This is a genomic window from Pseudomonas sp. DNDY-54 (assembly GCF_019880365.1).
Lineage (GTDB): Bacteria > Pseudomonadota > Gammaproteobacteria > Pseudomonadales > Pseudomonadaceae > Stutzerimonas > Stutzerimonas stutzeri_P.
Map to the genome: position 1 here is coordinate 1,537,953 of NZ_CP082271.1, position 56,090 is coordinate 1,594,042.

Annotated in this window: 54 protein-coding genes, 7 tRNA genes and 1 riboswitch (1 of these 62 only partly in view); of the genes, 41 read left to right on the top strand and 20 right to left on the bottom strand. The window is 59.4% G+C overall.

Annotated elements, in window-relative coordinates; all coding sequences use genetic code 11:
- On the top strand, positions 1–548 hold the 3' end of the coding sequence (gene malT / locus K4O48_RS07215) for an HTH-type transcriptional regulator MalT (protein WP_222911362.1). 2,197 nt of this gene lie to the left of the window's left edge; only the last 548 of its 2,745 coding nucleotides appear in the window; its start codon lies beyond the left edge, outside the window; it ends in the stop codon at positions 546–548.
- A 71-nt stretch (positions 549–619) separates the two neighbouring features.
- Positions 620–1,168 carry a sugar O-acetyltransferase gene (locus K4O48_RS07220; protein WP_222911363.1) on the top strand — a complete coding sequence of 183 codons (549 nt, stop codon included), beginning with the start codon at positions 620–622 and terminating at the stop codon, positions 1,166–1,168.
- A gap of 46 nt (positions 1,169–1,214) precedes the next feature.
- Here K4O48_RS07220 and K4O48_RS07225 read toward each other — a convergent pair whose 3' ends face one another.
- Complete coding sequence (locus K4O48_RS07225; protein WP_222911364.1) at positions 1,215–2,495, bottom strand: hypothetical protein; 1,281 nt, start codon at positions 2,493–2,495, stop codon at positions 1,215–1,217.
- Positions 2,496–2,822: 327 nt separating this feature from the next.
- On the opposite strand from K4O48_RS07225, the gene K4O48_RS07230 reads away from it, so the two are divergent.
- Positions 2,823–4,442, top strand: coding sequence for an alpha-glucosidase (locus K4O48_RS07230; RefSeq protein ID WP_222911365.1), 1,620 nt, complete (start codon positions 2,823–2,825; stop codon positions 4,440–4,442).
- Positions 4,443–4,498: 56 nt separating this feature from the next.
- On the top strand, positions 4,499–5,614 hold the full coding sequence (gene malK, locus K4O48_RS07235; RefSeq protein WP_222911366.1) for a maltose/maltodextrin ABC transporter ATP-binding protein MalK: 1,116 nt from the start codon (positions 4,499–4,501) through the stop codon (positions 5,612–5,614).
- A 38-nt stretch (positions 5,615–5,652) separates the two neighbouring features.
- On the opposite strand, the gene sugE is transcribed toward malK, so the two are convergent.
- The 3 genes from sugE to rdgC form a co-directional block, all read right to left on the bottom strand.
- Positions 5,653–5,967, bottom strand: a complete 315-nt coding sequence (gene sugE, locus K4O48_RS07240; RefSeq protein ID WP_222911367.1) for a quaternary ammonium compound efflux SMR transporter SugE — start codon at positions 5,965–5,967, stop codon at positions 5,653–5,655.
- 136 nt (positions 5,968–6,103) lie between these two features.
- Positions 6,104–7,045: a bile acid:sodium symporter family protein gene (locus K4O48_RS07245; RefSeq protein ID WP_222911368.1), complete on the bottom strand. Its 942-nt coding sequence runs from the start codon at positions 7,043–7,045 to the stop codon at positions 6,104–6,106.
- Between the two features lie 63 nt (positions 7,046–7,108).
- Positions 7,109–8,029: a recombination-associated protein RdgC gene (gene rdgC / locus K4O48_RS07250; RefSeq protein ID WP_222912025.1), complete on the bottom strand. Its 921-nt coding sequence runs from the start codon at positions 8,027–8,029 to the stop codon at positions 7,109–7,111.
- 214 nt (positions 8,030–8,243) lie between these two features.
- Between rdgC and K4O48_RS07255 the strand changes: the two genes are divergently transcribed.
- The 3 genes from K4O48_RS07255 (at position 8,244) to K4O48_RS07265 (ending at position 9,423) form a co-directional block, all read left to right on the top strand.
- Positions 8,244–8,319 (top strand) — tRNA-Val (locus tag K4O48_RS07255).
- Positions 8,320–8,332: 13 nt separating this feature from the next.
- Positions 8,333–8,409 (top strand) — tRNA-Asp (locus K4O48_RS07260).
- Between the two features lie 249 nt (positions 8,410–8,658).
- On the top strand, positions 8,659–9,423 hold the full coding sequence (locus K4O48_RS07265) for an FKBP-type peptidyl-prolyl cis-trans isomerase (protein WP_222911369.1): 765 nt from the start codon (positions 8,659–8,661) through the stop codon (positions 9,421–9,423).
- A 507-nt stretch (positions 9,424–9,930) separates the two neighbouring features.
- Here K4O48_RS07265 and K4O48_RS07270 read toward each other — a convergent pair.
- Positions 9,931–10,006: transfer RNA gene (locus K4O48_RS07270), tRNA-Asn, on the bottom strand.
- A 51-nt stretch (positions 10,007–10,057) separates the two neighbouring features.
- Positions 10,058–11,254 carry an amino acid aminotransferase gene (locus K4O48_RS07275; RefSeq protein ID WP_222911370.1) on the bottom strand — a complete coding sequence of 399 codons (1,197 nt, stop codon included), beginning with the start codon at positions 11,252–11,254 and terminating at the stop codon, positions 10,058–10,060.
- Between the two features lie 331 nt (positions 11,255–11,585).
- Here K4O48_RS07275 and uvrB point away from each other — a divergent pair, with 331 nt between their 5' ends.
- The 7 genes from uvrB (at position 11,586) to K4O48_RS07310 (ending at position 16,609) form a co-directional block, all read left to right on the top strand.
- Positions 11,586–13,601: an excinuclease ABC subunit UvrB gene (gene uvrB / locus K4O48_RS07280; protein WP_222911371.1), complete on the top strand. Its 2,016-nt coding sequence runs from the start codon at positions 11,586–11,588 to the stop codon at positions 13,599–13,601.
- A 225-nt stretch (positions 13,602–13,826) separates the two neighbouring features.
- Positions 13,827–15,308 (top strand): glutamate--tRNA ligase, encoded by a 1,482-nt coding sequence (gene gltX, locus K4O48_RS07285; RefSeq protein WP_222911372.1) that lies wholly within the window; start codon positions 13,827–13,829, stop codon positions 15,306–15,308.
- 166 nt (positions 15,309–15,474) lie between these two features.
- A tRNA-Ala gene (locus tag K4O48_RS07290) sits at positions 15,475–15,550 on the top strand.
- A gap of 51 nt (positions 15,551–15,601) precedes the next feature.
- A tRNA-Glu gene (locus K4O48_RS07295) sits at positions 15,602–15,677 on the top strand.
- 50 nt (positions 15,678–15,727) lie between these two features.
- Positions 15,728–15,803, top strand: a tRNA-Ala gene (locus K4O48_RS07300).
- Between the two features lie 46 nt (positions 15,804–15,849).
- Positions 15,850–15,925, top strand: a tRNA-Glu gene (locus tag K4O48_RS07305).
- Positions 15,926–16,159: 234 nt separating this feature from the next.
- Positions 16,160–16,609, top strand: a complete 450-nt coding sequence (locus tag K4O48_RS07310; RefSeq protein ID WP_222911373.1) for an acyl-CoA thioesterase — start codon at positions 16,160–16,162, stop codon at positions 16,607–16,609.
- Positions 16,610–16,622: 13 nt separating this feature from the next.
- Here the strand turns inward: K4O48_RS07310 and K4O48_RS07315 are convergent, their stop codons facing one another.
- Positions 16,623–16,886: a hypothetical protein gene (locus K4O48_RS07315; protein WP_222911374.1), complete on the bottom strand. Its 264-nt coding sequence runs from the start codon at positions 16,884–16,886 to the stop codon at positions 16,623–16,625.
- A gap of 201 nt (positions 16,887–17,087) precedes the next feature.
- Between K4O48_RS07315 and dinB the strand changes: the two genes are divergently transcribed.
- The 17 genes from dinB to K4O48_RS07400 all read left to right on the top strand — a co-directional run bounded on the left by dinB (position 17,088) and on the right by K4O48_RS07400 (position 36,277).
- Positions 17,088–18,140, top strand: coding sequence for a DNA polymerase IV (gene dinB, locus K4O48_RS07320; protein ID WP_222912026.1), 1,053 nt, complete (start codon positions 17,088–17,090; stop codon positions 18,138–18,140).
- Between the two features lie 375 nt (positions 18,141–18,515).
- On the top strand, positions 18,516–19,436 hold the full coding sequence (locus K4O48_RS07325; protein WP_222911375.1) for an MSHA biogenesis protein MshI: 921 nt from the start codon (positions 18,516–18,518) through the stop codon (positions 19,434–19,436).
- Positions 19,436–20,038 (top strand): PilN domain-containing protein, encoded by a 603-nt coding sequence (locus tag K4O48_RS07330; RefSeq protein WP_222911376.1) that lies wholly within the window; start codon positions 19,436–19,438, stop codon positions 20,036–20,038. Before K4O48_RS07325 ends, K4O48_RS07330 begins: the two co-directional genes overlap by 1 nt.
- Complete coding sequence (gspM, locus tag K4O48_RS07335; protein ID WP_222911377.1) at positions 20,031–20,693, top strand: type II secretion system protein GspM; 663 nt, start codon at positions 20,031–20,033, stop codon at positions 20,691–20,693. The genes K4O48_RS07330 and gspM overlap by 8 nt, the downstream gene beginning before the upstream one ends.
- Positions 20,686–21,021, top strand: a complete 336-nt coding sequence (locus K4O48_RS07340) for a Type II secretory pathway component (protein ID WP_260523707.1) — start codon at positions 20,686–20,688, stop codon at positions 21,019–21,021. The genes gspM and K4O48_RS07340 overlap by 8 nt, the downstream gene beginning before the upstream one ends.
- Positions 21,018–22,619, top strand: a complete 1,602-nt coding sequence (gene mshL / locus K4O48_RS07345) for a pilus (MSHA type) biogenesis protein MshL (protein ID WP_222911378.1) — start codon at positions 21,018–21,020, stop codon at positions 22,617–22,619. The genes K4O48_RS07340 and mshL overlap by 4 nt, the downstream gene beginning before the upstream one ends.
- 8 nt (positions 22,620–22,627) lie before the next feature.
- Positions 22,628–23,560 carry an ExeA family protein gene (locus K4O48_RS07350; protein WP_222911379.1) on the top strand — a complete coding sequence of 311 codons (933 nt, stop codon included), beginning with the start codon at positions 22,628–22,630 and terminating at the stop codon, positions 23,558–23,560.
- Entirely contained in the window at positions 23,557–24,951 is a 1,395-nt protein-coding gene (locus tag K4O48_RS07355; protein WP_222911380.1) for a tetratricopeptide repeat protein, read from the top strand. The genes K4O48_RS07350 and K4O48_RS07355 overlap by 4 nt, the downstream gene beginning before the upstream one ends.
- Complete coding sequence (locus K4O48_RS07360; RefSeq protein WP_222911381.1) at positions 24,948–26,672, top strand: GspE/PulE family protein; 1,725 nt, start codon at positions 24,948–24,950, stop codon at positions 26,670–26,672. Before K4O48_RS07355 ends, K4O48_RS07360 begins: the two co-directional genes overlap by 4 nt.
- 379 nt (positions 26,673–27,051) lie before the next feature.
- Entirely contained in the window at positions 27,052–28,290 is a 1,239-nt protein-coding gene (locus K4O48_RS07365; protein WP_222911382.1) for a type II secretion system F family protein, read from the top strand.
- Positions 28,291–28,482: 192 nt separating this feature from the next.
- Entirely contained in the window at positions 28,483–28,986 is a 504-nt protein-coding gene (locus K4O48_RS20580) for a type II secretion system protein (protein ID WP_222911383.1), read from the top strand.
- Positions 28,987–29,011: 25 nt separating this feature from the next.
- On the top strand, positions 29,012–29,458 hold the full coding sequence (locus K4O48_RS20585; RefSeq protein WP_064482018.1) for a type II secretion system protein: 447 nt from the start codon (positions 29,012–29,014) through the stop codon (positions 29,456–29,458).
- Positions 29,459–29,680: 222 nt separating this feature from the next.
- Positions 29,681–30,196, top strand: coding sequence for a Tfp pilus assembly protein FimT/FimU (locus K4O48_RS07380; protein WP_222911384.1), 516 nt, complete (start codon positions 29,681–29,683; stop codon positions 30,194–30,196).
- Positions 30,193–30,690, top strand: a complete 498-nt coding sequence (locus tag K4O48_RS07385) for a prepilin-type N-terminal cleavage/methylation domain-containing protein (protein WP_222911385.1) — start codon at positions 30,193–30,195, stop codon at positions 30,688–30,690. Before K4O48_RS07380 ends, K4O48_RS07385 begins: the two co-directional genes overlap by 4 nt.
- Positions 30,687–31,553 carry a PilW family protein gene (locus K4O48_RS07390; protein ID WP_222911386.1) on the top strand — a complete coding sequence of 289 codons (867 nt, stop codon included), beginning with the start codon at positions 30,687–30,689 and terminating at the stop codon, positions 31,551–31,553. Before K4O48_RS07385 ends, K4O48_RS07390 begins: the two co-directional genes overlap by 4 nt.
- Positions 31,543–31,950, top strand: coding sequence for a hypothetical protein (locus tag K4O48_RS07395; protein ID WP_222911387.1), 408 nt, complete (start codon positions 31,543–31,545; stop codon positions 31,948–31,950). Before K4O48_RS07390 ends, K4O48_RS07395 begins: the two co-directional genes overlap by 11 nt.
- A gap of 91 nt (positions 31,951–32,041) precedes the next feature.
- Positions 32,042–36,277 (top strand): DUF6701 domain-containing protein, encoded by a 4,236-nt coding sequence (locus K4O48_RS07400; RefSeq protein WP_260523708.1) that lies wholly within the window; start codon positions 32,042–32,044, stop codon positions 36,275–36,277.
- 393 nt (positions 36,278–36,670) lie between these two features.
- Here the strand turns inward: K4O48_RS07400 and K4O48_RS07405 are convergent, their stop codons facing one another.
- The 8 genes from K4O48_RS07405 to K4O48_RS07440 all read right to left on the bottom strand — a co-directional run bounded on the left by K4O48_RS07405 (position 36,671) and on the right by K4O48_RS07440 (position 43,071).
- Entirely contained in the window at positions 36,671–37,072 is a 402-nt protein-coding gene (locus K4O48_RS07405) for an META domain-containing protein (protein ID WP_222911388.1), read from the bottom strand.
- Positions 37,069–37,506: a hypothetical protein gene (locus K4O48_RS07410; protein ID WP_222911389.1), complete on the bottom strand. Its 438-nt coding sequence runs from the start codon at positions 37,504–37,506 to the stop codon at positions 37,069–37,071. The genes K4O48_RS07405 and K4O48_RS07410 overlap by 4 nt, the downstream gene beginning before the upstream one ends.
- A 448-nt stretch (positions 37,507–37,954) precedes the next feature.
- On the bottom strand, positions 37,955–38,749 hold the full coding sequence (locus K4O48_RS07415) for a dienelactone hydrolase family protein (RefSeq protein WP_222911390.1): 795 nt from the start codon (positions 38,747–38,749) through the stop codon (positions 37,955–37,957).
- Positions 38,750–38,970: 221 nt separating this feature from the next.
- A complete protein-coding gene (locus tag K4O48_RS07420; RefSeq protein ID WP_222911391.1) occupies positions 38,971–39,567 on the bottom strand; it encodes a cytochrome c3 family protein in 597 nt (198 codons plus the stop codon).
- A gap of 10 nt (positions 39,568–39,577) precedes the next feature.
- Entirely contained in the window at positions 39,578–40,060 is a 483-nt protein-coding gene (locus K4O48_RS07425; RefSeq protein WP_222911392.1) for a nitrate reductase cytochrome c-type subunit, read from the bottom strand.
- Between the two features lie 11 nt (positions 40,061–40,071).
- On the bottom strand, positions 40,072–42,576 hold the full coding sequence (gene napA, locus K4O48_RS07430) for a nitrate reductase catalytic subunit NapA (RefSeq protein WP_222911393.1): 2,505 nt from the start codon (positions 42,574–42,576) through the stop codon (positions 40,072–40,074).
- Complete coding sequence (locus tag K4O48_RS07435) at positions 42,573–42,833, bottom strand: chaperone NapD (RefSeq protein WP_222911394.1); 261 nt, start codon at positions 42,831–42,833, stop codon at positions 42,573–42,575. Before K4O48_RS07435 ends, napA begins: the two co-directional genes overlap by 4 nt.
- Before the next feature lie 67 nt (positions 42,834–42,900).
- Positions 42,901–43,071: a periplasmic nitrate reductase, NapE protein gene (locus K4O48_RS07440; protein WP_248497323.1), complete on the bottom strand. Its 171-nt coding sequence runs from the start codon at positions 43,069–43,071 to the stop codon at positions 42,901–42,903.
- A gap of 286 nt (positions 43,072–43,357) precedes the next feature.
- Here K4O48_RS07440 and K4O48_RS07445 point away from each other — a divergent pair, with 286 nt between their 5' ends.
- Positions 43,358–44,542 carry an MFS transporter gene (locus tag K4O48_RS07445; RefSeq protein WP_222911396.1) on the top strand — a complete coding sequence of 395 codons (1,185 nt, stop codon included), beginning with the start codon at positions 43,358–43,360 and terminating at the stop codon, positions 44,540–44,542.
- A 23-nt stretch (positions 44,543–44,565) separates the two neighbouring features.
- On the opposite strand, the gene K4O48_RS07450 is transcribed toward K4O48_RS07445, so the two are convergent.
- The 4 genes from K4O48_RS07450 to K4O48_RS07465 form a co-directional block, all read right to left on the bottom strand.
- Positions 44,566–45,060, bottom strand: a complete 495-nt coding sequence (locus K4O48_RS07450; RefSeq protein ID WP_222911397.1) for a SprT family zinc-dependent metalloprotease — start codon at positions 45,058–45,060, stop codon at positions 44,566–44,568.
- Between the two features lie 54 nt (positions 45,061–45,114).
- A complete protein-coding gene (locus K4O48_RS07455; protein WP_222911398.1) occupies positions 45,115–45,780 on the bottom strand; it encodes a Yip1 family protein in 666 nt (221 codons plus the stop codon).
- A 170-nt stretch (positions 45,781–45,950) separates the two neighbouring features.
- On the bottom strand, positions 45,951–46,550 hold the full coding sequence (locus tag K4O48_RS07460; RefSeq protein ID WP_222911399.1) for a Yip1 family protein: 600 nt from the start codon (positions 46,548–46,550) through the stop codon (positions 45,951–45,953).
- A gap of 138 nt (positions 46,551–46,688) precedes the next feature.
- On the bottom strand, positions 46,689–47,318 hold the full coding sequence (locus tag K4O48_RS07465; protein WP_222911400.1) for a DNA-J related domain-containing protein: 630 nt from the start codon (positions 47,316–47,318) through the stop codon (positions 46,689–46,691).
- 113 nt (positions 47,319–47,431) lie between these two features.
- Between K4O48_RS07465 and ttcA the strand changes: the two genes are divergently transcribed.
- The 9 genes from ttcA (at position 47,432) to nhaD (ending at position 54,861) form a co-directional block, all read left to right on the top strand.
- Positions 47,432–48,256: a tRNA 2-thiocytidine(32) synthetase TtcA gene (gene ttcA / locus K4O48_RS07470; RefSeq protein WP_222911401.1), complete on the top strand. Its 825-nt coding sequence runs from the start codon at positions 47,432–47,434 to the stop codon at positions 48,254–48,256.
- Positions 48,257–48,559: 303 nt separating this feature from the next.
- Complete coding sequence (locus tag K4O48_RS20475; protein ID WP_260523709.1) at positions 48,560–48,685, top strand: hypothetical protein; 126 nt, start codon at positions 48,560–48,562, stop codon at positions 48,683–48,685.
- 272 nt (positions 48,686–48,957) lie between these two features.
- The gene (locus tag K4O48_RS07475) at positions 48,958–50,028 is read left to right on the top strand and encodes a 3-deoxy-7-phosphoheptulonate synthase (RefSeq protein WP_222911402.1); all 1,071 of its coding nucleotides are present in this window, start codon (positions 48,958–48,960) and stop codon (positions 50,026–50,028) included.
- A gap of 96 nt (positions 50,029–50,124) precedes the next feature.
- The gene (locus K4O48_RS07480; RefSeq protein WP_222911403.1) at positions 50,125–50,796 is read left to right on the top strand and encodes a DNA-3-methyladenine glycosylase I; all 672 of its coding nucleotides are present in this window, start codon (positions 50,125–50,127) and stop codon (positions 50,794–50,796) included.
- 115 nt (positions 50,797–50,911) lie between these two features.
- A complete protein-coding gene (locus K4O48_RS07485) occupies positions 50,912–51,664 on the top strand; it encodes an NAD-dependent deacylase (RefSeq protein WP_222911404.1) in 753 nt (250 codons plus the stop codon).
- Between the two features lie 66 nt (positions 51,665–51,730).
- A complete protein-coding gene (locus tag K4O48_RS07490) occupies positions 51,731–52,378 on the top strand; it encodes a C40 family peptidase (RefSeq protein WP_222911405.1) in 648 nt (215 codons plus the stop codon).
- 82 nt (positions 52,379–52,460) lie between these two features.
- Complete coding sequence (locus K4O48_RS07495) at positions 52,461–52,988, top strand: C40 family peptidase (protein ID WP_222911406.1); 528 nt, start codon at positions 52,461–52,463, stop codon at positions 52,986–52,988.
- Between the two features lie 120 nt (positions 52,989–53,108).
- Positions 53,109–53,426: a hypothetical protein gene (locus K4O48_RS07500; RefSeq protein WP_222911407.1), complete on the top strand. Its 318-nt coding sequence runs from the start codon at positions 53,109–53,111 to the stop codon at positions 53,424–53,426.
- Between the two features lie 169 nt (positions 53,427–53,595).
- Complete coding sequence (gene nhaD / locus K4O48_RS07505) at positions 53,596–54,861, top strand: sodium:proton antiporter NhaD (RefSeq protein WP_222911408.1); 1,266 nt, start codon at positions 53,596–53,598, stop codon at positions 54,859–54,861.
- Between the two features lie 40 nt (positions 54,862–54,901).
- Here nhaD and K4O48_RS07510 read toward each other — a convergent pair whose 3' ends face one another.
- The gene (locus K4O48_RS07510) at positions 54,902–55,705 is read right to left on the bottom strand and encodes a metallophosphoesterase (RefSeq protein WP_222912029.1); all 804 of its coding nucleotides are present in this window, start codon (positions 55,703–55,705) and stop codon (positions 54,902–54,904) included.
- 152 nt (positions 55,706–55,857) lie between these two features.
- Positions 55,858–56,077, top strand: a riboswitch (cobalamin riboswitch).
- Positions 56,078–56,090: the final 13 nt, after the last annotated feature.

A 56,090-nucleotide genomic window follows, 5' to 3' on the forward strand; every position in this document is an offset into this window, starting at 1 on the left:
GCCTGGTCATGGACTTGAACCGCAACCATATTCTGCTTGCGCAATTGCACTGGCAGCGCGAGGAGCGTCAACAGGCCCTCGATCATTTGCAGTTAGCACTGACCCTGGCCAGCAGCACGGGTGCCATCGGCAGCTTCCTGAGGATTGGCAAGCTGCTTATCTCGATGCTCAAGGCCTTGCAACACGAGCGTCGGCTCGATGAGCTGGAAGCGCAGCGCGCTGACCGGCTGATCCAGCTGGCGCAACAGCAGCGTGATTTCAGCCGGGCGATCCGCATCACCCTGGACGAAGCGGTGATTCAGGACATCATCAACCGCCCGGACGTGCCCGAACTGATCCGCCATTCGCCGTTGACGCGACGTGAATGGCAGGTGCTCAGCCTGATCCACGCCGGCCAATCCAACGAGCAGATCGCCGAGCACCTGAACGTTGCGCCTACGACGATCAAAACGCACATCCGCAGCCTCTATCAGAAGCTCAACATCACCCATCGCAACGAAGCCGTGCAGCTGGCGCGCAGCCTGCTGAGCAAGATCCAGGGTGAATAGCGTCGGATGACAGAATACGCATCCGGCCTGGTCCAAGGCTGGGTGCGTTCTTGTTCCACAGGGAGCCCGACATGTCGATGACCGAAAAACAGAAGATGCTCGCAGGCGAACTCTACCGGCCCGGCGACGCCGAGCTGCAAACCGACCAGGCTGCAGCGAAGGCGTGGATGGTGCGCTACAACGCTGCGCTCGGCGAAACACCAGCGGTGCGCCGTGCTTTGCTCATGGAGCTGTTGGGAAGCGTCGGCGAGGGCGCCGTGATCCGGCCACCGTTTCATTGCGACTATGGCTACAACGTTCACCTGGGTAACGACGTCTTCTTCAACTTCAACTGCGTGATTCTCGACGTGGTCGACGTGCGTATCGGCAATGGCACGCAGATCGGTCCGGCCGTGCAGATCTATGCAGCGGACCACCCACGCGGCGCGGAAGAACGCCGTAGCGGCCTCGAGTTCGGTCGCCCGGTGGTGATTGGCGAAAACGTATGGATCGGCGGTGGCGCGATCATTCTGCCGGGCGTGACCATCGGCGATAACGCGGTGATCGGTGCGGGCAGTGTGGTGACGCGCGATGTAGCGGCGGGAACGACGGTGGTGGGCAATCCGGCGCGTAGTCGCTGATCGACGTAAGAATGGCAGCCGGCGCAGGGCCGGCTGCCAATAACGCTTACTGCTGCGTCACGATGGCCATGTTGCCCGAGCCCATCTGCGACACCGTGGCGGCGTTGCCCATGCCGCTCTGGTCGAGGATCGCCTGGTTGGCGGTACCGCCCTGGAGCACCTGGGCCAGATGGCCTTCGCCGGTCTGCGTCAGGCTGACTTCGTTGTCGGAACCATAGATTTGCTGGATGTCAGCTACGTTGAGGTTGCCGTCCTGCACCACATCCACACTGTTGTTATCACCGTAGCTCGAACCGGTCAGCTCGTTGCCGGTGCCGGTCTGGCTGGCGGTGAGCAGGTTGTCGGTACCGTCCTGAGCGAAGTCGATCAGATGATCGGTGCCCTGCTGGGTGACGTAGGCTTCGTTGTACTCGCCCGTCTGCTGCAGTGAAGCCGTTTGGACGTTACCGTCCAGTTGGTCAATGGTGATGTAGTTGTTGTTGCCGGTCTGCTCCGTGGCGGCGTTGTTGCTTTCTCCAGCCTGGAAAATATCGGCGCTGTTGGAGGTTCCGTCCTGATAGATCGACGCCGTTTGCAGCGAGCCGCTCTGGTCTACATAGGCTTCGTTCATCAGCCCCATGGATTGGATGCTGGCGGTGTGGTCCGAGCCTTCCTGGGTCACGGATGCCACCTGAGCATCGCCTTGTTGGTCGATCTCAGCGCGCGAATCGTTGGCGTCGAACTGGAACACCGATGCGTCGTTGCCATTGCCGTTCTGGCTGACGATGCCTTCATTCCCCGCGCCGCCTTCCTGCCATACCAGCGAGACGTTGTCATTGCCGACCTGACGTTGCTCCGAGTAGCTCGACTCGGTATTGCTCTGAATGGCCTCTGCAAAGTTGTCGCTGCCTTCCTGCTCGGTCACCGCGGTGCTCAGGTCTGCGGCTGTTTGCTCGGTGAGCGCGGTGTTGTAGCTGCCTTCCTGGTACTGACGAGTACTGGCACCGAAGGAGTCGCTCTGGACGATGCTCGCGTCGTGGTTGTCGCCGTCCTGCAGTTGGATGGCTTCGCTCTGCTCAGTTGAGTTCTGCACGATGTCGGCGCGGTTCAGATCGCCGGTTTGGGTCTGAACGGCATCGGACATGATGGCCTGGTCCTGGGTGACCATGCCGTCGTTGTTTGCGCCTGTCTGCGCCTGATAAGACAGGTTGTCCTGACCACCGGTTTGAGTGACTTCCGCGACATTGTCGGTGCCGGTCTGGTTCTGTTCTGCGCTGTTGTCGTCGGCATAGGCCTGGGTGGCCAGAATCGCAATGATGGCGGCTGCGAGGGGCTTGCACTTGAACATGTTGTCTCTCCATGGTTTTGGCTGCGTGTCGCTCCTGGCCGTCGCGGCATCGCCAAGGGGAGGCGCTGCGGCAGCTACGGGGGGTCAGGCCGGGAACTGGACCGATCCTATAAGCGGGTCGTGACAAATAAGTGTCGGCCCGCCTGTTTATAGACGGTTCTCTGACTTTCTGCCGCCCGAGGCCGTGTCATTCGATCTACGCCCCCTCCGAGCGACGCCTCTACGCCGGAGCCATACGCCTCGGTATTGCCTGGCCAGGAGGATGTTGCGGCGGGTTGACGCACCTAGAGTGGCGGCGTGTTCCCCCAAACATCGAAGGTTGGTTGTATGAATCGCAATGACTGGTGGCGCGGCGGCGTCATATATCAGGTGTACCCGCGCAGCTTTTTCGACAGCAATGGCGATGGGGTCGGCGATCTGCTCGGTGTGGTCGAGAAGATCGACTACATCGCCAGCCTCAATGTCGATGCCATCTGGCTATCGCCGTTCTTCACCTCGCCGATGAAGGATTTCGGCTACGACGTGTCCGACTATCGCGGCGTCGATCCGCTGTTCGGCACGCTGGATGATTTCAAGCAGGTCATCGATGTCGCCCACGCACGCGGCATCCGAATCCTCATCGATCAGGTGCTCAATCACTCGAGCGATCAACACGCCTGGTTCAAGGAAAGCCGCTCCAGTCGCGACAATGAGAAAGCCGACTGGTACGTGTGGGCCGACCCGAAGGATGACGGCACCGTGCCCAACAACTGGCTTTCCGTTTTCGGCGGCCCGGCCTGGACCTGGGACAGCCGGCGCAAGCAGTACTACCTGCACAACTTCCTCTCCAGCCAGCCGGATCTCAATTTTCATTGCGAGGCGGTGCAGCAGCAATTGCTCGACGATATGGAGTTCTGGCTGAAGCTCGGCGTCGACGGCTTCCGGCTTGATGCCGCGAACTTCTACTTCCATGACCGCGAGCTGCGTGACAACCCGCCGAACCACGATATCCGCGAGGGCAGCATCGGCGTGCGCGCCGACAACCCCTATGCCTTCCAGAAGCATGTGTACGACAAGACGCAGCCGGAGAACCTCGACTTCCTGCGGCGCATTCGCCAGTTGCTCGAGCGCTATCCAGGCAGTGCCACCGTTGCGGAAATTGGCTGCGATCATTCGTTGCGCACCATGGCCGCGTACACGGGCGGTAGCGATACGCTGCACATGGCGTACTCCTTCGATCTGCTGACCGAGCAGTGCAGCCCAGGATTTCTGCGCCACACCATCGATTGCGTGGAGCGCGAGCTGGTGGATGGCTGGCCGTGCTGGTCCATCGGCAACCATGATGTGGTGCGGGTCATGAGTCGCTGGGCGCTGGCCAACCAGCCGGATCTGGCCCGCGGCCGCATGTTCATGGCGATGCTGCTGACCATGCGTGGCAGCGTGTGCCTCTATCAAGGCGAAGAGCTGGGGCTGGATGAAGCCGAGCTGCAGTTTGAACAGCTGGTCGACCCCTACGGCATTCGCTTCTGGCCCGAATTCAAGGGTCGCGACGGTTGCCGGACGCCGATGCCCTGGCATGACCAGGACCAGCACGGTGGTTTCAGCCGCGAGCAGCCCTGGTTGCCGCTGGCCGATCGGCATCTGCCGATGTCGGTGGCCGCCCAGGAGCCGGTTCCAGATTCGATGCTCAACATCTACCGCCGGTTTCTCGCTTGGCGTCAGGACCAGCGCCTGTTGATCGAAGGCAGTATGCGTACCGTCTACCATGACGACGCGCTATTAGTGTACGAGCGCCGCCTGGATGACGAGGTCTGGGTGTGCCTGTTCAATATGGGCGACAATGCGCGGCACTTTGATCTGTCTGCACCGGTCGAAGGGCTCGATGTGCCCTCGGCGACTGCGGTCTTCGAGGGCCACAGCGTACAGCTGCCCGCTCATGGTTTCGGATTCGCTCGTCGGCTCGGGTAACCCTGCGGACCCCGCGGCGCTTCGGCGCGGCGGTTGCTTGAAGGAGAACAATAAGAATGGCCAGCGTAACCCTGCGCAATATCTGCAAGAGCTATGACGATGTGCCCATCACGCGCGGCATCGACCTGGATATCGCCGACGGCGAGTTCGTGGTGTTTGTCGGTCCGTCCGGCTGTGGCAAGTCAACGTTGCTGCGTTTGATTGCCGGCCTTGAGGACATCACCGACGGCGAATTGCAGATCGACGGTGAGCGTGTCAATGAACTGCCGCCGATGGATCGTTCGGTGGGCATGGTATTCCAGTCCTACGCGCTCTATCCGCACATGAACGTCGCGGAAAACATGGCGTTTGGTCTCAAGTTGGCGAAGGTCGACAAGGCCGATATCCACCGCCGGGTGGAGTCCGTGGCAAAAATCCTGCAGCTTGACCAGCTACTGGAGCGTAAACCCAAGGATCTTTCCGGCGGGCAGCGTCAGCGTGTTGCCATCGGCCGGACCATGGTGCGTGAGCCCAAAGTCTTCCTCTTCGACGAACCGCTTTCTAACCTCGATGCGTCTCTGCGGGTACAGATGCGCATCGAGATCTCGCGCCTGCATCAGCGTCTTCAGGCAACGATGATCTACGTGACGCACGATCAGGTCGAAGCCATGACACTGGCTGACAAGATCGTTGTGCTCAATGCCGGGCGTATTGCGCAGGCCGGGCCGCCGCTGGAGCTGTATCACTACCCGAACAATCAGTTCGTAGCCGGCTTTATTGGCTCACCACAGATGAATTTTCTGCCGGTTCGCGCGCTGCGTGCCGATGAGGATTCCGTTGAGGTCGAGATGCCGGGCGGGAGTGCCATGCGGGTCGCGGTGGATGGCAGTCAGATCAAAGCGGGTGAGGCGCTGACGCTCGGTGTTCGCCCTGAACATTTCGTCGATCCTGAACAGGCGGATTTCGTTTTCAATGGCGAGATAGCGGTGGCCGAACGGCTGGGCGATCACAATCTGCTGCACCTGAATCTTGAGGGCGTCGAAGCGATGGTAGCGGTCGCGAGTGATGGTAACCGCCGTGTTGCCGTGGGCCAAGCCTTTGCGACCGGGCTGCTGGCCAACAAGTGTCATCTGTTTCGCGCTGATGGCGACGCCTGCTCACGGCTCTATCGTGAACCCGCTTTGCATGGCTGACAGCACGGCAGCCGGTGTTCGGCCGGCTGCCGTCAGCCTCAGTGGCTGAGTTTCAAACCGAGCAAGCCGACGCAGATCAGCATTACGCTTCCCAGGCGAAACAGGCTCATCGATTCGCCGAACAGGATGATCCCCGCAATCACGGTGCCGACCGCACCGACGCCGGTCCAGATGGCGTAGGCGGTGCCCAACGGCAATTCCTTCATAGCGAGCCCCAGCAAGCCCAGACTGGCCGCCATTGCTGCGACGGTAAGCAGGGTGGGAAGAGGGCGGGTGAAGCCTTCGGTGAATTTCAGGCCAACCGCCCAGCCGATCTCGAACAGACCGGCAAGAAACAGAATGATCCAGGACATACGCACCCCGACAGGACGGTGATTGGGCGGGGCCGTCCCCAATGAGTCTGTGCAGCCTGAGGTCGTCCTCAGCAGGCGTCATTGTCCACAACGCGTACGTCCGGGCAAGTCGCCCGGACCTGTGGTGACTCCGTGGCTATTGTTGGGGTTGGTCGTCTTTCATTCGGCGATAGATGGTTGCCAGTAGCGCGCCGGAGAGATTGTGCCAGACACTAAACAATGCGCTCGGCACCGCTGCTAACGGCGAAAAATGAGCGCTGGCCAGGGCTGCACCGAGGCCCGAGTTCTGCATGCCGACCTCGATCGACAAGGTCTTGCGTTGTGCCAGCGGCAGGCCGAAGGCCCGTCCGACCAGATATCCAATGCCGAGGCCAAGGCTGTTGTGCAGGATCACCACCGCCATGATCAGCAGACCGGATTCAGCGATCTTGGCCTGACTGGCCGCCACCACCGCCGCGACGATGATCACGATGCTCACCACTGACACTAGCGGCAGCACCTCGACGACGTGATGCACGCGGTTACCCAGCAGCCGACGAACGATCAGTCCAAGGGCAATCGGTAGCAGCACGATCTGCACAATCGACATGAACAATGCGGCGAAATTGACTGGAAGCCACGCCGAGGCGAGCAACCAGATCAGGGCGGGTGTGACCAGCGGGGCGAGCAGGGTAGTGACCGCGGTGATCGCTACCGACAGTGCTACATCACCGCGTGAGAACCATGCGATAACGTTGGAAGCGGTGCCGCCCGGGCAACAGCCGACCAGGATGACTCCAACGGCGATTTCAGGCGGTAGGCCCAGCACCTGACACAGCAACCACGCCAGCGCCGGCATGATCAGAAATTGCGAGCCGACGCCCAGCGCTACCCAAAGCGGACGGCGAGCCACCTCTGCGAAGTCTGCCGCTTTCAGCGTCAAGCCCATGCCGAACATGATCAGCCCGAGTAGCGGGACGATCCAGGCGGTGGCGGGTAGGAACCAGCTCGGTTGAAAGAAGGCGAGAACGGCAAATATCAGGACCCAGAGGGCGAAGGTGTTGCCAACAAAGCGGCTGAGGGCGGCGAGGGCGCGCATCGGGTTTACCTTGTGGTGATGGGAGGAGCGCCATCAGCCTAGGCCAATGGCGCACAAGGCAGTTTAGATGCCCTGCGGGATATCCTCACCACCGAGTGCTACGAACAGCGCAGGGAGAAATTCCTTGAAAGTCAACATCATCAGCAGGAAGCTGGCGTCCTGCTGGCCGAGGTCGTCATCGCCGCCATCTTGCTCGGCCTGATCCTGTAGCAGTTCCTCGAAGCGCAGCCGCTTGATCACCATTTTGTCGTCGAGTACGAAGGACAACTTGTCCTGCCAGCCCAGCGACAGCTGCGTGACTTGCTTGCCTACTTCAAGGTGCTGCTGGATTTCGTCGCTGGTCAGGTCCTGACGTTTGCAGCGCACGACACCGCCATCTTCATGGGTGTCGCGCAGTTCGCATTCGTCGAGTACAAAGAAGTCATCAGCGGCTTTCTGCGTCTTGACCCAGTCGGTCATGGTTGCCGAGGGTGCGACCTTAACGGTCAGCGGACGCACCGGCAGCGAACCGATGGCTTCGCGAAGCGTAGAGAGCAGGTCTTCGGCACGCTTCGGGCTGGACGCGTCAACCAGGATCACCCCCTGCTCCGGCGCAATGGCGGCGAAGGTGCCGGACTTGCGAATAAAGGCGCGCGGCAGGAAGGCTTGGATAATGTCGTCCTTTAGCTGCTCGCGCTCTTTTTTGTAAACCTTGCGCATTTGCTCGTTTTCGATCTCGTCGACCTTTTCCTTGAGCGCGTCCTTGACGACGCTGCCGGGTAGGATGCGTTCTTCCTTGCGGGTCGAGATCAGCAGGAAGCCTTGGCTGGCGTGTACCAGCGGGGCGTCTTCACCTTTGCCGAAGGGGGCGACGAAACCGTAGGTGCTCAATTCCTGACTGGCGCAGGGGCGAGCGGGCTTGGCGGCCAATGCAGCTTCAAGTGTCTCGACATCGAAGGGGACGTTCTGGGTGAGACGGTAGACGAGCAGGTTGCGAAACCACATGGCGATTTGAAACTCCGGTGAAAGCAAAGCGCGCATTATTCCCCTCTAGCGAACGCAGGCCAACCCTGCCGAGCGGCAATGCTGATGGAAACCGCAAAATCGCCCATAAACAGAGGGTTTCCTAAGTCTTTGTAAGTTCTTAAATTTTTTTTTCAAAAGGGGGTTGCCAAGGTCAGGAACCCTCTCTAGAATGCGCCCCACTTCGAGAGCAAACGGGTGATTAGCTCAGCTGGGAGAGCATCTGCCTTACAAGCAGAGGGTCGGCGGTTCGATCCCGTCATCACCCACCACTCGAGGTTTAGCGCAGCGGTAGTTCAGTCGGTTAGAATACCGGCCTGTCACGCCGGGGGTCGCGGGTTCGAGTCCCGTCCGCTGCGCCATATTTGCAATCAAGGCCCGCTGAACACCTTGATAGCTCAAAAGAAAGCGACCTGATGGTCGCTTTTTTTTTGCCTGCGATTTGTGTGTTGGGCCCGTTTGTAATCTTTATGGGTTTCGTGCGGCACTTCCTGACTTTGCATTGTCTTTACCTATTACGTCGGTACGCTCGGTAGCCACTGCCGGTTAGCGACTGTTAAGCTCCGGCAATCGTTTAGCTTCACCCCTTCAAGCGTATTTAAGGAAACAGAATGAGACATCAACGTTTGGCGTCTGCGATAGCCCTGGTTGGCTTGGTCCTGGCGGGCTGTGATTCGGAAACCAGCGCCAAGCTGGAAACGCCCGCGCAGAAAGCCTCGTACGGTATCGGCCTCAATATGGGCAAGAGCTTGGCCCAGGAAGGTATGGCTGATCTGGATTCGAATGCGGTAGCGCAGGGCATCGATGATGCGCTCGGCAAGAAGGATCAGAAGCTGACCGACGAAGAGCTGATGGAAGCCTTCGCCTATCTGCAGACGCGTGCTGAAGAGCGCATGGTCGAGATGAACAAGGAAGCGGTCGAGGCGGGTAAGAAATTCCTTGAGGAAAACGCTAAGCGCGAAGGCGTCAAGACCACTGAGTCCGGTCTGCAGTATGAAGTGATCAAGGAAGCCGAAGGTCCACAGCCAGGTCCGGACGATGTCGTCACCGTTCACTATGAAGGCACTCTGACCGACGGCACCGTTTTCGATAGCTCGATCAAGCGTGGTACTCCGATCGATCTGCCTGTCGGCGGTGTGATCCCGGGTTGGGTGGAAGGTCTGCAGCTGATGCATGTAGGCGAGAAGTACAAGCTGTACATCCCGAGCGAGCTGGCCTACGGCGAACAAAGCCCCAGCCCGCTGATCCCTGCTAACTCGGTGTTGGTCTTCGATCTCGAACTGCTAGGCATCAAGGGCGACGAGAACGAAGCCGCTCCGGCCGCTGAGCCCGAGGCGGAAGCTGGCGAATCGGCTGAAAGCACCGAAGCGCAATAAGCTCTGCCGTATAACGAAACGCCCCGCCGATGCGGGGCGTTTTCGTTCTCGGGGATAAAAGCTTTATGCAGACCTTTGCACGTCAGTATTTTCGTAGGAGCGAGCTTGCTCGCGATCAACGGGGTATGCGGGCTCGGAACGGCGGCTTAGCGCGGTTCGCAAGCAAGCTAACTCCTACAAGGTTGCGCGAACACATGCCCGGCCACTGAACGCCAGCACGCCATGTTCTTCGTAGGAGCAAGCTTGCTCGCGATCAACAGGGGATGTGGGCTCGGAACGGCGGCCGAGCGCGGGCAAGCCGGCTCCTGCAGGTCGCGGATACAATAAAGCCCCGGTCTAAACCGAGGCTTTGAATTTGGCTCCGCGACCTGGACTCGACTGCGCAGCAGAACGCGCTTCAGCGCGGCCCCGAAGGGGTGAGGCTTGCCGAATAACCTGGGACGAAGTCCCTGGTGAGAGTCCAGCGGATACAAAAAAGCCCCAGGTTTCCACCTGAGGCTTTGGAATTGGCTCCGCGACCTGGACTCGAACCAGGGACCCAATGATTAACAGTCATTTGCTCTACCGACTGAGCTATCGCGGAACAGCGGTGCGTATCCTAATGATAACTAAGGGGAAGTCAACCCTCGTCGAATTAGAGAACCTGCACAATCGCGTCGGTGACATGGTCCAGATTGTTGTGGTTCAGCGCTGCTGCACAGATGCGCCCGGTGCCGATGGCGTACACGCCGAACTCGACCCGCAGGCGCTCGACTTGAGCGGCGGTGAGGCCTGAGTAGGAGAACATTCCTCGCTGTTTGGCGACGAAGCTGAAATCCTGCTTGGCACCTTTCTCGGCCAGTTGCCGAACCATGGTCAGGCGCATGTCCTGGATGCGGGTGCGCATCTCACCAAGCTCGGTTTCCCACATCGTGCGCAGTTCCGGGCTATTGAGTACCGCTGATACGACCGTGGCGCCATGGGTTGGCGGGTTCGAGTAGTTAGTGCGAATGACGCGTTTGATTTGCGACAGTACGCGGGCTGACTCGTCACGGCTTTGGGTGACCATCGACAAGGCTCCTACGCGTTCGCCATACAGCGAGAACGATTTGGAGAATGAGCTGGAAACGAAGAAGCTCATGCCTGACTCGGCGAACAGGCGCACGGCGGCCGCGTCTTCTTCGATGTTGTCGCCGAAGCCTTGGTAGGCAATATCGATGAACGGAATGTGGTCATTCGCGCGCAGCACCTCGAGGATCTGCTTCCAATCTTCCGGCTGCAGGTCGACGCCGGTTGGATTGTGGCAACAGGCGTGCAGCACGACGATGGAGCGGGCCGGCAGGTTTTTCAGGTCTTCGAGCATGCCGGCGCGATCAATTCCATGGCTGCCAGCGTCGTAGTAGCTATAGTTTTGAACAGGAAATCCGGCGGACTCGAATAATGCGCGATGGTTTTCCCAGCTCGGATTGGTGATCGCCACGACAGCATCGGGCAGCATCCGCTTGAGGAAATCGGCACCGATTTTCAGTGCGCCGGTGCCACCGAGCGCTTGGGTCGTCACCACGCGACCATCGGCTACCAGTGCGGAGTCGGCGCCGAATAGAAGGCCCTGGACCGCCATGTCGTAGCTGGCGATGCCTTCGATCGGCAGGTAGCCGCGGGGTGCGTTCAGCTCCAGTCGAGCCATCTCCGCAGCGGCTACAGCGCGTAGCAGCGGGATTCGACCTTCTTCGTTGTAGTACACGCCCACCCCCAGGTTGACCTTGTTCTGCCGCGTGTCGGCATTAAAGGCTTCATTGAGGCCGAGGATCGGGTCGCGCGGCGCCATTTCGACAGCGGAGAACAAACTCATGGTGGGGAGGCTCGAAGAGAAGGAGTGAATGAAACAGCACCCTCGCTTCGCGCGGAGGGCAGGGCGCAAACGGGGCAAGAGTATAACGGGCATGGCCCATCGTCGCGATATGCTAGGGCGGTTTTTCTGACGAGGCGGAGCTGTTTTGTTGCTCGCTCCCTCGCTTGAACCGTGCGGTGAGGGAACAGCCTTGATATCCCTGATACCGGCCGCATTGAATGAGCGGTACTCGCGTCCTGCAGCTCGCGGTTGCTTGCCGATTAAACCCGTTAAAGCCTGCAGCAATGCTTAACGCTCGACCCCGGGCGGCTTGCAATCACAAGAGGTTGATATGTCGCAGTTCGAATTGGTCACTCGTTTCAAGCCCGCCGGTGACCAGCCTGAAGCCATTCGGCAGATGATCGAAGGCATCGAGGCCGGGTTGTCACATCAGACGCTGCTGGGTGTCACGGGCTCCGGCAAGACCTTCAGTATCGCCAACGTCATCGCTCATGTGCAGCGGCCGACGCTGGTGCTCGCGCCGAACAAAACATTGGCTGCGCAGCTGTACGGGGAGTTCAAGGCGTTCTTCCCGAACAACGCGGTCGAGTATTTCGTTTCCTATTACGACTACTACCAGCCCGAAGCCTACGTGCCGTCCTCTGACACCTTCATCGAAAAGGACGCCTCGATCAATGACCATATCGAGCAGATGCGCCTGTCGGCGACCAAGGCGCTACTGGAGCGCCCGGACGCAATCATCGTTACCACCGTCTCCTGTATCTATGGCCTGGGTGATCCGCAGTCGTATCTGAAGATGGTGCTGCACGTCGACCGGGGTGATCGCCTGGATCAACGGGAACTGTTGCGCCGCCTGACCGGCTTGCAATACACGCGAAATGACATGGACTTCGCCCGTGCAACCTTTCGGGTGCGAGGCGATGTCATCGATATCTTTCCCGCCGAATCCGATCTGGAGGCGGTCCGTATCGAGCTGTTCGATGACGAGGTGGAAAGCCTGTCCGCGTTCGATCCGCTGACCGGAGAGGTCATTCGCAAGCTTCCGCGCTTCACGTTTTATCCGAAGAGCCACTACGTGACGCCCCGCGAAACGCTGCTCGATGCCATCGAGAACATCAAGGCAGAACTCAAAGATCGCCTCGATTATCTACGCGCCAACAACAAACTGGTGGAGGCGCAGCGGCTCGAGCAGCGAACCCGTTTCGATCTGGAAATGATCATGGAGCTGGGCTACTGCAATGGCATCGAAAACTACTCACGTTATTTGTCCGGGCGCGCTTCGGGCGAGGCGCCGCCAACGCTCTATGACTATCTGCCAGCCGATGCGCTACTGGTAATCGATGAGTCGCATGTCAGCGTGCCGCAGGTCGGCGCGATGTATAAAGGCGACCGATCGCGCAAGGAAACCCTGGTCGAATATGGCTTCCGCCTCCCGTCGGCGCTGGATAACCGACCTATGCGTTTCGACGAATGGGAGGCGATCAGCCCCCAAACGATTTTCGTCTCGGCAACCCCTGGGCCCTATGAGGCGGAGCATTCCGGTCGAGTGATCGAGCAGGTGGTACGGCCGACAGGGCTGGTCGATCCACAGATCGAAGTGCGACCGGCGTTGACCCAGGTCGATGACCTGCTCTCGGAAATCACCAAGTGTGTCGCCAAGGAAGAGCGGGTGTTGGTGACGACGCTGACCAAGCGGATGGCTGAAGACCTGACGGATTACCTGGGCGACCACGGGGTTCGGGTGCGTTACCTGCACTCGGACATCGATACTGTCGAACGCGTGGAGATCATTCGGGATCTGCGTCTGGGCGTATTTGACGTCCTGGTGGGTATCAACCTGCTACGCGAGGGCCTCGATATGCCTGAGGTTTCGCTGGTGGCGATCCTCGATGCCGACAAGGAAGGCTTCCTGCGCTCGGAGCGTTCGCTGATTCAGACCATTGGCCGCGCCGCGCGTAACCTCAATGGCCGGGCGATTCTCTATGCCGACCGCATCACTGGCTCCATGGAGCGAGCCATTGGCGAAACTGAGCGTCGCCGCAACAAGCAGATCGCTTTCAACGAGGCGCATGGCATCGTGCCCCAGGGCGTATTCAAGGATGTGAAGGATATTCTGGAAGGCGCCACGGTGCCTGGTTCGCGCAGCAAGAAACGTCGCGGTGAGGCAAAGGCGGCGGAAGAAGCGGCGCGGTACGAGAACGAATTGCGGTCGCCAAGCGAGATCACCAAGCGGATTCGGCAGTTGGAAGAGAAGATGCTTGCCTATGCGCGTGACCTGGAGTTCGAGGCTGCCGCGCAGACCCGCGATGAGATCCACAAGCTGCGCGAGCGCCTGCTGCAGGTCTGATCCTTTAGCAGCAACCCGGTCGTCATGACAGAAGGCGGTTCTATGTAAAGAGGCTGCGCGCAGCTTCTCGACACAGCGGCGCGTCAGCGCTGATCAAGGAAAGGGTCAGGTAGAGTCGGTAGAGGTGCGCCTGTTAACATCGCGCCTTTACCAGCGCTGACCGGCGACGGGCATAGACGTCAATGGCCGCTGCGTTTTCCTCTGTGCCTCCGATTCGAGAACATCATGACCACCGTTCGTACCCGTATCGCGCCATCGCCCACAGGCGACCCCCATGTTGGCACCGCCTATATCGCGTTGTTCAACCTTTGCTTTGCTCGCCAGCACGGCGGCCAGTTCATTTTGCGCATCGAGGATACGGATCAGCTACGTTCGACGCGCGAGTCCGAGCAACAGATTTACGATGCGCTGCGCTGGCTGGGCATAGAGTGGGACGAGGGCCCTGATGTCGGTGGCCCGCATGGTCCTTACCGACAGAGCGAACGCGGCGAGATCTACAAGAAGTATTCCGACGAGCTGGTCGCCAAGGGTCATGCGTTCCCTTGTTTCTGCAGCGCCGAGCGACTTGATCAGGTGCGCGCCGAGCAGATGGCGAACAAGGAAACGCCGCGCTACGACGGCCATTGCATGCATATCGCCGCCGAAACGGCGCAACAGCGCATTGCGGCCGGTGAGTCCCACGTGATCCGCATGAAGGTGCCGAGTGACGGCGTCTGTCAGGTGCAGGACATGCTCCGCGGCACCGTGGAAATCGGTTGGGACCGCATGGACATGCAGGTGCTGATGAAGGCAGACGGTTTGCCGACCTATTTTCTAGCCAATGTGGTTGATGATCATCTGATGGGGATCACCCACGTGCTGCGCGGCGAGGAGTGGCTGCCGTCCGCACCGAAGCTGATCAAACTCTACGAATATTTCGGCTGGGAACAGCCGCAGCTCTGCTACATGCCCCTGTTGCGTAATCCTGACAAGAGCAAGTTGTCCAAGCGCAAGAACCCGACGTCCGTGACCTTTTACGAGCGCATGGGCTTCATGCCTGAGGCGATGCTTAACTATCTGGGCCGCATGGGCTGGTCGATGCCGGACGAGCGTGAAAAATTCACCTTGGCCGAGATGATCGAACACTTCGATATCAATCGTGTTTCGCTGGGCGGCCCGATATTCGATGTCGAGAAGCTGTCCTGGCTCAACGGCCAGTGGCTGCGTGAGTTGTCGGTGGAGCAGTTTGCCGAGCAGGTGCAGAGGTGGGCGTTCAACCCTGAGTACATGATGAAGATCGCACCGCACGTGCAGCAGCGGGTCGAGACCTTCAGTCAGATTGCTCCGTTGGCCGGTTTCTTCTTTTCCGGCGCGCTGGATCTGGATCCCGCGCTCTTCGAGCACAAGAAGCTCGACGCGACCCAGGTGCGACAGGTCCTGCAATTGACCCTCTGGAAGTTGGAGGCCCTGCGTCAGTGGGATAAGGAGCGCATCACCGAATGTATCCAGGCGGTTGGCGCTCACCTCGAGTTGAAATTGCGCGATGTCATGCCGTTGATGTTCGCCTCCATTACCGGCCAGGCCAGTTCGGTATCGGTGCTCGATGCGATGGAAATTATCGGTCCGGATCTGACCCGTTTCCGTCTGCGGCAAGCACTTGAGCTGCTGGGTGGAGCGTCGAAAAAGGAAGTCAAAGAATGGGAAAAGCTGTTCGCGGCGATGGCTTGAGTGCCGCGGAGTTGGAGGAATGCAATTCCATCCTGCTTACGGAACGTACCGCCGCCGCTCGTCGGCGGTAAGTAATTGTTCTGATGCTGAAAAATCTGCGGTCAGCAGGAAAAATATCGTTGACACTGTCCAGGGGCGCACCTAATATGCGCCCCGTCCTCGAGATGGGGCTATAGCTCAGCTGGGAGAGCGCTTGCATGGCATGCAAGAGGTCGACGGTTCGATCCCGTCTAGCTCCACCAATCTCGATTGCCACACCGGTCTTTTGATCGGTCGCCTTTGAAGGGCCTTGCGTCCCCTTCGTCTAGTGGCCTAGGACACCGCCCTTTCACGGCGGTAACAGGGGTTCGAGTCCCCTAGGGGACGCCATTATTCAGAACGCGTAGCGTAAGCGGCGCGAGTCGGGAGACGTTAAATCCGGGGCTATAGCTCAGCTGGGAGAGCGCTTGCATGGCATGCAAGAGGTCGACGGTTCGATCCCGTCTAGCTCCACCAACCCACGACAGGTCGTAGCGGTTACGCTCTGTTCATCGAAGGTTTCGTCCCCTTCGTCTAGTGGCCTAGGACACCGCCCTTTCACGGCGGTAACAGGGGTTCGAGTCCCCTAGGGGACGCCATTTTTTTTGCCCGTTTTGGGCATCCAAGGGTCATTTCTCACGAAGTGGCCCTTTTTGTTTTGCGCGCGATTTTTGTTGTTTGAAAACTGGGATCGGTCGCGTTCATCAGGTTGCAATGGCCGGCCGGCTGAATAGCACACCATCAGGCGACAGCCATACGCGTGACATCCGGCAGCGTCTGGCTTCCAATAGCGGGCGGTCGTACTAGGCGGTGCACACCACAGCGAGGGCAGGATGATTTGGGATCAGACCGACGCGTTCATCATCGACTTCACCGTCGAGGCCGAGCATATCGACGAACTGGGTCATGCCAACAACGCGGTGTATGTGTCATGGCTTGAGCGATGTGCCTGGCAGCACTCGCAGAGCCTCGGCTTGGGATTGGATGACTATCGTCGCCTAGACCGTGCCATGGCGGTGCTCAGGCATGAAATCGATTACGTGGCGGCGGCTTATCAGGGCGATCGCCTTCAGCTGGCGACCTGGATCGTCGATTCGGATCAGCGTCTCAAGATGAAGCGTAACTTTCAGCTGATCAGACCCGCCGACAACGTCACGCTACTGCGTGCGCAGACCACTTTTGTGTGCATTCAGCTTTCAAATGGGAAACCCAAGCGAATGCCGGTCGAATTTGTCGAGGGGTACGGCAAGGCGCTGATTCAGCCTTACCCCCTCGAGCTTTGAGGCGCGCTGGGCGTTAGCGTTGCTCTGGTTTGCTGACGTCTGCCTCGCGGCGCTCTTCTGCGTCTTCGCGCCAATCATCTTGTACTTCGTTCTTCATCTTCTGATCCATTGTTTTGCCATCGCTGTCTACGTTGCCCGTATTGGCGCGCTGATGGTTCTCACTCATGGCGCTGCCGTGGGTGTCGGCGGCAGCGCCTTGGGTGCCTTCCTGATTGGCCATAGCGCCAGTCGCGAAAAGGCCGGCCAGAATTGCAGCAGTCAGGGGTGCGGTTTGCATGTGAACCTCCAGTCAAAGGGGGGTGTTGGGTCCTGCCTCTTTAGTTCCGACTCGGCGCTGGCGCGAATGTTCGGCATAAGGCGGCCGACCCAGCGGTGTCCTCGCCAGGCGACAGATCAGCGATAATGCGTGCCGGCGCGCGCTCATCTGCTGGGCAAGGGCGTTCATTGGTGAAGCTACGAGTTTTCCACCGTTAATCCGATCCGAAAAATCATCCACGTCGATTGCGACTGCTTTTATGCGGCCATCGAGATGCGTGACGATCCAACCCTTGCAAACCGGCCCATTGCGGTCGGTGGGTTGGCCGACCGCCGTGGCGTCATTGCGACCTGCAATTATGAAGCGCGAGCCTATGGCGTGCGTTCCGCCATGGCGTCCGGGCACGCGCTGAAGTTATGCCCGGATCTTTTGATTCTTCGGCCGAGGATGGACGCCTATAAAGAAGCTTCACGCGAGATTCACGGGATTTTTCGAACCTACACCGATCTCATCGAACCCCTTTCGCTCGATGAAGCGTTCCTGGATGTGAGCGGCTGCGAGCACTTTGCCGGCAGCGCGACGCGCATCGCCCAGGACATACGCCGCCGAGTCTGGCAGCAGCTGCGTATTACCGTATCGGCCGGCGTCGCGCCGAACAAATTCCTCGCCAAGATCGCCAGTGATTGGAACAAGCCGGATGGCCTGTTCGTGATCACGCCGGATCAGGTCGACGATTTCGTGCTTGCCTTACCCGTCACCAAGCTCCACGGCGTCGGACGCGTGACGGCCGAAAAGCTCAAACGCATGGGTATCGAGACCTGCGCCGACCTGCGGACCTGGAAGCGCCTCGACCTCGTACGTGAGTTCGGCTCGTTTGGCGAACGGCTCTGGGGGCTGGCGCATGGGATCGATGATCGCGTGGTGCAGGTCGAAAGTCGTCGCCAGTCGGTCAGCGTCGAGAATACCTACGACCGTGACTTGCCGGATTTGGCGGCCTGTCTCGAGCGGCTGCCGGAGTTGCTTGGGCAGCTCACCGTGAGAATGGCGCGGCTTGATAGCGGGTATAGGCCGGGCAAGCCCTTCGTAAAGCTCAAGTTTCATGACTTCACCCAGACCACCCTGGAGCAATCGGGTGCGGGGCTAGAGCTGGAAGACTATGCCGACTTGCTAGCCAGCGCTTTTGCACGCGGCAAGCGCCCCGTTCGGCTGATCGGGGTAGGCGTCCGTTTGATAGACCTGCGCAGCGGGTTCGAGCAGCTACGTTTATTCCAATAGACGACCGCCGGTCGGCCGCCCGATCCATCGCTATTTCCTGGCATTTCTTGGTACGCCCATTGCTCAAGGTCCAATCGACATCAACGCCGCCAGATAACAGGCGTCTCGCGTTTCTTCATACGTTCACATCCTGACAGACGGCCGACGAGCGGTTTAACGCGCGTTGACGAACCGGCCGATAACCCACCGTGCACGGGTTTTTGACAGTTACCCGATATGAGCTAAGCGAGCGACAGTATTTGGACTCGCGGCCGCACTTTGCTACAGTCGCGGCAGGAGTTGGTGGCTAATTGATATCGGTGCCAGCATGATGGTACTGGCATCGGTTTTTTACATGTCTGTAGGTCACCAGGTCGTTCAGGAGTGCTGTTCCCGATGGGTTTGTTTTTCAAACGCCGCAACACTGCCGCCGGCGGTCTGCTAGGCCTCGAGCCGGGGCCGCACGGCATCGCGCTCGCGCACGTCCAGCGCGCCCCTGGTCAGGCGCCGCAGTTGCGCCGTTGCGTCTATCTGGAAGGCACACCTGAAACCCAAGCCGACCTGCTCAAGCAGATCGTCGCCGAGCATGGCCTGAATGGCACATCGGTCAACGTCGTGCTGCATCCCTCCGCCTATCAGTTTTTTCTGCTGGAGGCGCCGGACGTCCCCGGCGACGAACTGCGCGACGCGATGCGTTGGCGCGTTAAAGATCTGATCAGCGAGCCTTTGGAAGACGTGGTCGTCGATTGTTTTGCGCTCCCCGAGGATGCCTACCGCGGCCGCACGCGCATGGTGTATTGCGCCGTGCTGAACAAATCCCGAATGAACGGCGTTCACGCATTGGTAGGGCACGCCGGGCTGAGCCTGGCGAGTATCGACATTACCGAAATGGCGTTGCGCAACCTCGGTCTGCTGGCGGGGGCGGATGCAATGAACCTCGCGCTGCTGCGCCTGCGTACCAGTGAAGGTCTCATCACCGTCCAGAACAGTGCCGATCTCTATATGGCGCGGCGTATGGAACACGGGTTGGCGCGGGCCGACCAGGATCTGTCCAGCATGATGCTGGAAATCCAGCGTTCGCTGGATTACTACGAAAGCCAGTTGGGCAAAGGCTATATCAGTCGCTTACTGCTGCTACCCATGAAGCAGGATGGTGAGCGAACCCATCAGGCACTTGCCGCCGGGCTTGCCGTCAATCTGCAGCGACTGGACCTGCGTGACCTGTTTCCGGGCCAGTCGGCGAGCGATCTTCCCGAGTCGAGTCAGGCCTTCTGCATTGGCGCGGTCGGCGCTGCCCTGCGTCAGGATGCGAGCTGATGCAGAACATCAATCTATATCAACGTGAACGCCGCCATGGCGGCGGGCCTCGGCCACGTCAGATGCGGCTGGGCGCGGTGCTTGTTATCGCTGCGCTGAGCGTCCATGGCGCGTGGCAGGGCTGGCAGCTGCACGCAGCCAGTGGCGTAACGCTGCAAGCTGAACAACAGGCTGCACAGGTCGAGACCAAGCTCGAGGTGGTCAAGGCGGGCTTTCGTGAACCGACGCTTGATCCGCGGCTCCCTCTGCAGCTGGCCGAGCGCGAGGCCGAGAACCGTGAATTGCAACAATTGGCCGATCACCTGAAAGCCCTGGATGCTCAGCGCAGCAGTGGTTTTGCCGCGCTGTTACAAGGATTGGCTGATCGTCATCCGCCTCAAGGGCTCTGGCTGACGCAGATTCGCCTGCACGCCGGTGGCGACGATCTGGCGCTTCAGGGCCTGACCCAGGACCAGGAACTCCTGCCGCTTTATCTACAAAGCCTCGGTCAGAGCACAGCGTTCAGTGGCCGAGACTTCGCCCATTTTGACCTTCAGCGAGATGAGCAGGATCTGTTGCGTTTCCGGTTGTCCTCACAGGCAGTGGAGCCGGGCGATGAATAAGTTCGCGCAGTATTGGCAGAACCTCGCGCCACGCGAGCAATGGCTGACGTTCGGTGTGGGTCTGGCGCTGCTGATCATGCTCTACGTGCTCCTGGTTGCCGAGCCATTGAGCGTGCGGATTGCAGCAGAACAAAACCGACAGAAAGAGGCCAATGCCCGTCAGGTCACGGCAGAAAACGGCTTGCTGGAAATCCAGGCCAAGCTCGCCGCTGATCCAAATCTGAGCTACCGACAGGCATTGGCGACAGCCCAGGCCAGTCATCAAATGCTGTTGCAACGCATCGACGTGGAAACCAGCACGCTGGTATCTCCAGCGAGGATGAAGGCCTTATTGCAGGATCTGTTGCGCAATCAGGCGAAGCTCAAGCTGGTGGCACTGGAAAGCTCGTCAGCTCCGCTCGCCCTGCCTGCCGCCGCCGTGGCCGAGCCGAAAGAGAAGGCGCCACCCGTGGTGTTCTATCGCCACGGCCTGCGCCTGACGCTGGAAGGCGGATACTTCGATCTGCTCACCTACCTCTACGCGATTCAGGCCAGCGGCTGGCGTTTGCATTGGGACAGCTTGAATTATGAAGTGGACGAGGGAGGTACCAGCCGAGCGCGGGTCGTCCTCGATCTGCATACCTTGAGTCGCGACGCGGGGTGGGTCGGTGTTTAAGTCAGCCATCACGCTTTTGGGCCTGGCGTCGCTGGCGGCCGTCGCGCCTGCGTTCGCGCTCGACCCCACCCAGCCACCCGCAGGGCGACTGACGGCTGCCGCGGCGCCAGCCGAAGCGGCGTCAATATTGCGTTTGCAAGCCATTATGCGTGTCGGAACTCGCGTCAGCGCCGTGATCGATGGGCGAACGCTAACCGTCGGTGATCGCGTTGGCGATGCCCGCATCCTGGCGATCCACCCGCACGCCGTCGTCATCGATCGCCAAGGCCAGCAGCATGAACTGCGCCTGAGCGCCCCCATCATTCAATCGAGCCGTACCCAGCCATGATGCCGACCCTGATGTCTCGCTTCGGCGTGTTGAGCCTGTTCTGCCTGCTTTCCGCCTGCCAAACCTTTGAAGACGGCGACAAACGCCTGTACGAGCAGAGCAATCGCCTTTTCGAGGAAAGCCTTGAGCAGAGCCAGCGAAAGGTGGCGCCACCCGCGTCGGTTCAAGCGGGTCTGATTCCACCGTTGACGATGAGAGACAACCGCCTCGCCACGGGGCCACGTTTTGATGTGGCCGTCAGTGACATGCCCGCCCGCGAGTTCTTCCTGAGTTTGATGGACAGTGCCGGCGAGAACCTGCTGGTGCATCCCGGCGTGACCGGTAACGTGACCTTCAGCCTGCGCAACGTCACCCTGGACGAAACCCTGGCGGCCGTTCGCGATAGCTATGGCTACGATTACCGCCGCACCGCTTATGGCTATCAGATCGAGCCGAACCAGGCGATCACCCGCACCTATGATTTGGACTACCTCAACGTCCAGCGCCAGGGCATGACCGACACACGCGTGAGCTCGGGGCAGGTAACCAGCAGCGATAGCACCGGCGTCGGCGCAGCCGGTACCACTACCAGCAGCACCTCATCGACAGTCAATGCCAGCCAGTTGTTGACCACCAGCAATGTGGATTTCTGGAGCGAAGTGCGTGCCGTTATCGAAATGATGATCGGCGGCGAGGAGGGCAATCAGGTCGTCGTCAATCCGCAAAGCGGGTTGCTTGTGGTGCGTGCATCCAGCGCGGACCAGCAGGCGGTGGAACGCTTCCTCGTACAGGCGCAGCGCAACCTGCAACGTCAGGTCATCCTCGAAACCAAGATCCTCGAAGTGAACCTGTCTGACGGCTTCCAGTCCGGCATCAACTGGGCGCAGCTCGGTAGCATGGGCAACGCCGATTTCAGCCTTGGCGTGCAAGGGGATGCCTTGAGCGGGCCGAATAACGTCGGCGGGGTGTTCAGCGCTGCCGTGCAGGTTGGCGATTTCACCGGAGTGCTGCAGCTGCTTGAAACCCAGGGCGAAGTCCGCGTGCTGTCCAGTCCGCGAATCTCGACCCTTAACAACCAGAAGGCGGTCATCAAGGTCGGAACCGATGAATTCTTCGTGACGGACGTGTCGACCACTACCACTTCGCTCGTGGGCGGCACCACCGCACCGGATCTGGACATCACCCTGACGCCATTTTTCTCCGGTATCTCGCTCGATGTGACGCCGCAGATCGACGAGAACGGCCAGGTCACGCTGCACGTGCGGCCCACCGTGAGCCGCGTACAGGACCAGAACAAAAGCATCCAGCTAGGAGGCTCGGATAACGTCTTCAACCTGCCTCTCGCACTCTCGACAACACGTCAGTCCGACTCCATCGTGCGGGCTCGCAGCGGTCAGGTGGTTGTGATCGGCGGCCTGCTGGAAAACCGCAACACCAACACCGATGCCAACATTCCCTGGGCATCGAAGTTGCCGGTGGTTGGCACGCTGTTCCAACAGCAGCGCAAAGCCTTTCAGCAGACCGAACTGGTCATTCTCATGCGCCCACAGGTCGTGGACGACCAGGTCTGGCTGGATGATTTGCGCAAGTCCGCCGAATCCTTCCGGTCGACAAGGTAACGACCGGCATGTACGAAGCTTTTTTCGGCCTGCGTGAAAAGCCGTTCGCGCTTACCCCGAACACTGGCTTTTTGGTCCAGCTGGCGCCTTATCAGGCCTGCCTCAATCTTCTGCGCGTGGCGCTGAGCGAGGGAGAGGGCTTTATCAAGGTGACTGGCGAGGTGGGCACGGGTAAGACATTGCTCTGCCGCGCGCTGCTGAACGAGCTGGACGCCGAACAGTATCAGGTTGCCTGGCTGCCCAATCCGACGCTCACGCCAATGGCTCTGCGCCAGGCGCTGGCCCAGGAGCTGCACGTCGCTAACGTGGGCGATCTCGACAATCACGGCTTGCTCACGGCGCTTCATGCGCGGTTAATCGAGCTGGCGGGACAGGGCAAGAGTACGGTCCTGCTGATCGACGAGGCGCAGGCGCTGCCGACCGCTACGCTGGAAGCTCTGCGGTTGTTGACCAACCTGGAAACCGAACACAACAAGCTGCTGCAGGTGGTGCTGTTTGGGCAGCCTGAGCTGGACGCAACGCTGGCGCGTGAGGACTTCCGTCAGCTGCGTCAGCGCATCACCTTTTCCTATCGTTTGCGGCCGCTGGATGTCAGTGATGCCACCCGTTACTTGCAAGAACGGCTGGCTGTGGCGGGCTATCGCGGCGAACCGTTATTCCAGACGGCGGCGGTACGTTTACTGGTACGCGGCAGCGGCGGCATTCCAAGGTTGCTCAATATCCTGGCGAACAAGTGCCTGATGGTTGCCTTCGGTGAAGGTGCGCGCCAGGTCCTGGCTCGTCATGTCCGCCGCGCGCTGGATGACACCGAAGGCGCCCGAGCTTTCTGGCGAAACCCTTCCCAGCGCTTCGGCTGGACCCTGACCGGCGTCGGCCTGTCGCTGGCACTGGTCGTGGGTGCCTGGCCATGGTTGGTGCAACTCGCGGAGGTGCTGCCGTGAGTCTGGTCAACGGCATGCTCAGAGACCTGGAAGCGCGCCGCGCTGCACCAGCCGAGCGGCAACAACTGGGTAGCATCCATGCGGTTGACGAAGCCGGTGCGGTTCGGCGTGAGCGCTCCGAGCGTCTGCGCCGTGGACTGCTGATTATCGCGGCAACCGTGCTGGTCGCCATTGCGCTGGTGTTGCTTTTCGATCGCCTGCGGGCCGGAGTTGAACCGGCAGTGGTTCCGCCAGAGCCGGTTGAGCAGGCATTGCCCACCGCCGAGGTGTTCGACCAAACGCGGCTGCTCGACGTACTGCCGCAAAACGATGGTCGGCGTTTCGTGCTGCAGTTATTGCTCGATCGGTCTGTGAGCTATCAGCGAATCGATACCGCCGGCTCGGTCAGCCTGCAGCTGAAAGATGTCGCGTTTTCAGGTGAGGCACGCACGGGACGTATCGAGAAAGAAGGGCAGACCCTATCCTGGCGGGTGGAGCCGCAGGGCCGCGACACCAACGTTCTGCTGGTTGGTTTCGGTGATCGGTTGAACGTTGCCGATCGGCTGGAATCGATGGGCGACCGTGCGCAGCTGTGGCTGGAGGTCTCCCTGAGCGGCGCGGAGGAGACTGAGGAAGAATCCGTGGCCATGCCGGTAGCCGAATCCGCTCAAATGGAGGCGGCACAGCTGCCGGAGTGGGTGACACGCGAGGCTCCGCCTGCTGAACAAGTTTCAGCGCCTGCCCGTGCAGAAGCGACCCCAGCGGCGCCAGTGCAGACGAACCCGGTCAGTGTCGCTGAACGTCCTGTGCCGACGGGGCCAAAAAGGCTCAGCATCGGCGCCCATCAACCCGGTGCCCTTGCCAGCGCTCGGCAGTCTCTCGTCCGTGGCGATCATCTGCAGGCCATACAGCAGTTGCAGACGCTGCATCAGGCTCAGCCAACCAATCCGGAGGTCAGCCGCTGGCTGGCCCGTGCTTATCTCGCTGCGGGGGATGCCCCTGCGCTCTTGAGCTGGCTGCCGGCCCAGCTACACGCGCGTCCGTTCGATACGGAGCTGCGTGAGTTGCTCGCACGTGGCCAGCTACAGGCAGGTGACCAAGCCGCAGCGGTCGCAACGCTCCAGCAGCACGCACCCGAGCTGCAGCGCAACGCGGGCTATCACGCCGTGCTTGCGGCGCTCTATCAGCAGGTCGGTGACTGGTCCGCCAGCGCCGCGACCTACCGACAGCTCGTCGCGCTACAACCCAATCAGGGTGCCTGGCAGCTGGGGCTTGCTATCGCGCTGGAACAACTCGATCAGCCGGTACAGGCCGGTCGGCATTATCGGCTGGCCTTGCAAGGCCAGGGATTGGATGAAAGCGCACGCCAGTTCGCTATCGAACGCGCCGGTTCCCTGGGAGGAACGCCATGACTCAGGACATTCGCCAGCGCAAGATTCGTCTCGGCGACCTGCTCGTCCAGGCGGGGCTGATCAACGAATCCCAGTTGCAGCTCGCGCTTCAGGACCAGAAGCGTACCGGCTCGAAGCTCGGGCGCACCGTCCTTGACCTTGGGTTTATCGATGAAGGTCGCCTGCTTCGTGCGTTGTCTGAACAGCTGAAGATTCCCTTCGTAGAGCTCAAGCATTACAAGTTTGACAATCAATTGACGCAGAGCCTCCCCGAGGCGGTGGCGCGGCGGTTCCGCGTCATCGTGCTGTCGCGCCAGGCGGACGGTTTGCTGGTCGGCATGACGGATCCACTCGACCTGTTCGCGCAGGACGAAATGGAGCGCTTGCTTGGCAAGCGGGTGTTCCCCGCGGTGGTTCGCGAGAGCGAACTCCTGGGTGCGCTCGATCAGCTTTATCGGCGCACCAGCGAAATCGCGTCGCTGGCCGGTGAGCTGGAAGGTGAGCTGCAAGACAGTGATTTCGACCTGTCCCGCCTCGGCGCGGACAGCAACAGCGATGCGCCAGTGGTGCGTCTGCTGCAAACGCTATTCGAAGATGCCGTGCAGATGAAAGCGTCCGACATTCACATCGAGCCTGATGAAGGTGTGGTGCGGATTCGTCAACGTATCGATGGTGTGCTCAACGAGCAGGTGATGAAGGAGCATCGCGTCGCGTCGGCGCTCGTCATGCGGCTGAAGATCATGTCCGGTCTGGATATCTCTGAAAAACGCCTGCCACAGGACGGTCGCTTCAATATCCGGGTTAAGAACCGCAACCTCGACGTGCGCGTCTCGACCATGCCCGTGCAGTTCGGCGAATCCGTGGTGATGCGTCTGCTCGACCAGAGCGGGGCGATGTTCAAGCTCGAAGGGACCGGTATGCCACCGGCCATGCTCGACCGCTTCCGCCGCTTGTTGCAAAGGCCACATGGCATGGTGCTTGTCACCGGCCCGACCGGTTCGGGTAAGACCACCACCCTGTATGCCGGCCTGTCGGAGCTGAACAGCCCGGAAAAGAAGATCATCACGGTAGAAGACCCGGTCGAATATCGTTTGCCGCGGGTCAACCAGGTCCAAGTCAACGCCAAGATCGAATTGACCTTTGCGCGCGTGCTGCGCGCCGCACTCCGCCAGGACCCGGACATCGTCTTGGTGGGTGAAATCCGGGACCAGGAAACCGCGGAGATCGGCCTGCGCGCCGCGCTCACGGGGCACTTGGTCCTGTCCACGTTGCACACCAACGACGCGCTGACCTCAGCCATGCGTCTGATCGACATGGGTGTGGAACCTTTTCTCGTCGCCACAGCACTCAACGCCGTCCTCGCACAGCGCCTGATACGGCGCGTCTGTGAAAACTGCCGGGAAGACCATCAGCCCGATCCGCGCCAGCTGGCCTGGTTGGAGACGCTGCATGGCGGCTCGCTGGCGGACAAGCGCTTCCGCCGTGGTAGCGGTTGCCACCAGTGCCACAACAGTGGATACAGCGGACGGGTCGGCGTCTACGAACTGCTCGAGCTCGACGAGCCGATGATTGCGGCGCTGCGCCGTGGTGATCCGCAAGGTTTTGCCGAAGCTGCCCGTCAACAGCCGCACTATCGGCCACTGGCCGAATGCGCCCTGGACTACGCCATCGCCGGCATTACCAGCGTCGATGAAGTGCTCAAAGTGTGCGCCACCCTGGCGGATGACGAGGTGACCGCGTGATCGCCGTGCCCAGCCCACGCCGCACTGCTCTTGTAGGAGCCAGCTTGCTGGCGAACCCGGGATGCTCGGCGGAGCACCGCTTTCGCGAGCAAGCTCGCTCCTACAACCGCGTGGATAGCGCTATATCTCACCAGCGCACGGCCACTCCCCAGAATGTGGAGGGGCTTCGGATTAACCAATTCCAACGTTCGGCTTTGATTCATGTTGATATCCAGGCGGATTCCGCGGTTTTTGTAGGAGCCAGCTTGCTGGCGAATCCGGGATGTTCAGCGGCGCACAACCTTCGCGCGCGCGCTCGCGCCTACGGACACTCGGTCGGCTCGCCGGCTTTGGTTGGCATCACGCTTTCGGCACGGCACGTTGACGGACGGCGCGCCTGATGCCTGCCTTTCGTTACACCGGCCGCAACGCCCAAGGCGCCAAGATCAGCGGGGCGCTCGAGGGCGCCAGCGCTGATTCCGTCGCCGGTGAATTGCTTTCACGCCAGATCACTCCGCTGACCATTGAAGCCAGCGAGAGCCAGGCGGGCAGTGGCGATGCGTTGGCGATGCTGCGCGAAAAGCTGCGCCGCAAGCGCGTCGATCTGGATGAGCTGATCATCTTCAGCCGCCAGATGTACAGCCTGAGCAAGGCCGGTGTGCCGATCATTCGCGCTATCGGCGGTCTGGCTGAGTCGAACCGAAATCTGTTCTTTAGACAGATCCTGCAGGACGTGCGCGCCAGTCTGGAAAGCGGCCAATCGATGGCCGTGGCGCTGAACGCCCACCCCAAGGTATTCAACAACCTGTTCGTCAGCATGGTCAGCGTCGGCGAAAACACTGGCCAGCTCGATCAGGCCTTTAAACAGCTGTCGGCCTACCTCGAGCTGGAACGCGAAACCCGCAAGCGCATCAAGCAGGCGACTCGTTATCCCATCTTCGTCATGGTCGCCATGGGCGTCGCGCTGGCAGTGATCAATCTGCTGGTGATCCCAGCGTTCGCCAAGGTCTTCGCCCAGTTCCACGCCCAGCTGCCGTGGGCCACCCGCGTGCTGATCGGCACCTCCAATTTCATGCGCGACTACTGGTGGCTGTTGCTGCTGGGCATCGTGGGCGGGCTTTATGCCTTCTTCAAATGGACCGAGACCGATGCCGGACGACTCCAATGGGACCGCATCAAACTGCGCCTGCCCATTGTCGGCGGCATCTTCGAACGCATCGCTCTGGCGCGTTTCACCCGCACCTTCGCGATGATGTACCGCGCCGGTGTGCCGTTGCTGCAGACGCTCTCGATCAACAGCGCCAGCGTCGGCAATCAGCATATCGGGCAGGCGATCCTCGGCATCCGCGAGAGCGTCGAACGCGGCGAAGCCCTGACCCGCTCGGCTCACAACTCCGGCCTGTTCACCCCTTTGGTGCTGCAGATGATGGCCGTGGGCGAAGAAACCGGAGCGCTGGACGACCTCTTTATCGAAGTCGCCGATTTCTACGAACAGGAAGTCGACTACGACCTCAAGCAATTGGCGGACGCCATCGAACCGATTCTCATCGTTTGCATGGGCGTGATGGTGTTGGTACTGGCGCTCGGTGTGTTTTTGCCGATGTGGGAGCTGGGCAGTGCGGCACAGGGGAGGGGGTGATCGCGGGTGTGGCGGGAAGTTTGCTATGGCTTCCCGCCAGTGCGCCAAACGCCACTTTGTCGAATATGAACAAGCGATAACGCCAACGGAACAGAGTCCGGAGATCACTGACGTGTCACGGAAGGCACGTCGGTATAAACAAAATGGGTCGGCCACGGAAAGGCACCACTGACCGCCAACTGAGGAAAGGAAATGAACAGGCAAAATGGTTTCACGATGATCGAGTTGGTGGTGGTAATAGCCATCCTCGGAATCCTCGCAGCAGTTGCGTTGCCGCGTTTTATTGATGTTGCAGATGATGCTCATGAGGCTTCGGTGCGAGGCGTCGGCGGTGCGCTTGCGTCCGCAGTAATGCTCGCGCGTGCACAGTGGGAAGTTAACCGGGGCAAGGGCATAACGTCGAACGATAACGTTGTGGGCTTTGGCTCCGGAAACATCGACGTCAACACCAGTGGCTGGCCGGTTGGCATCGATGGCGGCAATACGCTTGGCTCGATTGCCGATTGCCAGGCGCTCTGGACCAACCTGCTGCAAGGTTCCGCGCCGACCATTACGGGAACTGCGCCGAATTACGTTGCCACACTGGCCGGCGGCACCGGTCAGGCCTGCACCTACACCTACCAGAGCCAAGACAAGAACGACACGATCGTCTACGACTCGGCACTCGGTACTGTAGTCACCACTTTCAAACCGTAATACCAACTGCCTCGGGGGCATAGAAATGAAGAAACAACAAAGCGGTTTCACCATGATTGAGCTGATTATGGTGATTGTGATTCTTGGGATACTGGCGGCGTTTGCATTGCCGAAGTTTGTCGACCTTGGGGGTGATGCTCGTGCGGCTACATTGCAGGCGGCCTACGGCTCGATGAAGTCAGCGTCAGCTATGGCCCATTCGTCTTGGTTGGCAAAGAATGGTAGTACCGATGTTGTCTCCGTGGAGGGCACGGATTACACAATGGCTAACGGGTACCCTGCCGCGGCAGATATCGCAGTGCTTGCTGGCATGTCAGTCGGAACGACATCCGATTTTGAACAAGTTGGAACCACGGGTGCTGTTTACAAGCCACGAGGAGCTACTTCCGATACTACTTGTATCGTGACCTATGTCGCGGCGACAGATACCGCCGCACCACAGATTTCCATCGTCGCTTCGGACTGCAACTAAGTTCAGCGGCATATCAGGCTCAGTCGAGCAGCGAAACCGTAAAACCGACATTCGTTGGAAGTTCCGGTAGCCATGTAGGGCGGGTGCAACCCGCCGAATCCTGGCGGCTTGCACAACGGTTGTAAGCACTCCGGAGGCGCAACTCACGGGCTTATCACCCGGCGGGTTTCATCCGCCCTACGTTATGGCTGGCCTTTGCTTGTGTTTGAACAAGAGCTTCATATGAAATACCAACGCGGTTTCACCATCGTCGAGCTAGTCATGTCCATCGTGATTATGGGCATTCTAACCGCTGCGGTGGGACCGCGTTTTTTCGACAGAAAGGTTTACGACGAGCGCCTGTTCTTTGAAGAAACAATTGCGGCGGTGCGTTATGCGCAGAAGTTTGCAATTGCCAGCGGGTGTGCCGTTCAAGTATCTCTCCATGACCGCGGTTATAACTTGATAAAAGAACGCAACTGCGACTCGCTAGCCGAGCCGCCTGATTTCTGCTCAGCCGATGAACCCCCTATTGTTTGCGAAATAAAGACATTAGCCGGGGATGTTTATGAAGGCATGAACATAAACGAAGTCAGCGTAGGGGAGCGTGGCTTCCCGCTTTATTTTGACTCTTTAGGCAGACCCAAACGGGCAGCTGATTTGCAATGTGATCAGGTGGCTGGATCAATTCCTGCCGGTTGCGCCACCATCGGTGCGTTCATCTTTAGCGTGACCGCCGAAACCGGGCTGGTGCAATGAAGCATCAGCGCGGCGTAACGCTTATCGAGCTGGTGATCAGCATAGTGATCATCGGCATCGCCGCGGCGGCACTTTACTCAGCAATGGCCTCAATCGTCGGCCGCTCTGCCGATCCAATGTTGCGCCAACAGAGCCTGACGATTGCCGAAGGTTATCTGGAGGAAATCCTGATTCAGCCTTATCTAGATCCAGGCACGTTCAGCATTGGCAGTTGCGAGAAAACGGCCGGTTTGCCCCGGGCACGGTTCGATGACGTCTGTGACTACGCGGAATTGGAGGATATAGGCGTTCGCGATGCGGTGGGAAATCTCATCACAGGGTTGGCTGGGTACAAAGTGCGCGTCGCGGTTGCCAGCTTGGCCTCGTGGAATGGAGTGCCGGCTCGGCGTATCGAGGTGACTGTCACAGACCCGTCCGGGCATGACTTGCGCCTGTCGGGCTTCAGGACCTGCTACGGTGAAACGGACAATGACGGGACGGACCGATGCCCATGAGATCGGTGCGTGGTTTTACCTTGGTGGAGTTGGTCATGGTGATCGCGCTGTCCGGCATTGTGCTGGTGATGATCACTACGGTGCTCCAACGCCCGCTTGAGTCGTTCTTTGCCCAGAGTCGTCGCAGCGAACTGGTTGAGCAGGCAGCTGTCGCGCTGAACCGGATGGCGAGAGACATCCGCTTGGCGGTGCCAAATTCGGTTCGTCAGTCTGATGCGCACACGCTGGAAACGCTGAATATTCTACAAGCGGGTCGCTATGTCTCGAATCGGACCGGTGGCGGGGGCCTGCGTTTTTCCACCGAGCCCTCTGGTTGCGAAACGACTAATGGGCGTTGCGACGGCTTTCAGGTGCTCGATTCGGATTTACAGGTCGAGGGTGCGCGCTGGCTCGTCGTCAATAATATCGGCGCGGTGAGCGGTCATGCTCCCACACCTGGGGGCAACGTCTGGGCATATGCCAATCCGGGCGTAATCACCCCAACTGATACGACCTTCAGTGCCACGAGCTCTGACAATGAAACCCATATTTCCCTGAGTTTACCCGGTGGCGACTTCACCTTTGCCTATGCGTCGCCACAGCGACGCTTCTACCTGGCCGATCAGGTTGTCGGCTATCGCTGCACTCCCGCCAGCGAAGGCGGGCAGTTGCTGCGCTATACGACAAAAACACTCTCGGCATCCGTGCCTAGCGTCGCCCCGGTAGGTTCTGTTCCGGTCGCTTCCCATGTAACCGCCTGCAGCTTTGCCTACCAGCCGGGTAATCCGCAACGTCCGGGGCTGGTTACGTTGAGCTTGACGCTGGCCCGAGACGGCGAATCCATCACCCTTCAGCAACAGGTGCAAGTCGACAATGCGCCATGAAAAAGGCTTTTCGCTGATCGCCGCTATGTTCGTGATGATCGTCGTCGCGCTGGCGGTCGTTGCCATGGCACGGCTTTCGGTCAGCACCAGCGGAACGCTGAGCCTGGCTATCCAGCAAGCCCGTGCCTACCAGGCGGCTCGGGCCGGACTTGAATGGGGCATTCGCAAGGCTGTGAAGGACGGGGTCTGTCAGGGTAGCGCTAGTCTCGTACTTGAGGGCGTGCTTTCAGAGTTTACTGGCGTCGTGGTGTCTTGTCGGCCGGTGATGTATCCGGCACGCGAGAACGGCAATGACTTGCATGTATACACCATCAACTCCGTTGCACAGAACGCGGGTTCGCCTTCTATGCGGCCAGATTATTCGTTTCGAAAGTTGGAGGCGAAGGTTGAGCGTTAGCGTTAGGCATATTAATCATGTTGCTTTGACACGTTACTGGGTTTTGGCTCTCGCTTTGCTATTGCCTGGTTGGGCGCACGCAGCGAGCTATATGTTTTATTGGGACGGATTTCTGATCTTCGGGGAATACACGACTAACACGCCCTGCACCCGAAACGGCTCAAACATCGATTGGACGTATAACTCTGGCACGTTTCGGTGTGCTGGGGCTGTAGTTCTAAAGGCTGGAGATACGCTGCAAGTTAATGCGCGCTATCTCAACAATATCACCGTTATCGCGGATGAAGGCTTCGTGCTGTCAGGCAATACTATCGGCACTAGCGGTAAGAATATTACGCTGAACAGCGGATATAGCCCGTTGACCGCGACCGGCACCAACGTCATTAACGGCTCTGTTATCGCCACCAGCGGTTCGATCTCGCTCACGGATGCCACCGTCAACGGTTCGGTCGAATCGCAAAGCGGTGCGATTACCCTGATCAACAGCTCGATCAGAGGTACGCTGACCAGTAGCGGCAACACCGAGCTCACCAACAGTTCCGTCGCGGGCGCGACACGGATCACTAACGACCTTACCGCTACCAGCGGCAGCTTTACCGGTAATGTGACTGTGAGCGGGGCATCCAGTTTTACCGGTGGTAACCTCGCGGCCAGCCTGATCGGCGGCGGCAGCGTAACGACAGCCAACGGCACGACGATCAACGGAAACCTGAGCAACAATTATGGTGCGGTCAGCCTCGACGGCGGGCGCGTCGGTGGCAGTGTCGATGCTGCGGCAGGAGTCGTGACCGGAGCCGGAACAGTTATCGCCGGTGCTCTGAGTGCCGGCGGTTCGGTTTCTTTGGATGCCGGCACTGTGGGCACTATTAATGCCGCGCAGGACGTCTCTACTAGCAATGGAACCGCTGTCACTGGCGCACTGACTGCCAGTGGAGATGTAACGCTAGGCTCGCGTAGTAGCATAGGCGGCAAGGTGAGTGCTCGGAAGGTGATCGCCAACGAAACAACCTTTAGCGGCGATATCACTGTGACTGCGGGCCTCGTTAAGCTAACCGGTGGTTCTGTCACGGGGAACATCGGCAGCAATTGCTGCACCATCACTTTGAATCAAGTGCAGGTCACCGGGAACGTAACTACCAGCCAGAACAATGTCGTGCTCGATGGCAGCACCGTTACAGGTAACTTGGTTACTACTCACAGAGTACAGTTGCTCAACGATTCCTTCGTCTATGGCGACGTTACCGCTGCCACTTGGGACAATTCCACCATCTATGGAACGGGGAGCAGCCACGTCTATGGCGTTTGCACCCCTTCAGCGACTAACCCCGACGATCTATGCGATGGTGTGATCGCGCCAACCTGCCTGATAAAGGATAAGCCCGATAATTTCGATCGCAGCGTGCTCGGCAGCGATTGGGCCGTCACCTCCCGCAATGGCGACTTTGGAGAGCCCCGCATCGTTGAGGGCCGGTTGCGCTTAACCGATGACAGTCCAGAGGTGTCCACCGGAGCAACCATTCAGCGCACCTTCCCGGCAGCGAATAACCTGATCACCGTTACGTTCAAATATTATGGCTACTCCAGCAAGGGTACACGGGGTGCTGATGGCATAGCGCTGATTCTATCCGACGCCCGCGTCACGCCACAGCCTGGGGCGTTTGGAGGCTCCCTCGGCTATGCGCAGAAGACTGGAATCTCCGGCTTTGCCGGCGGCTGGCTGGGCATCGGGTTTGACGAGTTCGGGAACTATTCCAACGAATCCGAGGGGCGCATTGGTGGAGTTGGCTCGCGTAGCGACACGATTGCCATTCGAGGTTCAGAGAACAGCAGCTTCCCATATCGCTACCTGACAGGGGTCGGCGCGGGTGAGATTGACAACGGCAGCTCGACCACCAGAGCGAGTCCTGGACACCTGTATCGGGTCACTATCGATTCGCGTGAGAGAGGCAAGACGCTTGTTACCGTCGAGCGCGACACTCGAGGTGACGGGAGAAACTACAGAACGCTCATCTCAGCGTATGACGTCCAGGCACATAGTTCGCAGGCCTCGGTGCCGGAAAATTTCTGGCTCAGCTTTACCGGTTCGACAGGAAGTTATGTCAACAACCACGAACTGGATGAACTTCAGGTGTGTGCCAACCGGATGGATCCGGTTGGCACACAAATAGACCATTTCGAGATCATTGCGCCTTCATCGGGGCTGACCTGCTCGCCTGTCCCGGTGTCCGTAAAGGCATGCCTGGATTCGGCCTGTACCTTGTATACCGAGGCGGTTACTGCTAAAGCGGTATTGTCGTCGGGCGGCGCAATAAGCAGTAGCGATACGCAAACCTTTTCTGGTGGCACAGGTAGCTTTTCACTCCACAGGACGACCAAGGGGAGCGGCACACTAGGTATCGCAAGCTCCAATCCATCGACCAAGCCGCTTAGCGAAACGCTCTGTAAGATTGGAACGGCGCCATTCAGCACCAGCTGTTCGCTCCAGTTCGTAGACTCGGGCTTCGTCTTCGATGTGCCGACCCAACTGTCGAACAAGCCTTCAACTGATGTCTTGGTTAGTGCGGTGCGTAAGGACGATATTACGCAGCAGTGCGTACCGGCGTTTCAGAACGTTGAGCGCGACGTGAAGCTCTGGACTGGCTATGTTACGCCCTCCACAAACGCTGGCCGATCGCTCGAAGTCAACGAGAGCGTGATCTCATCCGCGGAGTCTGCGCCGACGGCATTGAAGCTGACATTTGATAGCAATGCACAGGCGCCAATTTCGGTCCGCTATAACGACGCCGGCAAACTAGAGCTCAATATCCAATACAGCGGAAGCTCTGCCACTGGCGACAGCGGGTTGGATATGCGGGGCTCGGATCAGTTCGTGGTGAAACCGGTCGGCTTTTGCGTTGAGCCGACTGCCTGGGAGTCATCGCTAAACCAACGCTGTGACTTGGGTGACGCCAACTGTGATGTTTTTGTCGCGGCTGGCGATGGCTTTCCCGTTCGCTTCCGGCCGGTGGGTTGGGAGAGTGATGACGACCCCGACCTATGCCGTGGTAATGACACCACGCCTAACTTTCGTCATGGCAACATCGGCTTGGCTGCGGTACTGGTGGCGCCTGCTGATGGGGTCGAAGGCACGGTTGCTCTAGCAAAAAGCGGTGCCAGAACCTATGACCATCAGACGGAAACAGAAGGGTACAGAAGCTCAGAGGCAGAAGTAGTGCAGGAGGTGAAGCTTTCCGAGGTGGGCGTTTTTCGTATAAGTGCGACGCCCCAGAAGGCTGGGTATCTGGACGCAGAAACAGTGACGGGTGGAACGTCGGCAAATATAGGCCGAGTTACACCCGCCTATCTGGAGGCGAAGGGAACCGGCGAGCTCCAGCCTAGTTGCAGCCCGGGTTATACCTTTCAGGAACAGCCAATGAGGTTTTCCGAGCTTCCGAGCTTGACCATCACCGGTAAGAATCGCGACGGGATAACGACCAGCAACTACGATCGAGGTGCCTTCTGGAAATTCCCCAAAACCTGGTCCCCAGTCTTCTTTTCCACAACCGGGTTCGACTCGCTCGACCGGCGCATTCCCGCCAACGACTCGCCTGCAGAACTTGACTGCAGTCTGGAAAGCAGCAAGGCCGGCTGCGTTGCAGTCAGGCTGAAGGTTACCGGGGCAGAGGGGGGCAGCGAGACTGATACGACCGAAGGTGATGGTGCCAAGGCCTTGAAAATGCCTGTTTCATTGTTGCTTCAGTATCTGCGCGGTGCAACGCCAGACGGCAATGACAAGCTCTTCGATGCTCAAATCGAGGTTTTTACTGAGAAAGCGCAGCTTATGGATAGCGACCGCGTGTTCGTCGCCGATGCCGCTACGAGCTACCTGGCAAAGGATCATATGTTCATCATGGACGGAACGCAGATTCTCTTGGGTCGCTACAGGCTGGAGGGAGCAATGGGTTCGGAGCTCAGTCCCTTGCGCCTTCGTCTGGCGCTGGAGAGGTGGAGCGGCAGCGGATTCGTGACGAACACAGATCCCGTGGATGATCTCTGTGCTGCCGTTGACGATAACATCACGCTCGACAGCCCGAGCGGTAAGCTGACCGAAAGCGACCTTGCTGACATGACCGCGACACTGAGTGATGCGCTACAAGGGATGCGTCAGATCATTCTGAGTGAGCCTGGCGCCATGAAGGCTGGTAGCGTCCGGGTCGAGCCCCAGGTGCCCAATTGGTTGTATTTTGATTGGCTTGGCACAGGCCCGAGCAACCCAAGCGCTATAGCTACGTTCGGCGGCTATTCCGGTTCTCGGCCGCTAATCTTCCGCCGCGAAGTCTATCGTTGAGCCGACCAGGCTTCTCGTCGCATCATGCAAAAGAAAGGGCCGCTCATCGAGCGGCCCTTTGTCTGGCTGTAAAAGAGGGAATCCCTGGCCTGCCTGTACCAGGGTCCCCAAAACTGGTTACCTGGGTTGTTGCAGAGGGCGTGCCAATACTGGCAACTATCGCTGCGGTTGCTGCAGAAGACTCCCAAGGTGCAGCGTAAAGGTTTCGCTGTACCCCCTGAGCTGCAGAGATTATGCGGGTTTCAGTGGGCTTATCTGTGGCTTGGTAAGGATGCCTTAAGCGGTACGTCTGATTCCTGAGGCAAGTAGCGGGGATGATGTACTGGCTACGGCTCCGACTTTGCGCTTGCTCTAGAGGCACGCCCGAACCGGCGTGCACACCTATGGCGCAATTCAGTTCTGTTCCGGCCAAACTCGCAGCGGCGCGCCTTCGGTGGGCCAGAAGCGCAGTTGATCGATCTTGGAGACGTCCCAACGTTCGATCTGTGAGAGAAGTTCGAGGAAATGCTGCTCCTGCTTCATGATGTGTTCAGCGCACATTTTGCGAGTGCTGCCGATCTCGCTGAAGCGCAGCGTCTGCCCATCGAGCTGGTAGCTGGCGAACCAGTGATTGCAACCGGCGTTGCCGTAAGCGCGGTCTTCGCTGAATGTCAGCGAGACCGGGTTGCGGCCCACTACAGGGTCATCGCCGATCCATTCGGCGATATAGGTGACGTCGTTCTGCAGCGTCAGTGGTTCCACCGAGCAACCCGCAACGGACAAAACAGCTAAACCAGCCAGGACGAGGGTTCTCATGGCTGTGCCCTCTGGCAGGCAGGGCAGAGGTGTCGGCCGGCGTCGTTCTTCCAGCCCAGTTCGGCGATCCGTGCTTCGGCCGCCGGGGCGCGGGCGGCTTCGCCCTTGGCGGCGTCTACCGCGAACTCGAAATCCAGTTGTTTTCCGCAGCCATCGCAATCGACTTGCCAATTGATGATCGCCAGTTCTTTGAACACCGGTCCGTTTGCGACGGCCATCCACTGGCCTGGCGGGTTGATTAGGTGGCGAACCTTATCGACGGTCAGACGTTGGGAAAGCTCGCGGCTGCCTTTGAGCGTGACGATCAGCACATCGCCTGAGCGAACATTGCCGCCATTGCCAGTGACCTGATAGCGGCCCGGCGCTAGGGCACGGCATTCGGTCAGGGTGTGTCCGGGATTGAGCAGGGTGTAACGGAAATCGTGTTCGGCCATGACTCGCGATCAATCGAAGTGAGGGGGAGGTGCGGTGGGCCGTAATGCTAGCACGGCAGCGGGCAAAGGCTGCGTGGGGAGCAAGGCAAAGCGTTTAAGCAATCGAGCATCTCGATGCATCACCGACCAATCGGGTTTATGACGGTAGCGCTTTTTCAATCCCAGGCAGAAAAGCTAGTGGTAGGCCCCGGGGGTAACCTTATGGTGTCCGCCAGCACCTTGTTCTGGTAGGAGAGGGCGGGCCGAGTAGTGGAAAGGGTTGATGCCGGAATACAGCCCCAACCATAACGTCAGGTCTGAGATACCTGACGACTCACTAATACAGGGCCAATGTAGGAGCGGACCGCGCCCGCGATTCGCGCGAATGGCGGGCTCCTACAGTGTCCTCTGTCCTTATCTGTACAGCATTGCCAACCCGGCACGGCCAAGCTTCTAACTCTTAGCCTGCTTACGGGCGGGTATTCGCAAAGGTTTCGTCGAGAAAGACTTTCATATCATTCCAAGAGCGCTCATCGGCGGCTTTGTTGTAGGCCACGTCAACGCCTTTCGCCTGAAACGTGTCTGCGCCTGGGTTGGTAAAGCCGTGCTTGGCGCCGGGCAAGTTCACGAACTGATAGTCAGCGCCGGCTTTGACCATCTCTGCGCTCAGTGCAGCCACATCGTCTGCACTGACCATAGAGTCCGCACTGCCATGCTCGACCAGAACGCGTGCTTTGACGCTCCCTGGCGCCGCGCGCGTCTCCGTGGCAAGGGCACCGTGGAAGCTGACCACACCCTCTAGCGGTACGCCCTGGCGCGCCATGTCCAGCACAACCTTGCCGCCGAAGCAGTAGCCGACCGCTGCAAGTTTGGCGGTATCGGTCTGCTGTTGCTGCTTGAGCAGGTCGAGCCCGGCATTGAAGCGGGCCTTGGCGGCGTCGGCATCGGCCAGGGCGGCCTGCATGAAACTCATGGCGTCCTTTGGATGCTCGGTGTTTTTCCCTTCGCCATACATATCGATGGCCAGCGCGCTGTAGCCAAGCTCCGCGAGGTCACGGGCGCGACGTTTGGCGTAATCGTTGAGGCCCCACCATTCATGGACCACGACGACGCCTGGGCGCTTGCCTTCGACGGCATCATCGTAGGCGTAGTAGCCGACCATCTTGGTTCCGTCGGCCGCGGTGTAGGGGATTTCCTGAGTCTGAACTTCAGCTTGGGCGAGGGCACTGACGGTCATCAGTGCGCCGAGCAGGCGATAGCGCATGGTGGACTCCTTGTTGTAATAGACGTCGAACTGATCCGATAGATAACCGGAGTTCGACTCACACGCAACAAGGTCGTTCAACGACGTGGGGGAGGGGGAGACGGCGTGACTGCTGGGGCGCATCGATTAGCTAGATGAAGGGCAAGGTCCTTGCCTGTCTTCGGACTCGGTCCGTCTAAGAAAAAACGCCGCCTATCCTGGCGGCGTTTTGCTTGCATTGCTTACCAGCCTGGTACGCCATGCATGTCTGGCAAGCGGTGAGCGATGCCCTTGTGGCAATCGATGCAGGTCGCTTCGCCTTTGCCTAACGCTGTGGAGTGGAATTCGGCGGCACGTTTGCTCTGGCGTGTGAAGTCCATGAACTCGTAGTTGTGGCAGTTGCGGCATTCCAGCGAGTCGTTGGCTTTCAGGCGGCGCCATTCACGCTCGGCCATCTCGCGGCGCATGCCGAGAAACTTCTCGCGCGTGTTAATGGTGCCGAATATCTTGCCCCACACTTCTTTGGAAGCCTGCATCTTGCGTGCGATCTTGTCGGTCCATTCATGCGGGACGTGGCAATCCGGGCAGGTAGCGCGCACGCCGGAGCGGTTGGTGTAGTGAATGGTGTCCTTGATCTCCATGTACACGTTGTCTTCCATTTCGTGGCAGGAGATGCAGAAGGCTTCGGTGTTGGTCACTTCGAGTGCGGTGTTGAAACCTCCCCAAAAAATGATCCCTGCGATGAACCCTCCAAGGGTCAGTACGCCAAGGCTGTAATGCACGCTCGGTCGGCGCAGGACCGTCCAGTATTTCTTGAGAAACGACAGTATCGACTTCATCCAGGCGTCCTCACTGTTCGTTCTGTTCGTTTTCGCGATAGAGCAACTCGTCGATGTTCTCGAAGTCGTTCTCCACCAACGGTTTTACGTCGTGCTGCACGACATGACACTGGGTACAGAAGTAGCGACGAGGTGCGACGGTGCCGAGCGTCTGGCTGTCGCGATCGGTGAAGTGCGTGATGCTGATCATTGGCGCCTGTGTGCGTGCACTGTTGGCGCGGCTGTGGCACGACAGGCACTTGTTGCTGTTGGTGTCGACCTGGTAGCCGCGAATGGTGTGCGGAATGGTCGGCGGCTGCTCGGGATAGTTGCGCTCGCGCTTCAGATCCTTGTTTTCCTCGTCCTTGAGCGGAGGAGGGGTGAATTCCTGCGTGATGGTGCCACCCGGACGGCGGCCGTCCGGGGCGGGTGCATCGAGCGGGTAATCGGGCCCGGCGGCCACGGCCAGGCCGAACACCGCGAGGAGCGTCAAAGGCAGTAAACGAAATTTCATGGCGACTCTCCTCAGGCGATGCTGACCACTTCGATCTTCACGGCGCATTTCTTGTAGTCGGTTTGCTTGGAGATCGGGTCGGTAGCGTCGAGGGTGACCTTGTTGATCAGTTTATTGGCGTCGAAGAAGGGCACGAAGATCAAGCCTTTCGGCGGTTTGTTGCGGCCGCGGGTTTCGACTCGCGCCTGCATCTCGCCACGGCGGCTGATGACTTTGACCACGCTGCCGCGACGCGCCTTGAGGTCACGTGCGTCGTCCGGATGCATATACACCAGCGCATCTGGGACCGCTTGATGCAGCTCGTCGACGCGCTGAGTCATGCTGCCGGTATGCCAGTGCTCAAGTACGCGACCGGTGCTGAGCCAGAACGGATAATCCTGGTCCGGTACTTCGGCCGGCACTTCATAGGGCAAAGCAAAGATGATCGCCTTCTTGTCCGGGTATCCATAGAACTGGACGCCAGTGCCTTTTTCAACGTAAGGGTCGTAGCCTTCCCGATAACGCCAGAGGGTTTCCTTTCCGTCCACCACAGGCCAGCGTAGGCCGCGTTCCTGATGGTAGCGATCGAAGTCCGCCAGGTCGTGGGCATGGCCGCGGCCGAACTCGGCGTATTCTTCGAACAGGCCTTTCTGCACGTAGAAGCCGTAGTCTTCGGACTCCTGATTGCGGTAACCCTCCTCGATGTCCGAGGTCGGGAAGCGGTCGACCTGGCCATTCTTGAAGAGCACCTCGAACAAGGTCTTGCCTTTCAGATCCGGTGCCTTGGCGAGCAAATCGGCTGGCCAGACCTCATCGGTGGTGAAGCGTTTGGAAAACTCCATCAACTGCCACAAATCCGAACGCGCTTCGCCCGGCGCGCTGACAAGCTGGTGCCAGAAATGGGTGCGTCGCTCGGCGTTGCCGTAGGCGCCTTCCTTTTCGACCCACATCGCTGCCGGCAGAATCAGATCCGCTGCCTGGGCCGACACGGTAGGGTACACATCGGACACGACGATAAAGGTTTCAGGGTTGCGCCAGCCAGGCAGCACTTCCTGCATGATGTTCGGGCCGGCCTGCATGTTATTGGTGGCTTGTGTCCAGTAAACCTTGAGGCCGCCATCTTTCAGTTCACGGCTCTGTTGCACGGCGTGGAAGCCGGGCTTTTCCTGAATGGTGCCTTCCGGCAGTTTCCAGATTTTCTCGGTCACCGCGCGATGCTTCGGATTGGTGACGACCATGTCTGCCGGCAGACGATGAGAGAACGTGCCGACTTCCCGGGCGGTGCCGCATGCTGACGGCTGACCGGTGAGCGAGAACGGGCTGTTGCCTGGCTCGCTGATCTTGCCGGTAAGCAAATGGATGTTGTAGATCATGTTGTTTGCCCAGACACCACGAGTGTGCTGGTTGAAACCCATGGTCCAGAACGACATGACCTTGGTTTTCGGGTCGGCATAGAGCTCGGCCAACGCCTTTAGACGTTCGGCGGGCACACCGGATTCATGCGCGGCGTGTTCCAGGGTGTAAGGCTTGAGGAACTCGGCATAGTCTTCAAAGCTAATGTCCGTCCAACTACCGGCGACGGCGGCGTTTTCCGCCTTCAGCTCCCGAGGGTCGGTCGGACGCAGGCCGTAGCCAATGTTAGTCGCACCCTTGGCGAACTTGGTGTGGTTCTTGATGAAGTCCTGGTTCACCGCGCCACTCTGGATGATGTGGTTGGCGATGTAGTTGAGGATGACCAGGTCAGTCTGCGGGTTGAACACCATTGGGATGTCGGCAAGGTCAAAGCTGCGATGCTCGAATGTCGACATAACCGCGACTTTGACGTGCGGCGCGCTCAGGCGACGATCAGTCACGCGGGTCCAGAGCACCGGGTGCATCTCGGCCATGTTCGAGCCCCAGAGCACGAAGGCGTCGGCGACTTCGATGTCGTCGTAGCAGCCCATCGGTTCGTCCATGCCGAATGTCCGCATGAAGCCGACGGCGGCGGAGGCCATGCAATGGCGGGCGTTCGGGTCGAGGTTGTTGGAGCGGAAACCGGCTTTCATCAGCTTGTTCGCTGCATAGCCTTCCCACACGGTCCACTGGCCGGAGCCGAACATACCAACGGAACCCGGACCGCTTTCTTTTAGCGCTTTCTTGTACTTCTCCTCCATGACGTCGAAAGCCTGTTCCCAGCTGACTGGCTGGAACTCGCCTTGCTTGTCGTACTTGCCGTCTTTCATCCGCAGCAGTGGCTGAGTCAGACGGTCGGTCCCGTACATGATCTTCGACAGAAAATAGCCTTTGACACAGTTGATGCCGCGATTCACCTCGGCCTTGACGTCACCGTGGGTCGCGACAACACGGTCACCGCTGGTCGCGACCATGACCCCGCAGCCGGTGCCACAGAAGCGGCATGGTGCCTTGTGCCACTTGAGGGCGGTGGCGTCCGGGTCGGTAACCAGGTTGCTGGCGCTCGTAGCGATCGGTATTCCCGCCACGCTAGCTGCTATAGCCGCGGCGTTGGCCTTGGCAAATTGACGTCGAGTGAGGCTCATTCAGGCTCTCCTTCGGAGGTGAGGAGTTCGTGATAAATCAGGGCGGCGTTCAGAACGCCGGGCATCTGTTGGATATGGCTTATCGTGTCGAGGATACGGCTTTCATGCTCGGCCTCGAGGACCACGACGACCTTGCCAGCGGCGCTCTCTTGGTGCAGCTCCGTTCCAGGTAGCAGCACCAGATTGCGTTTGACCGCTTCGAGCAGCTCGGGGCGACAATGCACGAGCAAGCTCGCAATATGCAGGGCGTTATTCATTTTTATTGTGAAGCTCCGCCTGCGCCGAGAAAGGCAGGCAAAAGGGCAGTTACGGATGGGGCGGCTATCAGCTCGGCGGACCGGGAGGGCCGAAGATCATCTGGCTAATCCAGACGATAAAACCGTAACCAGAGACCATTGCGACGCTCAAAAGCGGGAAGAGAAAGACCAGGAGAAAGACGAATAGCCGTGTTTCCTCCGGCTTGCCCACGGATGCGGGATCGGTATGGTGCGGCACTGCGTTCACCTTCAAATCCAAGTGTTGTGCTGGGAGTCTAGAAAGTGTCAGCGGCTTAATCAAAGTCATTCGTCTACTAAACATAAGGTTATAAGCGCTAATTGCGGTTTCGTTGATCTACCTCAACAACTCAGGAAGACATGTTGTCCAAAGGGCTGGCGAGGTTGTCATGGCCGAACGCTTCTGTTAGCGCCGCTTGGTTTTCTGCGCTTGAGTTCGCTATGTAGGACTGTGTTAGGCTCCGCGGCTTTTTTGCTTGCGCCACTCGCGGCGAATGGGTGATTGAATGCTTGGTGAATCGCACGGGTCTCACCTTCAGCGCGGAACCTCTGCTTACCGCCGCGCCACGCTAGCTCTGTTCTGCGCCGGCTTTGCCACGTTCGCCATGCTTTATTGCGTGCAACCGCTATTGCCGTTGTTGGCTGACTATTTTTCCGTTTCAGCGGCCAGTAGCAGCTTGGCCTTGTCGTTAACCACGTTGTCGCTGGCGCTCTGCCTGTTGGTGTCGGGGGCGCTGGCGGAAAGTTGGGGACGCAAGCGCGTCATGGGGCTGGCCTTAGGACTCGCGTGCCTGCTCGGTCTGGCCTGCGTCACTGCGGAATCCTGGACGCTGCTGCTTTTGTTCCGCGCTCTTCTGGGCCTTGCGCTCAGTGGGCTCCCTGCTCTGGCTATGGCCTATGTTGGCGAAGAGTTCGCCCCCGAATCCCTGCCGGCGGCAATGGGCTTGTATATCGGCGGCACCGCGCTTGGCGGGTTGCTGGGTCGGTTACTGTCGGGCCTGTTGAGCGACATCGGCGGCTGGCAACTGGCGCTTGGAGGAATCGCTGGTTTGGGATTGCTAGCGCTGGGCTTGTTCGTCTGGTTACTGCCTGCCTCGCGGAATTTCACCGCGCAACCCCTGTCGCTGCGCGTATTGCTCGCCAACTTCGCCGAGCATCTGAGCAACCCTGTCTTGCGCAATCTCTTTCTGCAGGCGTTTCTGCTGATGGGTGGCTTTGTCGCGCTGTTCAACTACATCGGCTTCCGCCTGGCTGAGGCGCCGTTCGGCCTGTCTTCGACCGTGATTGGCCTGCTGTTCGTCGTCTATCTGGCGGGGATATTCAGTGCGGGTTGGGCGGGGCGGCTGGTTCCGCGTCTGGGGGCGCGAGCAGTGCTTCAAGGCGGGGTAGGGCTGATGCTGGTGGGTGTGGCTTTGTGTGCAACGCCCTGGCTGGGTGCCATCATTGTCGGGCTTGCGCTGTTCACGTTGGGCTTTTTTGCTGCACATGCCGTGGCGAGCGGGCAGGTGGGGGCGCATGCAAAGGGGGCCAAGGCTCAAGCCTCGGCGCTGTACCTGTGTGCTTACTACCTGGGATCAAGTGTGGTGGGGTATGCAGCAGGCTACGTGTGGGAGCATTCGGGCTGGCTGCCGCTGATGGCGGTGCTGGCTGCACTCTTTGTGCTTGCCGCGTGGCGGGCCAGGACGCTATAGAGGGAGCGGCGGGGCAGCAGAACTCACTCGATTCGCTGTTCTCCGCTGAAAACCAGGGTGGCCCGGCAGCTGCGGCAGAAATAACGTCGGCCTTTTCGCACCAGTGCGTGGCGCTGCGGGCTGAACGGGAAGTCCTGACCGTCACAGGCGCAGCGATAGATATAGCGGCTGGTCTGCCGGCCGCGAATCTCGTAGCTGTGGCAGCGGTCGGGTGTCAGTTCGTAGACACCTCGCATGATCGATCGCCACTCTTCGCCATGCGGGCGGATCCGGCCCCCAAACATCTGGTGCGCAATCAAGTGCGCAACCTCGTGAGCTACGGTTTGCTTGAGAAAATGCTCCCGATTCTCTTGGTACAGCTGCGGATTGAAGCGCAACTGATTGGTGTTGAGGTGCGCAACGCCCGCTTTCTGGCCGCGCAATTTGAAGCTGACCTGCGGGCGCATGAAGCGCCTGCTGAAAAAAGCCTCGGCCTGCAAGTAGCAGGCCTCGACACGTGCATGTAGGGTTTCGGGCATAGGGCCTCCGAAGAAGCCCGGAATTATGCCGTAATACGTCTAGCTGACAACCGCTCAGAGACCGCCGGGCTCTTCTTGAGGACGCTCTTCCTGAGTGCCGTAGCTCTGATTCTCCTGCACGGTGCGCTCGTAGTTCGGCTGGAGAAACTGCGACCAGAACAGAATCATCGAGATCAGCACGGTCACCATCACTAGCAGCGCTACACCCCAGATTGAGCTCGCATAGAGAAAACTTTGCGAGCTGCGCTGACGCATGAAAGCTGGCAGGCCGGTGAACAGCAGGTAAGTGGAGTAGATGCCGGCAATCAGCAGGACGATGGCTGCGAACCAACGATTTGGGTACAGCCCGGTTACACCGGCGAGGAGGAACGGAGTAATGACGTAAGCGATAAAACCGATGCATTGGTTGAGATTCGGTCGTACCTCAAACGCTCGAGCCATCCACCGTACGAAAAAACCCATGATCACAGTGCCGATAATGATCGTGATGTACAGCAACAGGCACAGCTGAAAAGCGCTGGCAAAATCGAGCCGTACCCGCTCCGCATCGACGAGACTCCAGCCGACAAAGGTGACACCAATAAAAAGGCACGCTGCAGGGATCAGCGCCAGCAACAACAGGTGCATCAGGTAATGCAGGCTGTGGGCGTCTTCCTTTTGGCGGATGGTTTCCCAGGCACGATCGGGCCGGGTGAATAAGCTGATGAATTCTGGGGTCATGAAGCCTCCTAATGCCGATGCTTGAGCGCAGCTGTTGCTGATATAGACGCTCAAGCGCGACAGGGATTCAAACCATGACCGTTAACGGAGTGGCGAAGGACAAACGTGCGGGGGCGTGTAGCGCGGACGCCGACGCGAAAGGCATCGCGCCGGCGGACTAGGCGACTGTCTTAGCGGATGTAGATCGGGCCGACGCCCATGCCCCACATGATCACCGACAGGGCGATGATTGCGACCAGTACCACCAGCCCGACGGCCAGCACTGAGCTAGAGAACAGGAATCCCTCATCAGAGGGGATGTTCATGAAGGTCGGTAACCCTACGTAGAGCAGGTAGGTGGTGTAGCAGATCGCCGCCGTGCCAACGATCATCCCTAGCCATATGTGTGGGTACAAGGCTGCCAAGCCACCGATGAACAAGGGCGTAGCGGTGTACGCGGCGAACACGACGCACTGCACCAGCGTGGGGTTGGCGTCATAGGTGCGTGACATCCAGTGGATGAACCCACCCATTACTGCGACACCCGCCAGCATGGCCAAATAAGACAGAAACGTGAGCTGAATTGCGCTGCTTTCCGTGAGCTTGACCGCTTCACCGCCGCCGATGCTCCAACCGACTTGCGTAGTGCCAATGAACGCCGATATGGCGGGTATCGCTGCCAGGACCATGACCTCCCCAAGGTGCAGGTTCCCGACGTTGCGTTCTTCTCCAGTGATCTCCTGCCATTCCTGGCCTGGGTGAGCAAACAGTCCCCATACGTGATTAATCATGCCAGCGTCTCCTCGGTTTTGGAGGGTCGCTTCGCCTGGCGTGCCGTCAGTTGGACGGGCGTGCGACCTTAAGTCGCAGTATAGGAAGTTGACGATACGGCGTACCCCGCCTGGTTAGAGCGATTGGAAGCTATTCGCTCAGCGGTAATAGCGTTCCAGTATTTCCATCGCCAGATTGATCGACTGGATCCGTGTTGTGCTGCCACCTCGGTCAGGATGGTGGATGCTGACAAGCTGGCGGTAGCGTCGCTTGATGATAGGCAGGCTCAGCGACCCAGCTTCTTGATCCAGCTCGAACAACTCAAGGGCCGCACGCTTCTGATCCGGGTCCCAGACTTCATTCCGATCGCCGATGAAGTCCCCGCGCATTCGCGACCAGAAGCTCGACAGCAGGCGCTCCACTTCCTGTTCATCGGTGTCGCGCAGATTGGCCATGTTCAGGTAGTAGTCGCGCAGTGGGTCATTCTCCACAACACCGCTGGCTCCAGGTACGTAGGGCTGAAGCTGAACACACAGCGGCGAGATCACAACGTTGTTACGTTGCTCGGCCCGTAATTGGTCGCGCAGACGATACAGTGCGTTGAAGACGAGAAAATGGGTGCGGAACAGCACCAGCTTGTCGAGGAGCGGGAGGTGCGGGATATGCGTGCTGTGCCGGGCTTTGAGTTGTTGAATCAGCTGGTATTCGCTGCAGCCCTCCGGCTGTTCGCTTAGCAGCTTGAATATATGCTCGGCCAGGTCCATCTCGGGTTCGAGGTCATCGTTCATGCTGGCAAGCCTAGCACAGGGCCAGCAAGGCAAAGAGCTGTAAGGAATGGGGTAGGGCGCGGCGCGCTTTACGCGTAAAATGCGCGCCTTTCGCATCACACCGGACTCCTGACATGGGCAACCTTTCGGTCAACCAAAACAAACTGCAGAAGCGCCTGCGCCGCCTGGCCGGCGAGGCTGTCACCGATTTCAACATGATCGAGGACGGCGACAAGGTCATGGTCTGCTTGTCAGGCGGCAAGGACAGCTACACCATGCTGGACGTGTTGCTCTACTTGCAGAAAGTAGCCCCGATCCGCTTCGAGATCGTCGCGGTGAACATGGACCAGAAGCAACCAGGCTTCCCCGAACACGTGCTGCCCGAATACCTCAAGTCCATCGGCGTCGAGTATCACATCGTCGAGAAAGACACCTATTCGGTGGTGAAGGAAAAAATTCCGGAAGGCAAGACCACCTGCTCGCTGTGTTCGCGTCTGCGGCGCGGCACCCTTTATACGTTCGCCGACGAGATTGGCGCGACCAAGATGGCGCTCGGGCATCACCGGGACGACATTCTCGAAACGTTTTTCCTCAACATGTTCTACGGCGGTACGCTGAAAGCCATGCCGCCGAAGTTGCTGTCCGATGACGGTCGCAACGTGGTGATTCGTCCGTTGGCCTATTGCAATGAAGCCGACATCGAAGCCTATTCACAGATGAAAGGATTCCCGATTATTCCCTGCAATCTCTGCGGCTCGCAGGAGAATCTGCAGCGTCAGGTGGTCAAGGAGATGCTCCAGGAGTGGGAGCGCAAGTCGCCGGGTCGCGTTGAAATCATGTTTCGTGCCTTGCAGAACGTGGTGCCGTCGCAGCTGGCCGATCGCAATCTATTCGACTTCACCAGCCTGCGTATCGACAACGAAGCCACGCCGCGCTTTGTTGATGTAATGAGCCTGTAAAGCCGCGGTAGGTTCGATCGAAGTTGCAAGCGAAGCGGACGTTCCGGTTTCAGCGTGTCGTGGGTGGCGTTCCGGTGTGTTGCGTCAGCCCACTGCATCAAGACCACCCTACACATCTGACGACGAAACGCCGTCCGGCTCGTGCACGCCGCCGCGCATCACGTAGGGTGGGCTTCAGCACACAACTCAGGCCCGTTCATTCCCTCAATAACGTGTACTAAGGCGGAATGCCGTTTGGGCCGGGCTATACGCTTGCAGCGTCCCGCTTGCCGCAGTAAGGTAAGCGCCATTCAGGAGTTCAATATGTCCCTCAGCCTTGCTTCCCTCAGCCATGCAACCGCCGGTGCCGCACGCGCCGCGCATCTGCGTGGCCAGGTGATCGCCGCTGGTTATTACTTTGGGTATTGGTTTAGCCATAGGCGCGCCTGATACCCCGCAGGCGCCCTTGCAAGCAGGGTCGCCACCAGACAGTTTTCGAACCCCCGGTCGGCCACCCGACCGGGGGTTTGTTTTTTCCGGCCTTAAAAAAAGCCACTCGAACCGAGGAATGCACCATGTACAGCTACCGCAACGTTTACCGCTTCTACCGCTATGACTGGCGATTTTGCCGCTTCAATGCCGCCGCTCCGACACCTATAGACCGAACACTTCGTTAGTGCCGACGCGGCAGCCGTGCCGCGCAGGTCAAGGACCGCCAGATCATGAATGCATCCGTTTCCGCTCAACTCGCCAGCAGTAGCCCAGCCGTCACCCCAGCCAGACGCAGTACTCATCCGCTGCCCAGTCCCGCCGTGTTACGCCAGCGCCTTCCGCTGAGCGCTTCGCTCGCCGCTCGCACCCATGCCGATCGCAACGCGATCCGTGCCGTGCTGAGCGGTCACGATCCACGCTTGCTTGTCGTGGTCGGCCCGTGCTCGCTGCATGACCCCGAATCCGCCCTGGAATACGCCGAGCGCCTCGCCGAGCTGGCACCGCAGATCGATGATCAGCTGCTATTGGTCATGCGCGCCTACGTCGAAAAGCCGCGGACCACGGTCGGCTGGAAAGGGCTGGTCTACGATCCCTTCCTCGATGGAAGCGGCGATATGGCCGAAGGTCTGAGCCGGTCCCGGCGTCTGATGCTCGACATACTTGAGCGAGGCCTGCCGATTGCGACCGAGCTGCTGCAGCCCCTGGCGGCTGGCTATTTTGATGACCTGCTGGCGTGGGCCGCGATCGGAGCGCGCACCAGCGAATCGCAGATCCATCGCGAAATGGTGAGTGGGCTGGACGTGCCGGTAGGGTTCAAGAACGGCACCGACGGCAGCCTGGGTATCGCCTGCGATGCCATGCGCTCGGCGGCACATCCGCACCGGCATTTTGGTCTGGATGACCTGGGCCATCCGGCGCTGCTGGAAACGCGTGGCAACCCGGACACCCACTTGGTGCTGCGTGGCGGCCACGGTGCGCCAAACTATGACGCCGCGAACGTTGCTGCGGCGCGCGCGGCGCTCCAGCAACAGGGCATTGCCCCGCGCATCATGGTCGACTGCAGCCATGCCAACAGCGGCAAGGATCCGCTGTGTCAGCCTGCAGTGCTCGACGCCGTTATCGACCAGCGCTTGGCTGGTGATTCGAGTCTGCGTGGCGTGATGCTCGAGAGCCACCTTTTTGACGGCTGTCAGCCGCTGTCCAGCAAATTGCACTATGGCGTTTCCATTACTGATGGCTGTCTTGGATGGACGGCAACCGAGCAGATGCTGCGCCACACCGCCCAGCGGTTACGGCCATAAGCCGGACAAGCCCGACCGCGACGGTCGGGCTTGCGGGCCCAGGTTGCCGAAGGCACTCTGTTTGGCTCGTTTCTGAGCAACCTTTTCAGGACCCGCATGCGCGACTACAAATGGCTGCACGAATATTGTCTGAATCGGTTTGGTTCCGTCGGCGCCCTAGAAAGCCGACTGCCACGGCCAAAGACTCCCGACGAGCTCCGACGTGTCACAGACGACCGTTATCTATCGCTGATCAGTCTTCGGATATTTCGTGCCGGGCTCAAGCACAGCCTGGTCGATGCCAAGTGGCCGGCCTTCGAGGAGGTATTCTTTCGCTTCGATCCTGAGAAGCTGGTGCTGATGGGCGGTGAGCATATCGAGCGGTTGATGCAGGATTCACGGATCATTCGTCATCTAGGCAAGCTCAAGAGCGTGCCACGTAACGCTCAGTTCGTCCTCGACGTTACCCAGGAGCGCGGCAGGTTCGGCAATCTGATTGCTGACTGGCCGGTGACCGATATTGTCGGGCTGTGGCGTTACCTAGCCAAACACGGCAGCCAGCTTGGAGGGCTGTCAGCGCCACGCCTGCTGCGCATGGCCGGCAAGGACACCTTCATCCCCAGCAATGACGTCGTGGCCGCGCTCAAGGCGCAAAAAGTGATGGATAAAGTGCCAAGCAGCCAGCGCGACCAAGCGGCGGTGCAGGCCTTGTTCAATCGATGGCATGAGGAGAGCGGCCGACCGATGTGTCAGCTCTCGACGATGTTGGCGTTCACCGTAAATCACTAGATCGATCGGATTCGAGCCAAAGCGTTCGCGCTGGGATCCTAACTGGACGCGCTGTCGTTCATCACATAGAAATGAGCCCGCGTTGCGCGGAGGGAGGGCGGCAGTGGACGAGGCCATGCGTCAGATCACCGAGGCGCTACAGCGGGCCGAACGCATTCTGGTCATCACCGGTGCCGGATTGTCCGCTGATTCCGGCTTGCCGACCTACCGGGGCGTGGGCGGGCTATATAACGGTCACACCGATGATGGCGTTCCGATCGAGACGGCGCTGTCCGGGCCCATGCTCCGACACGATCCGGCGCTATGCTGGAAATACCTCGCCGAGATTGGCCGCGCCTGCATCGCCGCCAAACCCAATCCTGGGCATCTTGCCATTGCCGAACTGCAGCGACGTAAACCGGGCTGCTGGGTACTGACGCAGAATGTCGACGGCTATCACCTTGCCGCGGGCAGCGCGCCGCAACGCCTGATTGAGATCCATGGGACGCTGGCGCCGCTGTACTGCATGGACTGCGGCGAGACGAGCGATAAGTTAGCGGCGCACCTTGCGCAACCGCTACCGCCGCGATGTGCCTGTGGCGGTGTTCTGCGGCCGCCGGTTGTGCTGTTCGAAGAATTGCTGCCGGAGCCGGCGCTGGGGTGTTTACGCGATGAGATAGAGAAGGGCTTCGATGCGGTGATTGCGGTGGGCACCTCGGCGAGCTTTGCCTACATCGTCGAGCCACTGTTGCGCACGCGCCATAGTGGCGGTTTTACAGCGCAGATTGATCCAGCCGCCAGCGAACTTTCGCAGATCGTGGATGTGCACCTCGCACGGGGCGCGTCAGACGTTTTGCCGCAGTTAGTTCGTCACATTTTCGGCGATTGAATTTGCTCATCGACAGTGGGAGCAGGCATAGTCCCGTCACTTCGGCTTTTTGACCTGTTTATTCCTATGCGTCAACGCCTCGTTCCTTTGATGCCTTTAATGCTCGTCACGCTGTTGACGGCCTGCGCTGTACAGCCTGAACAGGTTGAAGGGCCGATGGTTCCGGAGGGGTTCAAGTTTGACCTCACTGCATACACATCGCAGTCAGACGTTACGGATCAAGCCGCAACGGACGAGCCTACCGAACAGCAGCTCCGCGAATTCGCGGATGACCCGCGCTACCAGTTACCCGCTCTCGCCGATAGCGTCTTGGAACGCGGTTTCAAGCTGGTAGGCACCCCTTATCGCTACGGCGGTAGCTCGACCCGCACCGGCTTTGATTGCAGTGGTTTCGTCGGTTTCGTTTTTCGCAAGGAAGCTGGCCTCGAGCTGCCTCGCTCCACGCGCGAAATGATCGAGTTAGACGCGCCGAAAGTTAGCCGCAGCGAGCTGGAGCCGGGCGATGTGGTGTTCTTCAATAATCGTGGCCGCGGCCGGGTCAGCCACGCCGGCATTTATATCGGCGATGACCAGTTCATCCATTCCTCCAGCAGCCGCAGCGGCGGTGTGCGCGTGGACAGCCTCGACGACACCTACTGGCGCGCCAGCTTCATGCAGGCCAAACGTGTTCTGGCGATGACGAGCGATTCAACTTCCGCACCTGCTCATCACTGAGCCCAATAACGAAGAGCGCCAGTGTTGCATCCTGGCACACATGCCGGCAGAGTGATGGCTCCGTCACGTGGACCGCTCTGTCATGCCCTTTTTGGCCCGTCTTTTGACTGCTTTCTTGCCCGTCGTGCTGTTATCCGGTTGCGCCGGGAAGCAACCGGTCGAGCCCGTGGCGGTGATACCCACGATAGCGCCGCAACAAACAGGCGCCGCTGAGGACGTCTTGTTCACCGCGCTGGGGTTAGTCGGGACGCCGTATCGTTACGGTGGCAACACACCTGACGGCGGCTTCGATTGCAGCGGCTTGATCAACTATGTCTACCGTGGCGCAGCAGGGCTGCTGTTGCCACGTACCACGGGTGAAATGAGCCGCATAGGTGGTGGCGCTGTCAGGCGGGACGCCCTGCAAACAGGCGATTTGCTGTTCTTTGCCACCAGTGGCGGGCGTCGGGTCAGTCATGCCGCCATCTATGTCGGTGAGGGGCGCTTCGTTCATGCGCCGTCAAGCGGTGGAACGGTGCGTCTGGATAGTCTCAACAACCGCTATTGGCAAAAACACTACCTTAGCGCCAAGCGTATTCTGGACAATGAGCGCCTCGCCCAAAACCCCTGACTCGCTCCAGCTTCGCTGGAGTCGCCACGCCCTAGCCGCTGCGTTCGTGTTAGCCCTTCCCAATGTTGCCTCTTTACCGCGTCGTTTGTGCCTGCAGGCGTTGTCGGTGAAGGGGGGTAGATGATGACGTTGCGGCTGCCAGACCTACCTGACGCCTGCGAGCTTTGTCGACGGCAGGCACCACTGACTCGCCATCACTTGATCCCCAAGGCGTTGCACGGCAAACGCTACGTGCGTAAACGCTTCGCTCGGGAAGAGCGCATCACCGCAACGCTCTGGGTATGCCGCCCGTGCCATAACCAGATTCATCGCCTGTTCAGCGAGAAGGAGCTGGCCCTCATCTATAACAGTCGAGAGGCGCTGCTCGCGGATTCACGGCTGCGCATCTTTGTTGAGTGGTTGGCCGCAAAGCCAGCCGGGTTCGTTCCCAAGCACTAGTTACAGGCATCCGAAACCCGCATCGCAGCGCGTCGGAATAATCTCGAAATACTCTTAGCTTTGACATTTGTCAGGTGTCGATTTGTCGCACTTTGGCTATGATCGGCGCCCCAACTTCTCGGGTGCGCGTCCGCGCACAAACCGCTCCCCCCTTATCGTTAGGTGCCTTATGCCTGAAGTACTTCAGTACGTGCTGATCGGCCTTGCCGTGGCCGCTCTGCTCGGTGTCGTTCTGGAAGAGATAACCCATGTAAACAAAGCCAAGGTGACGCTGTTTTTTGGCACGCTGGCGTGGATGCTGTTATTCGTGTTTTCGCCAGAGGGTGCGGAGCGCGACCTGGTGCTCGAGAGCCTCAACGAGAACATCGCGGAGATTGCCGGGCTCTGGATCTTTCTGGTCGCAGCGATGACCTTTGTTGCGTATCTGAACAAGAAGGGGATGATCGAAAACCTGATCTACCTGGTGCTACCCAAGCAGATCAGTGAACGAAAGCTGCTGTTTCTGACGGCGACCTTCTGCTTCGTGTTTTCCTCGCTGGCCGACAACATCACAGCGACGCTGGTCTCCATCACGCTGATCATGTCGCTCAAGCTCAGCGCAGAAAAAACCATCAAGTACGCGGCACTGGTGGTCTTTTCGGTCAACTCGGGCGGTGTTGCGCTGATCACCGGTGACGTGACCACGCTGATGATTTTCCTTGCCGGCAAGGTGAAGATCCTGCAGCTGCTGCTCCTGGCCATCCCGGCATTCCTGGCCGTGATGCTGCTGGCGACGATGCTGTCGTTCGGCATGAACGGGCAGGTTCAGGTGACGAGCCATCGCACGGATGTGCGTCGCGTCGATGTCGCGATCGCGCTGATTTTTCTGGGCACTATCCTGTGCACCATCGTGGGCAACTTCTTCTTTCAGATACCACCGGTACTGACCTTCCTTACCGGCTTGTCGATCATGTTTCTGGTGGCGCGCTTCTTCAGTGACGACATCGAAACCGACCCGATTCTGGAGTACGTCCGACAGGTTGAGTTCGAAACGCTGCTGTTCTTCCTCGGCATCCTGTTGCTCGTCGGTATGCTCAAAGAGATTCAGGTCCTTGACGGGCTGGTACACATCTACGACCAGATCCCGGCGGTCATGGCCAATTACCTGATGGGTGTCCTGTCCGCGGCGATCGACAACGTGCCGCTGACCGCTGCGTTGCTGAAGTCCGGTCTTGAAATGGGCGTCGCCGAGTGGATGGTGTTGACGTATTCGGTGGGTGTGGGCGGTTCGTTGCTGGTGATCGGTTCTGCGGCCGGCATTGTCGCCATGAGCAAGGTGCCGGGGCTGACCTTCGGTAGCTACCTTCGCTACAGCCTATACCTATTCGTTGCGTTCAACCTTGGCTTTGTCGGGGTTTACCTCACCGGTCTGGCGGCTGCTGCGGCGATCGGCTGAGGTCCATGTTGGTCAGTGGGCTGAAAAACGGCCCGCTGGTCTACCAATGCAGGTTGAAATGCGAGCCCAGCACGAAGCGATCATCCAGCAGATCCCAGCGTTCTACACAGGCTTTCTTATCGGCGCCTGGATGAAGTTTTAAACGGTTAAACGAGTTTGGCGAGGTGCCGCGAACCCGCGACGACAGCGTGGTGCCGGCCTGCACCATCCATATCTCCCGCGAGAGCCCTGGGTATTGCCTGGACAACGGCAGCACATAGGGCAAGTGGATATGTCCGCCCATCACCAGATCCAGACCCTGATCGGCCCAGCGGTGCAGCGCATCATCGGCGTTGTGCTGCAGGTTGCTCAGGTCACTCAGGACCATTGCGCCGAAGGGCTGGTGCGCAACCACGATGCGCAGCTTGTTCGGATCTGTCTGCTTGAGCCGCTGCGTGACCGATCGCACCTGTTCCTCGGTTACCAAACCATCCTTGTGTCGCCGCGGATGGGTAGTGTTGAGGCCGATGATCAATACATCATCGTCTTCGAAGGTCGGCTCCAGGTCCTCGCCGAAGTGCCGGCGATAGTTTCGGTAGGGCATCAGAAAGCGAGCAAACACGTTGTACAGCGGGATGTCGTGATTGCCTGGAATGACCAACGTTTCGGCAATCCCGTGGCCGTGCAGGCGCTGCACGAATGCCTGTGCCGCGGCAAACTGGGCGGCCTTGGCGCGCTGGGTGATATCACCCGAAAAGATCAGCAGGTCGGCGCCATGCTCGCGCACATGATCTTCCATGGCTTGCACCACGGCCGGTTGCTCGGTGCCGAAGTGGGTGTCGGAGATCTGCACGATGGTCGTCATTGGGCGGGCGTCTCTGGTTGGGTGGGCCGATGCCGGTGCGGCATTGTTACATTCGAAGCCGATCAGCGCCGGGCGTTCCGGTGAGTCGTTGGAGAAGTGCGTCCGCATGTGCTGATAGATGCTTGCGGTTGCGCTACACGGGGCCTTGAACTAACCTCCGCGCTGCTTCAGGTGCCCTGGCGATACGCCACATGGGTGAAACAGGGAAGCCGGTCCATTCTTACGAAGATCCCGGCGCTGCCCCCGCAACGGTAGGCGAGACAAGAAACCGCTCACAGCCACTGTGCCACAGGCATGGGAAGGCGCGGTTTTCGGACGCTGCAAAGCGTCCGCTCGCGAGCCCGGAGACCGGCCTGTCGCATTCCACGGCAGTGCGGCGGGCGCT

Excerpts from the sequence above, each read along its gene's own strand:
- nhaD (WP_222911408.1), top strand. The coding sequence starts at position 53,596 with ATGCCTGAAGTACTTCAGTACGTGCTGATCGGCCTTGCCGTGGCCGCT.
- malK (WP_222911366.1), top strand. The coding sequence starts at position 4,499 with ATGGCCAGCGTAACCCTGCGCAATATCTGCAAGAGCTATGACGATGTG.
- K4O48_RS07445 (WP_222911396.1), top strand. The coding sequence starts at position 43,358 with ATGCTTGGTGAATCGCACGGGTCTCACCTTCAGCGCGGAACCTCTGCT.
- K4O48_RS07425 (WP_222911392.1), bottom strand. The coding sequence starts at position 40,060 with ATGAAATTTCGTTTACTGCCTTTGACGCTCCTCGCGGTGTTCGGCCTG.
- K4O48_RS07360 (WP_222911381.1), top strand. The coding sequence starts at position 24,948 with ATGACTCAGGACATTCGCCAGCGCAAGATTCGTCTCGGCGACCTGCTC.
- K4O48_RS07405 (WP_222911388.1), bottom strand. The coding sequence starts at position 37,072 with ATGAGAACCCTCGTCCTGGCTGGTTTAGCTGTTTTGTCCGTTGCGGGT.
- K4O48_RS07325 (WP_222911375.1), top strand. The coding sequence starts at position 18,516 with ATGGGTTTGTTTTTCAAACGCCGCAACACTGCCGCCGGCGGTCTGCTA.
- K4O48_RS07395 (WP_222911387.1), top strand. The coding sequence starts at position 31,543 with ATGCGCCATGAAAAAGGCTTTTCGCTGATCGCCGCTATGTTCGTGATG.
- K4O48_RS07225 (WP_222911364.1), bottom strand. The coding sequence starts at position 2,495 with ATGTTCAAGTGCAAGCCCCTCGCAGCCGCCATCATTGCGATTCTGGCC.
- K4O48_RS07315 (WP_222911374.1), bottom strand. The coding sequence starts at position 16,886 with ATGCAAACCGCACCCCTGACTGCTGCAATTCTGGCCGGCCTTTTCGCG.
- rdgC (WP_222912025.1), bottom strand. The coding sequence starts at position 8,029 with ATGTGGTTTCGCAACCTGCTCGTCTACCGTCTCACCCAGAACGTCCCC.
- gltX (WP_222911372.1), top strand. The coding sequence starts at position 13,827 with ATGACCACCGTTCGTACCCGTATCGCGCCATCGCCCACAGGCGACCCC.
- K4O48_RS07475 (WP_222911402.1), top strand. The coding sequence starts at position 48,958 with ATGAATGCATCCGTTTCCGCTCAACTCGCCAGCAGTAGCCCAGCCGTC.
- K4O48_RS07415 (WP_222911390.1), bottom strand. The coding sequence starts at position 38,749 with ATGCGCTATCGCCTGCTCGGCGCACTGATGACCGTCAGTGCCCTCGCC.
- K4O48_RS07220 (WP_222911363.1), top strand. The coding sequence starts at position 620 with ATGTCGATGACCGAAAAACAGAAGATGCTCGCAGGCGAACTCTACCGG.
- K4O48_RS07500 (WP_222911407.1), top strand. The coding sequence starts at position 53,109 with ATGATGACGTTGCGGCTGCCAGACCTACCTGACGCCTGCGAGCTTTGT.
- K4O48_RS07485 (WP_222911404.1), top strand. The coding sequence starts at position 50,912 with ATGCGTCAGATCACCGAGGCGCTACAGCGGGCCGAACGCATTCTGGTC.
- K4O48_RS20475 (WP_260523709.1), top strand. The coding sequence starts at position 48,560 with ATGTCCCTCAGCCTTGCTTCCCTCAGCCATGCAACCGCCGGTGCCGCA.
- K4O48_RS07400 (WP_260523708.1), top strand. The coding sequence starts at position 32,042 with ATGTTTTATTGGGACGGATTTCTGATCTTCGGGGAATACACGACTAAC.
- K4O48_RS07510 (WP_222912029.1), bottom strand. The coding sequence starts at position 55,705 with ATGACGACCATCGTGCAGATCTCCGACACCCACTTCGGCACCGAGCAA.
- ttcA (WP_222911401.1), top strand. The coding sequence starts at position 47,432 with ATGGGCAACCTTTCGGTCAACCAAAACAAACTGCAGAAGCGCCTGCGC.
- sugE (WP_222911367.1), bottom strand. The coding sequence starts at position 5,967 with ATGTCCTGGATCATTCTGTTTCTTGCCGGTCTGTTCGAGATCGGCTGG.
- K4O48_RS07350 (WP_222911379.1), top strand. The coding sequence starts at position 22,628 with ATGTACGAAGCTTTTTTCGGCCTGCGTGAAAAGCCGTTCGCGCTTACC.
- K4O48_RS07385 (WP_222911385.1), top strand. The coding sequence starts at position 30,193 with ATGAAGCATCAGCGCGGCGTAACGCTTATCGAGCTGGTGATCAGCATA.
- napA (WP_222911393.1), bottom strand. The coding sequence starts at position 42,576 with ATGAGCCTCACTCGACGTCAATTTGCCAAGGCCAACGCCGCGGCTATA.
- K4O48_RS07380 (WP_222911384.1), top strand. The coding sequence starts at position 29,681 with ATGAAATACCAACGCGGTTTCACCATCGTCGAGCTAGTCATGTCCATC.
- K4O48_RS20580 (WP_222911383.1), top strand. The coding sequence starts at position 28,483 with ATGAACAGGCAAAATGGTTTCACGATGATCGAGTTGGTGGTGGTAATA.
- K4O48_RS07495 (WP_222911406.1), top strand. The coding sequence starts at position 52,461 with ATGCCCTTTTTGGCCCGTCTTTTGACTGCTTTCTTGCCCGTCGTGCTG.
- K4O48_RS07420 (WP_222911391.1), bottom strand. The coding sequence starts at position 39,567 with ATGAAGTCGATACTGTCGTTTCTCAAGAAATACTGGACGGTCCTGCGC.
- K4O48_RS07480 (WP_222911403.1), top strand. The coding sequence starts at position 50,125 with ATGCGCGACTACAAATGGCTGCACGAATATTGTCTGAATCGGTTTGGT.
- K4O48_RS07310 (WP_222911373.1), top strand. The coding sequence starts at position 16,160 with ATGATTTGGGATCAGACCGACGCGTTCATCATCGACTTCACCGTCGAG.
- K4O48_RS07490 (WP_222911405.1), top strand. The coding sequence starts at position 51,731 with ATGCGTCAACGCCTCGTTCCTTTGATGCCTTTAATGCTCGTCACGCTG.
- K4O48_RS07330 (WP_222911376.1), top strand. The coding sequence starts at position 19,436 with ATGCAGAACATCAATCTATATCAACGTGAACGCCGCCATGGCGGCGGG.
- K4O48_RS07410 (WP_222911389.1), bottom strand. The coding sequence starts at position 37,506 with ATGGCCGAACACGATTTCCGTTACACCCTGCTCAATCCCGGACACACC.
- K4O48_RS07275 (WP_222911370.1), bottom strand. The coding sequence starts at position 11,254 with ATGAGTTTGTTCTCCGCTGTCGAAATGGCGCCGCGCGACCCGATCCTC.
- K4O48_RS07460 (WP_222911399.1), bottom strand. The coding sequence starts at position 46,550 with ATGATTAATCACGTATGGGGACTGTTTGCTCACCCAGGCCAGGAATGG.
- K4O48_RS20585 (WP_064482018.1), top strand. The coding sequence starts at position 29,012 with ATGAAGAAACAACAAAGCGGTTTCACCATGATTGAGCTGATTATGGTG.
- K4O48_RS07435 (WP_222911394.1), bottom strand. The coding sequence starts at position 42,833 with ATGAATAACGCCCTGCATATTGCGAGCTTGCTCGTGCATTGTCGCCCC.
- gspM (WP_222911377.1), top strand. The coding sequence starts at position 20,031 with ATGAATAAGTTCGCGCAGTATTGGCAGAACCTCGCGCCACGCGAGCAA.
- K4O48_RS07465 (WP_222911400.1), bottom strand. The coding sequence starts at position 47,318 with ATGAACGATGACCTCGAACCCGAGATGGACCTGGCCGAGCATATATTC.
- K4O48_RS07365 (WP_222911382.1), top strand. The coding sequence starts at position 27,052 with ATGCCTGCCTTTCGTTACACCGGCCGCAACGCCCAAGGCGCCAAGATC.
- K4O48_RS07390 (WP_222911386.1), top strand. The coding sequence starts at position 30,687 with ATGAGATCGGTGCGTGGTTTTACCTTGGTGGAGTTGGTCATGGTGATC.
- K4O48_RS07455 (WP_222911398.1), bottom strand. The coding sequence starts at position 45,780 with ATGACCCCAGAATTCATCAGCTTATTCACCCGGCCCGATCGTGCCTGG.
- K4O48_RS07450 (WP_222911397.1), bottom strand. The coding sequence starts at position 45,060 with ATGCCCGAAACCCTACATGCACGTGTCGAGGCCTGCTACTTGCAGGCC.
- K4O48_RS07265 (WP_222911369.1), top strand. The coding sequence starts at position 8,659 with ATGAGACATCAACGTTTGGCGTCTGCGATAGCCCTGGTTGGCTTGGTC.
- mshL (WP_222911378.1), top strand. The coding sequence starts at position 21,018 with ATGATGCCGACCCTGATGTCTCGCTTCGGCGTGTTGAGCCTGTTCTGC.
- uvrB (WP_222911371.1), top strand. The coding sequence starts at position 11,586 with ATGTCGCAGTTCGAATTGGTCACTCGTTTCAAGCCCGCCGGTGACCAG.
- K4O48_RS07230 (WP_222911365.1), top strand. The coding sequence starts at position 2,823 with ATGAATCGCAATGACTGGTGGCGCGGCGGCGTCATATATCAGGTGTAC.
- K4O48_RS07245 (WP_222911368.1), bottom strand. The coding sequence starts at position 7,045 with ATGCGCGCCCTCGCCGCCCTCAGCCGCTTTGTTGGCAACACCTTCGCC.